Source organism: Streptomyces sp. NPDC090022, assembly GCF_044748145.1.
In the GTDB taxonomy this organism is placed as follows: domain Bacteria; phylum Actinomycetota; class Actinomycetes; order Streptomycetales; family Streptomycetaceae; genus Streptomyces.
Window position 1 is genome coordinate 332197 of the sequence record NZ_JBIVFN010000003.1, and the last position, 56789, is coordinate 388985.

At 75.1% G+C, this 56789-nt stretch carries 47 protein-coding genes, 3 tRNA genes and 1 pseudogene (2 of these 51 only partly in view); 28 read left to right on the forward strand and 23 right to left on the reverse strand.

Features of this window, described 5'->3' with window-relative positions:
- Positions 1-888, forward strand: partial view of a tetratricopeptide repeat protein gene (locus tag ACIPXB_RS09375; RefSeq protein WP_401446692.1) — the 3' portion only. Its footprint begins 195 nt before the window's first position; only the last 888 of its 1083 coding nucleotides appear in the window; its start codon lies beyond the left edge, outside the window; the stop codon is at positions 886-888.
- A 114-nt stretch (positions 889-1002) separates the two neighbouring features.
- The gene (locus tag ACIPXB_RS09380; RefSeq protein WP_401446695.1) at positions 1003-2076 is read left to right on the forward strand and encodes an RNA ligase (ATP); all 1074 of its coding nucleotides are present in this window, start codon (positions 1003-1005) and stop codon (positions 2074-2076) included.
- A 2-nt stretch (positions 2077-2078) separates the two neighbouring features.
- On the opposite strand, the gene ACIPXB_RS09385 is transcribed toward ACIPXB_RS09380, so the two are convergent.
- Positions 2079-2573 (reverse strand): DNA glycosylase AlkZ-like family protein, encoded by a 495-nt coding sequence (locus tag ACIPXB_RS09385; RefSeq protein WP_401446698.1) that lies wholly within the window; start codon positions 2571-2573, stop codon positions 2079-2081.
- A 32-nt stretch (positions 2574-2605) separates the two neighbouring features.
- On the opposite strand from ACIPXB_RS09385, the gene ACIPXB_RS09390 reads away from it, so the two are divergent.
- Positions 2606-3523, forward strand: a complete 918-nt coding sequence (locus ACIPXB_RS09390; RefSeq protein WP_401447163.1) for an NADP-dependent oxidoreductase — start codon at positions 2606-2608, stop codon at positions 3521-3523.
- A 110-nt stretch (positions 3524-3633) separates the two neighbouring features.
- Here ACIPXB_RS09390 and ACIPXB_RS09395 read toward each other — a convergent pair whose 3' ends face one another.
- The 3 genes from ACIPXB_RS09395 to ACIPXB_RS09405 form a co-directional block, all read right to left on the reverse strand.
- On the reverse strand, positions 3634-6564 hold the full coding sequence (locus tag ACIPXB_RS09395) for a poly(A) polymerase (RefSeq protein WP_401446701.1): 2931 nt from the start codon (positions 6562-6564) through the stop codon (positions 3634-3636).
- A gap of 62 nt (positions 6565-6626) precedes the next feature.
- Positions 6627-8525: an RNA ligase family protein gene (locus tag ACIPXB_RS09400; RefSeq protein WP_401446704.1), complete on the reverse strand. Its 1899-nt coding sequence runs from the start codon at positions 8523-8525 to the stop codon at positions 6627-6629.
- A gap of 156 nt (positions 8526-8681) precedes the next feature.
- Positions 8682-9401: a B3/4 domain-containing protein gene (locus ACIPXB_RS09405; protein WP_401446707.1), complete on the reverse strand. Its 720-nt coding sequence runs from the start codon at positions 9399-9401 to the stop codon at positions 8682-8684.
- Between the two features lie 452 nt (positions 9402-9853).
- Here ACIPXB_RS09405 and ACIPXB_RS09410 point away from each other — a divergent pair, with 452 nt between their 5' ends.
- Positions 9854-10045: a hypothetical protein gene (locus ACIPXB_RS09410; protein ID WP_401446709.1), complete on the forward strand. Its 192-nt coding sequence runs from the start codon at positions 9854-9856 to the stop codon at positions 10043-10045.
- Here ACIPXB_RS09410 and ACIPXB_RS09415 read toward each other — a convergent pair.
- Entirely contained in the window at positions 10002-11261 is a 1260-nt protein-coding gene (locus ACIPXB_RS09415; RefSeq protein ID WP_401446712.1) for a DUF418 domain-containing protein, read from the reverse strand. The genes ACIPXB_RS09410 and ACIPXB_RS09415 overlap by 44 nt on opposite strands.
- A 407-nt stretch (positions 11262-11668) precedes the next feature.
- On the opposite strand from ACIPXB_RS09415, the gene ACIPXB_RS09420 reads away from it, so the two are divergent.
- The gene (locus tag ACIPXB_RS09420; protein ID WP_401446715.1) at positions 11669-12622 is read left to right on the forward strand and encodes a class I SAM-dependent methyltransferase; all 954 of its coding nucleotides are present in this window, start codon (positions 11669-11671) and stop codon (positions 12620-12622) included.
- On the opposite strand, the gene ACIPXB_RS09425 is transcribed toward ACIPXB_RS09420, so the two are convergent.
- Positions 12576-13181: a cysteine hydrolase family protein gene (locus ACIPXB_RS09425; RefSeq protein WP_401446717.1), complete on the reverse strand. Its 606-nt coding sequence runs from the start codon at positions 13179-13181 to the stop codon at positions 12576-12578. The two genes, ACIPXB_RS09420 and ACIPXB_RS09425, sit on opposite strands and share 47 nt — an antisense overlap.
- A 72-nt stretch (positions 13182-13253) precedes the next feature.
- Here ACIPXB_RS09425 and ACIPXB_RS09430 point away from each other — a divergent pair, with 72 nt between their 5' ends.
- The 7 genes from ACIPXB_RS09430 (at position 13254) to ACIPXB_RS09460 (ending at position 21653) form a co-directional block, all read left to right on the forward strand.
- Positions 13254-14192, forward strand: a complete 939-nt coding sequence (locus ACIPXB_RS09430) for a GlxA family transcriptional regulator (RefSeq protein ID WP_401446720.1) — start codon at positions 13254-13256, stop codon at positions 14190-14192.
- Between the two features lie 145 nt (positions 14193-14337).
- Positions 14338-15759, forward strand: a complete 1422-nt coding sequence (locus ACIPXB_RS09435) for an SWIM zinc finger family protein (RefSeq protein ID WP_401446722.1) — start codon at positions 14338-14340, stop codon at positions 15757-15759.
- Positions 15756-18440: a DUF6493 family protein gene (locus ACIPXB_RS09440; protein ID WP_401446724.1), complete on the forward strand. Its 2685-nt coding sequence runs from the start codon at positions 15756-15758 to the stop codon at positions 18438-18440. Before ACIPXB_RS09435 ends, ACIPXB_RS09440 begins: the two co-directional genes overlap by 4 nt.
- A 293-nt stretch (positions 18441-18733) precedes the next feature.
- Complete coding sequence (locus tag ACIPXB_RS09445) at positions 18734-19966, forward strand: S8 family peptidase (RefSeq protein ID WP_401446726.1); 1233 nt, start codon at positions 18734-18736, stop codon at positions 19964-19966.
- Between the two features lie 388 nt (positions 19967-20354).
- Positions 20355-20591 (forward strand): hypothetical protein, encoded by a 237-nt coding sequence (locus tag ACIPXB_RS09450; protein ID WP_401446729.1) that lies wholly within the window; start codon positions 20355-20357, stop codon positions 20589-20591.
- The gene (locus ACIPXB_RS09455; protein WP_401446732.1) at positions 20591-20896 is read left to right on the forward strand and encodes a hypothetical protein; all 306 of its coding nucleotides are present in this window, start codon (positions 20591-20593) and stop codon (positions 20894-20896) included. Before ACIPXB_RS09450 ends, ACIPXB_RS09455 begins: the two co-directional genes overlap by 1 nt.
- 64 nt (positions 20897-20960) lie before the next feature.
- Positions 20961-21653, forward strand: coding sequence for a hypothetical protein (locus ACIPXB_RS09460; protein WP_401446735.1), 693 nt, complete (start codon positions 20961-20963; stop codon positions 21651-21653).
- Here the strand turns inward: ACIPXB_RS09460 and ACIPXB_RS09465 are convergent.
- The 3 genes from ACIPXB_RS09465 to ACIPXB_RS09475 are packed head-to-tail and all read right to left on the reverse strand — an operon-like array spanning position 21628 to position 25642.
- Complete coding sequence (locus ACIPXB_RS09465) at positions 21628-23526, reverse strand: GMC family oxidoreductase N-terminal domain-containing protein (RefSeq protein WP_401446738.1); 1899 nt, start codon at positions 23524-23526, stop codon at positions 21628-21630. The two genes, ACIPXB_RS09460 and ACIPXB_RS09465, sit on opposite strands and share 26 nt — an antisense overlap.
- Positions 23523-24959, reverse strand: a complete 1437-nt coding sequence (locus ACIPXB_RS09470) for a hypothetical protein (protein WP_401446741.1) — start codon at positions 24957-24959, stop codon at positions 23523-23525. Before ACIPXB_RS09470 ends, ACIPXB_RS09465 begins: the two co-directional genes overlap by 4 nt.
- Positions 24956-25642, reverse strand: a complete 687-nt coding sequence (locus ACIPXB_RS09475) for a FadR/GntR family transcriptional regulator (protein WP_401446744.1) — start codon at positions 25640-25642, stop codon at positions 24956-24958. The genes ACIPXB_RS09470 and ACIPXB_RS09475 overlap by 4 nt, the downstream gene beginning before the upstream one ends.
- 148 nt (positions 25643-25790) lie before the next feature.
- Here ACIPXB_RS09475 and ACIPXB_RS09480 point away from each other — a divergent pair, with 148 nt between their 5' ends.
- Together ACIPXB_RS09480 and ACIPXB_RS09485 are read left to right on the forward strand one after the other, a co-directional pair.
- Positions 25791-26153, forward strand: a complete 363-nt coding sequence (locus tag ACIPXB_RS09480) for a DUF1304 domain-containing protein (protein ID WP_401446746.1) — start codon at positions 25791-25793, stop codon at positions 26151-26153.
- A pseudogene (locus tag ACIPXB_RS09485) lies at positions 26150-26758 on the forward strand (TetR/AcrR family transcriptional regulator); the annotation flags it as partial. The gene ACIPXB_RS09480 and the pseudogene ACIPXB_RS09485, both read left to right, overlap by 4 nt.
- Positions 26759-26816: 58 nt before the next feature.
- On the opposite strand, the gene ACIPXB_RS09490 reads toward ACIPXB_RS09485, so the two are convergent.
- Positions 26817-28067 carry a serine hydrolase domain-containing protein gene (locus ACIPXB_RS09490; RefSeq protein WP_401446748.1) on the reverse strand — a complete coding sequence of 417 codons (1251 nt, stop codon included), beginning with the start codon at positions 28065-28067 and terminating at the stop codon, positions 26817-26819.
- Positions 28068-28269: 202 nt separating this feature from the next.
- Between ACIPXB_RS09490 and ACIPXB_RS09495 the strand changes: the two genes are divergently transcribed.
- Together ACIPXB_RS09495 and ACIPXB_RS09500 are read left to right on the forward strand one after the other, a co-directional pair.
- Entirely contained in the window at positions 28270-29595 is a 1326-nt protein-coding gene (locus ACIPXB_RS09495; protein WP_401446751.1) for a pyroglutamyl peptidase, read from the forward strand.
- A 119-nt stretch (positions 29596-29714) separates the two neighbouring features.
- The gene (locus ACIPXB_RS09500; RefSeq protein ID WP_401446752.1) at positions 29715-30128 is read left to right on the forward strand and encodes a rodlin; all 414 of its coding nucleotides are present in this window, start codon (positions 29715-29717) and stop codon (positions 30126-30128) included.
- 134 nt (positions 30129-30262) lie between these two features.
- Here the strand turns inward: ACIPXB_RS09500 and ACIPXB_RS09505 are convergent, their stop codons facing one another.
- The 4 genes from ACIPXB_RS09505 to ACIPXB_RS09520 all read right to left on the reverse strand — a co-directional run bounded on the left by ACIPXB_RS09505 (position 30263) and on the right by ACIPXB_RS09520 (position 37037).
- Positions 30263-30898, reverse strand: coding sequence for a hypothetical protein (locus ACIPXB_RS09505; RefSeq protein WP_401446754.1), 636 nt, complete (start codon positions 30896-30898; stop codon positions 30263-30265).
- Between the two features lie 42 nt (positions 30899-30940).
- A complete protein-coding gene (locus ACIPXB_RS09510; protein ID WP_401446756.1) occupies positions 30941-31390 on the reverse strand; it encodes a helix-turn-helix domain-containing protein in 450 nt (149 codons plus the stop codon).
- Positions 31391-31821: 431 nt separating this feature from the next.
- Positions 31822-36534, reverse strand: a complete 4713-nt coding sequence (locus tag ACIPXB_RS09515; protein WP_401446758.1) for a hypothetical protein — start codon at positions 36532-36534, stop codon at positions 31822-31824.
- Positions 36531-37037, reverse strand: coding sequence for a hypothetical protein (locus ACIPXB_RS09520; protein WP_401446761.1), 507 nt, complete (start codon positions 37035-37037; stop codon positions 36531-36533). Before ACIPXB_RS09520 ends, ACIPXB_RS09515 begins: the two co-directional genes overlap by 4 nt.
- Positions 37038-37262: 225 nt before the next feature.
- Here ACIPXB_RS09520 and ACIPXB_RS09525 point away from each other — a divergent pair, with 225 nt between their 5' ends.
- The 9 genes from ACIPXB_RS09525 (at position 37263) to ACIPXB_RS09565 (ending at position 43086) form a co-directional block, all read left to right on the forward strand.
- Positions 37263-37493: a hypothetical protein gene (locus ACIPXB_RS09525; protein ID WP_401446763.1), complete on the forward strand. Its 231-nt coding sequence runs from the start codon at positions 37263-37265 to the stop codon at positions 37491-37493.
- Between the two features lie 5 nt (positions 37494-37498).
- Positions 37499-38194, forward strand: a complete 696-nt coding sequence (locus ACIPXB_RS09530) for an RNA polymerase sigma factor (protein WP_401446766.1) — start codon at positions 37499-37501, stop codon at positions 38192-38194.
- Positions 38187-38819: a hypothetical protein gene (locus ACIPXB_RS09535; protein WP_401446769.1), complete on the forward strand. Its 633-nt coding sequence runs from the start codon at positions 38187-38189 to the stop codon at positions 38817-38819. Before ACIPXB_RS09530 ends, ACIPXB_RS09535 begins: the two co-directional genes overlap by 8 nt.
- 166 nt (positions 38820-38985) lie before the next feature.
- Positions 38986-39618, forward strand: a complete 633-nt coding sequence (locus ACIPXB_RS09540; protein ID WP_401447166.1) for an NADPH-dependent FMN reductase — start codon at positions 38986-38988, stop codon at positions 39616-39618.
- Positions 39619-39758: 140 nt separating this feature from the next.
- Positions 39759-40148 (forward strand): hypothetical protein, encoded by a 390-nt coding sequence (locus ACIPXB_RS09545; protein WP_401446771.1) that lies wholly within the window; start codon positions 39759-39761, stop codon positions 40146-40148.
- A gap of 113 nt (positions 40149-40261) precedes the next feature.
- Positions 40262-40333: transfer RNA gene (locus ACIPXB_RS09550), tRNA-Gly, on the forward strand.
- 13 nt (positions 40334-40346) lie between these two features.
- Positions 40347-40419: transfer RNA gene (locus tag ACIPXB_RS09555), tRNA-Ser, on the forward strand.
- Between the two features lie 22 nt (positions 40420-40441).
- A complete protein-coding gene (locus ACIPXB_RS09560; RefSeq protein WP_401446773.1) occupies positions 40442-41809 on the forward strand; it encodes an SDR family NAD(P)-dependent oxidoreductase in 1368 nt (455 codons plus the stop codon).
- Positions 41803-43086 (forward strand): ribonuclease inhibitor, encoded by a 1284-nt coding sequence (locus ACIPXB_RS09565; RefSeq protein ID WP_401446775.1) that lies wholly within the window; start codon positions 41803-41805, stop codon positions 43084-43086. Before ACIPXB_RS09560 ends, ACIPXB_RS09565 begins: the two co-directional genes overlap by 7 nt.
- Positions 43087-43093: 7 nt before the next feature.
- Here ACIPXB_RS09565 and ACIPXB_RS09570 read toward each other — a convergent pair whose 3' ends face one another.
- Together ACIPXB_RS09570 and ACIPXB_RS09575 are read right to left on the reverse strand one after the other, a co-directional pair.
- Positions 43094-44980: an AAA family ATPase gene (locus tag ACIPXB_RS09570; RefSeq protein ID WP_401447169.1), complete on the reverse strand. Its 1887-nt coding sequence runs from the start codon at positions 44978-44980 to the stop codon at positions 43094-43096.
- A 5-nt stretch (positions 44981-44985) separates the two neighbouring features.
- Positions 44986-46392: a hypothetical protein gene (locus tag ACIPXB_RS09575; RefSeq protein WP_401446777.1), complete on the reverse strand. Its 1407-nt coding sequence runs from the start codon at positions 46390-46392 to the stop codon at positions 44986-44988.
- Between the two features lie 90 nt (positions 46393-46482).
- On the opposite strand from ACIPXB_RS09575, the gene ACIPXB_RS09580 reads away from it, so the two are divergent.
- Positions 46483-46558: transfer RNA gene (locus ACIPXB_RS09580), tRNA-Trp, on the forward strand.
- A 35-nt stretch (positions 46559-46593) separates the two neighbouring features.
- On the opposite strand, the gene ACIPXB_RS09585 is transcribed toward ACIPXB_RS09580, so the two are convergent.
- From ACIPXB_RS09585 to ACIPXB_RS09600, 4 genes are all read right to left on the reverse strand, one after another.
- Positions 46594-47430: a hypothetical protein gene (locus tag ACIPXB_RS09585; protein ID WP_401446779.1), complete on the reverse strand. Its 837-nt coding sequence runs from the start codon at positions 47428-47430 to the stop codon at positions 46594-46596.
- A gap of 97 nt (positions 47431-47527) precedes the next feature.
- Complete coding sequence (locus tag ACIPXB_RS09590) at positions 47528-48919, reverse strand: DEAD/DEAH box helicase (RefSeq protein WP_401446782.1); 1392 nt, start codon at positions 48917-48919, stop codon at positions 47528-47530.
- Between the two features lie 128 nt (positions 48920-49047).
- Complete coding sequence (locus tag ACIPXB_RS09595; RefSeq protein WP_401446784.1) at positions 49048-49965, reverse strand: virginiamycin B lyase; 918 nt, start codon at positions 49963-49965, stop codon at positions 49048-49050.
- 134 nt (positions 49966-50099) lie between these two features.
- A complete protein-coding gene (locus ACIPXB_RS09600) occupies positions 50100-51749 on the reverse strand; it encodes an ABC-F family ATP-binding cassette domain-containing protein (protein ID WP_401446786.1) in 1650 nt (549 codons plus the stop codon).
- A gap of 121 nt (positions 51750-51870) precedes the next feature.
- Between ACIPXB_RS09600 and ACIPXB_RS09605 the strand changes: the two genes are divergently transcribed.
- The gene (locus ACIPXB_RS09605; RefSeq protein ID WP_401446789.1) at positions 51871-52527 is read left to right on the forward strand and encodes a TetR/AcrR family transcriptional regulator; all 657 of its coding nucleotides are present in this window, start codon (positions 51871-51873) and stop codon (positions 52525-52527) included.
- A gap of 63 nt (positions 52528-52590) precedes the next feature.
- On the opposite strand, the gene ACIPXB_RS09610 is transcribed toward ACIPXB_RS09605, so the two are convergent.
- Both ACIPXB_RS09610 and ACIPXB_RS09615 read right to left on the reverse strand, forming a co-directional pair.
- Positions 52591-52830 carry a ferredoxin gene (locus tag ACIPXB_RS09610; protein WP_401446791.1) on the reverse strand — a complete coding sequence of 80 codons (240 nt, stop codon included), beginning with the start codon at positions 52828-52830 and terminating at the stop codon, positions 52591-52593.
- Complete coding sequence (locus ACIPXB_RS09615) at positions 52827-54014, reverse strand: cytochrome P450 (RefSeq protein WP_401446794.1); 1188 nt, start codon at positions 54012-54014, stop codon at positions 52827-52829. Before ACIPXB_RS09615 ends, ACIPXB_RS09610 begins: the two co-directional genes overlap by 4 nt.
- Before the next feature lie 166 nt (positions 54015-54180).
- Between ACIPXB_RS09615 and ACIPXB_RS09620 the strand changes: the two genes are divergently transcribed.
- Complete coding sequence (locus ACIPXB_RS09620; protein WP_401446796.1) at positions 54181-55023, forward strand: class I SAM-dependent methyltransferase; 843 nt, start codon at positions 54181-54183, stop codon at positions 55021-55023.
- Between the two features lie 22 nt (positions 55024-55045).
- Here ACIPXB_RS09620 and ACIPXB_RS09625 read toward each other — a convergent pair whose 3' ends face one another.
- Positions 55046-56789, reverse strand: the 3' portion of a protein-coding gene (locus tag ACIPXB_RS09625; protein ID WP_401447172.1) for a helix-turn-helix domain-containing protein. 254 nt of this gene lie beyond the right edge of the window; the window shows 1744 of its 1998 coding nt (coding positions 255-1998); its start codon lies beyond the right edge, outside the window — the gene reads right to left on this strand; the stop codon is at positions 55046-55048.

Sequence of the window (56789 nt, forward strand, 5' to 3'; positions counted from 1 at the left end):
CCGGACAGCGTGTACGCCTGGATGGTCCGGGCCGACACCCTCTCCCGGCTCGGCCGGCTCCACGAGGCCGTCGCCTCGGCCCGGCGCTGCGTCGAACTCGCCCCGCTGTTCTGGGGGTCCCACCACACCCTCGCCCTCGTCCTGGAGCGCAGCACCAACCGGGTGCTGCACAAGGACGCGTACGCCTCCGCCCGGCGGGCCGTCGAACTGGAACCGCAGGAGGCCTCGGCGCACTTCATGGTCGGCCTCACCGCGCACCGGGTCGGCGACCACACCACCGCCCGGGCGGCCTACGAGACGACCCTGCGCCTGGACCCGCAGAGCAGCGAGGCCCACAACAACCTGGCGCTGCTGGACCGCAAGCGCGGCCGGTTCAGCTCGCGCGCCTGGCGGCGGGCCGTCGAGGGGTTCGCGGAGTCGGCGGCGCTCGACGCCGACGACCGGCACGCCCGGTTCAACCTGGAGACCATGGCCTGGAGCGTCGCCGCCTCCGCCCGCTGGTCCACGCTCGGCGGGAGCGTCATCGCGCTGGTCACCACCGTGGTGCCGGACGCCCCGGCCGCCGTCCCGTGGGCGGGCGCCGCGCTGGTCGCGGTCCTGTGGGGCGGGTGGGTGCTGTGGCAACGCCACCGCATCCCGCCGCGGTTGCGGCGCCCGATGCTGATGATCGTGCGGGGCTGCCGGCCGGTCAGGGCGATGGCGCTGGCGGCCGGGCTGCTGGGGTTGTACGCGGTGGCCCTGTTCGTGATGGCCGCGTTCGGGGTGCGGGCGGCCGACCGGGTCGTGCTGGGCGGCGTCGGGGCGGCGCTCTTCTGGTTCATGATCGTCACGTACTGGGCCGGCCGGGTGGCCATGAGACAGCGGGCCCCGGGGCGGACGTCAGGGTAGCCCCTCTTTAACCGCTGGACCAGCGGAAATGGCAGGCCGGAGAGTGGGCGCCGACCACGTTGATCACGTTGCCCACGTTGATCGCCTTGATCCCGACGCCGCAGGAGGTCTGCCATGTCCACGCTGAAGGTCACCGTCGAAGAACTGACGATCCATGAACACCCCGACGCCGACGCGCTGGAGCTGGCCCAGGTGGGCCTCTACCGCGCCGTCGTCGCCAAAGGCGCGTACCGCTCCGGCGACTTCGCCCTCTACATCCCCGAACAGGCCGTCCTGCCCGCGGACCTGATAGCCGAACTCGGCCTGACGGGACGGCTGGCCGGCAGCGGCGCGGACCGGGTCAAGGCGGTCCGGCTGCGCGGCGAACTGTCGCAGGGGCTGGTCTGTCGGCCGGCCGCGCTGGCCGGGGAGGACCTGGCCGTGGCGGCGAAGGAGGGCACCGACTTCGCCGAGCGGCTGGGCATCACCAAGTGGGCGCCGCCGGTGCCGACGAACATGAGCGGCGACGTCGAGTCCGCGCCCGACCTGCTGCCGTGGGTGGACATCGAGAACCTCCAGCGCTACCCGCACATCTTCGAGCCCGGCGAGCCGGTGGTCCTGACGGAGAAGCTGCACGGCACCGCCTGCCTGGTGACGTACGTCGTGGCGGGCGAGCGGGTGCTGGTCTCCTCCAAGGGCTTCGGCGGCAAGGGGCTCGCGCTGAAGGAGGACGAGCGCAACCTGTACTGGCGGGCCGTACGCGGCCACGGCGTCCCGGAGGCCGCGGCCCGGCTGGCCGGGCGACTGGGAGCGACCCGGGTCGGCGTCTTCGGCGAGGTGTACGGCGCGGGGGTGCAGGACCTGGCGTACGGGACGGACGCGCGGACCCAGGCCGGGCCCGGGTACGCCGTCTTCGACGTGTCCGTCGAGATCGACGGCGAGGTGCGCTGGCTGGACCCGGCGCAGGTGCTGGCGGACGGTGAACTCCCGCTGGTCCCGCGGCTCTTCGAGGGCCCGTACGACCTGGACCGGGTCCTGGAACTGGCGACCGGCCGCGAAACCGTCTCCGGCCGCGAGACCCACCTGCGCGAGGGCGTGGTGATCCGCCCGGCGACGGAGCGCTACAGCCCGGTGGTCGGCGGCCGCGCGATCGCGAAGGCGGTCAGCCCGGCGTACCTGACCCGCAAGGGCGGCACGGAGTACGAGTGACGTCAGGCGTGGGCTCCGACGCCGACGGGGCCGATGGTCAGGGTCGGGCGGGCGTGCTGGATCGCCGCGATGCGTTCCACCTGTTCGTCGAGTCGCCTGAGCTGGGGGGTGGTGAGGTCGGTCAGTGGTTCGACGGTGATCGCCACCTTGGAACCCGACTTCTTCTGGTGCCACACGCCGGCGACGGTCCCGTCGACGAGGAGCACGGGAAAGTTGCCGGCCTGCCCCTTCGACAAGGCCCGGTCCCAGGCCGCGCCCGGGAAGAGCAGCTCCCGCGGCTGGGAGGCGACCGTGAAGGCGTCGAAGTAGGGCAGCAGCCACACGCCCGCGGGTGACAGGCCTGGTGCCGGGCGTCGCTGCCGCCGGGCTGACGGGCCGCCGTGGATTGCGCCACCCGTACGCGCGCCGTCCGCGGCGACGGGCGCCACCGCGCCCGGATCACCATCCTGCACCGTGTGCCGTGGTGGGATGGGGGCCGGCAGACACCTCGAGCTCACGACGGAAGGCCGGGCACATGTCCGAGGAGACCATGCGGGCGATGGCGTACCACACCTACGGCGGCACGGAGGTGCTCGCCGAGACCCGGCTGCCGCTGCCCAAGGTCGGGCCAGGCGAGGTCCTCGTCCGTGTCAGGCGGGCCGCGGTCAACCCCGTCGACTGGAAGATCATGTCGGGCGGGCTCGACGCCCTGATGGACGTCGTCCACCCCGTCGTCCCCGGCTGGGACGTCGCCGGGACGGTCGAACGGGTCGGAATCGACGCGCCCGAGTTCGCGGAGGGCGACGAGGTCATCGCGTACGCGCGCAAGGACTACGTGCACGGTGGCACCTTCGCCGAGTTCGTGTCCGTCCCCGTGCGCGCCGTCGCCCGCAAGCCCGCCTCCCTCGACTGGGACCAGGCCGCCGGGCTGCCGCTGGCCGGGCTCACCGCGTATCAGCTGCTGACCCGTCTGGGCACGGGGAAGGACGACACCGTGCTCGTGCACGGTGCCGCGGGCGGCGTCGGATCCCTCGGCGTGCAGATCGCCCGGGCGCTCGGCGCGCGGGTCATCGGCACCGCCTCGCCGCGCAACCACGACCGGCTGCGCGAACTCGGCGCCGAGCCCGTCGCGTACGGCGACGGCCTGGCCGACCGGGTCCGCGCGCTGGCCCCGGACGGGGTGAGCGTGGTCGCCGACTTCGTCGGCGGGGTCCTGGACGTCACGCGCGCCGTGCTGCGCGAGGGCGGCCGGCACGCGTCGATCGCCGACCCCGGGGTGCTCGGCGCGGGCGGCCAGTGGATGTGGGTGCGGCCCGTCGGCAGCGACCTGGCCGAGCTGGGCCGGCTCGCCGACGCGGGACTGCTGACGGTCCCGGTCGCCACCACCTTCCCGCTCGCCCGGCTGGCCGAGGCGTTCGAACTGAGCCGGACCGGTCACACGGCAGGGAAGATCATCATCGAGGTGTGACCGGGGACCTGCACGTCTCCGGGCAACGGCGGTTCCACGCGGCGGCGGTTCCGGGCTGCTCGGCGTTCGAGCGCGCGTACGGGGGACGTCCGGGCCGTGGCGTCCGGCGGCTAGCGCAGGGTCGGTACCGTGCCGCCCTCCGCCCAGGTCACCTCGACGCCCGGGACGTCACGGCACCAGCGCGCCGTGAGCGTGGACAAGGTGGGCGCGTCCGGAGGCGTCGGGCCCAGGCCGATCGCGAAGCGGGCCGACGACGGCCCCGCTCCGAAGGGGCGAGGCCAGGCGTGCGCGTCCGCGACGCCGGCCTCCTCCAGCACGGACAGCAGCGACCGTACCCGCCCGCGGACCCGGCCCAGGGTCGCGGTGAACTCCCGCTCCCCGTCCGCGCGTACGCTCACCACGGCCCACGCCGCATGCCGCCGGTGCAGCGGTGGCGGCGAGACCACCTCGGCCCACGGCGCGTCCGCCTCCAGCAGCTCCCACGCCCGGTAGCACTCCTGCACCAGCAGGTCCCGGAAGCCCGCGCCGACCTGGCGCGTGCAGCTGCGCACCGGGGCGGAGGGGGTCATGACCGTCACCGGCCCGTCCGACCGCGGCTGCCCCGTGGGGACCAGGGCGACCGGCTCGCGCCAGTCCCACGCCGCCCACGTCGCGAAGAACCGCCGCAGGAGTTCCGGGTCCGTCAGGTCGTCCGCCTCGCGCACCGTCCGGGCCGCCAGGACCGACCAGGCCACGCCCGGCAGCCCGCCGTGCGGCGCCGAGTCGAGCCCGCGGGCCTTCGCCCACGCCTTCACCCGGCGCGCCAGCGGCCCGAACGCATCCCCGCGCGCGCCGATTCCGTCCCGTGCGGTCGCCGCCGCGTCGCTCACCGCGCTCAGCGCCATGGCGGCCTCCTCGCCGAGTTCCGCGCGCCGCGCCACCGCCTCGCCGGGCGGGACCGCACCGCTGGGCACCACCACCAGGTCCACCTCCAGGGCGCCGACGCCGAAACGCAGCCCGGGGACCCGGGCGCCGACCACCTCCCGTACGCGTACGGCCTCCGGCAGCGCAGCGCCCACCCGTTCCCGTACGCCGGCCAGGTCGGCGCCGCCCGGCAGCGCCGCGACCAGGTCCAGGTCGGCCCCCGGCAGCGCGCACCCCATCCGCCGGGACCCGACGACCTCGACCACGCCCTCGGGCAGGGCAGCCGCCAACCGCCGGGCCACCGCGTCCGCGTGACCATCGTCCGTAAGGGCAACGGAATGTGACGGAGTGTCCGGCAGCCAGCGGACCTTTCCGGTGCCGAGTGCCACCGTGGCCCGTACCCGCATCGGCTCGTCGCCGCGCCGGGACAGGACGGCCAGTTCGCCGACCGGCGCCGTCGGGGGGAGCCCGGTCAGCCGGGCCGTGCAGGCGGCGACGGCCGCGTGCGGGTCCCAGGTCCGCCCCAGCGTCAGATGCGGGGTGAACCCTTCCGCCCGTCCCCGGCAGTGCGGGAAACGCCGGGCCAGCGCCCGCCGCAGTCCGGCCCATGCCGCCGCCGCGGCGCCGTCCGCCGCCGGGTCCAGCCACACCGTGGCGTCCTCCCGGTGCCCGAAGGTGTCCACCCCCGCGAGCCGCGCGGTGAACGGGGGCGTGCCGGCGGCCTCCTCGGCCAGCAGCGCGACGGCATGTTCGAAGGCGGACTCCGGTACGAAGCCGAAGAGCAGGTTCACGTGCGGCGGCCACCGGTCGAACCGGGGGTCGAGCTCCCGGCGCAGGTCCTGGACCGGCGGCCACAGCTCGGCCGGCGGGATCCACGCCACCGCCGTCCGCGCCGTCACCGGGTCTTCGGAGGTCGCGACAGTCCCGGCTGCCCCGGCCGCCCCGGTGGTCACGTCCGTGTCCGTCGGGTCGAGGAGCAGGTCGGCCGCCACTCCGAAGTGGTCCGAGACGTACAGGCCGTCCGCCGTCGCCGGCGCGTCCCCGTGCAGCGCCGCCCGCAGCACCCGTATCCGGGCGGACCCCGGTCCGTCGCCGCCGTCGGCCGTCCGCAGCAGGATCCGGTCCAGCCGCGCGCCCCGGCCGCTCAGCGAGGACACCGCGGCCAGCGGATTGACGCCCGGGTCGAAGGTCGGGGTCGCGTCGTCCGCCCCGTACGTCTCGCTCCAGGCGTCCCGCAGCCCCAGGGCCGCGGCCGGCCCCGCGGCCCCGCCGCGCCCGTCGTTGAAGTCGCCGACCACGACGGCGTCGCCCTCGATCCCGGCCAGCCCCTCGGCCAGCCGGCCCAGTTCGGTCCGCCGGCGCCCGGCGCCGTCCGCGCTGTGGTCGCTCGTCAGATGGGTGGCGGCGACCACCAGCGGGCCGCCCGCCGTCGCCACGGTGACCGCCACGACCGCCTTGTGCGGGCCCAGCGCGTGCACCCCGGCCTCCCGCACGGGAAGCCGGCTGAGCAGCAGCAGGCCGCTCTCGTCCACGTCCCGTCCGCGCGTGTCACCGCCGAGCGTGTACGCCTGCCGCACCCACGGTTCGCGCAGCAGCATCGCCAGCAGCCCGGCCTCGACCTCCTGAAGGGCTATCACATCGGCGTCGGCGGCCGCCAGGGCCGCCAGCAGCAGCGGGCGGCGGCGGGCGGTGTCGATGAGGTGCCCGTCGTAGCGGTCCCACAGGGTGTTCCACGTCAGGACGCGGACGGTCGACGGGCCGGCCCCCGGCCCGGACCTGGACGTCGGCCCGGTCCCCGCCACCGGTGGCGCCGGCCGCCAGGCGCCGCCGCCTGCCGGGTCCCAGGCGTACGGGGTCCGCGCGGTGAAGAAGGGCGCCCGCAGCCGCCGGGGTTCGCGCACCCGCCCGGCCCCGGTCTCGTCGATCCGGTCCACGCCCGCCGCCCGGTCCCAGACCAGCTCGCCGTCCGCCTCGACGAACAGCACCCGGTGCCAGGGGATGTCGCCGCCCGGGACGAAGGACGGCAGCGGGACGCGCTTGGGCGCGGCCCCGCGCTGGTGCAGGCCCAGGACGAAGCGGGCCGGGTCGAACCGGGGGTCCCAGCGGACCTGGTGGTAGAGCTGTTCACTGGTCCGCATCAGGCGTCCCTTCCTTGGTGCGGGTGCCGCGTCCGCTCGCCGTACGCATCACGCATCACGCATCACGCGTCCTCGTCCTTCAGGGCACCCGCCGTGTCCTCGACGGCCCCGTCCGCCCCGACGTACCAGGTGCGGTGCGCCTGACCGGGGTAGGGCGGGCTGAACCGGCGCAGCTGCGTGGTCAGTACGTCCGCCGGTACCGGATGCGCGCGGGTGCTGTTGCGCCGCCGCAGCTCCTCCTCGGCCACGACCACGACGGCGTGCGTGACCAGCGCGTTCCGCCTCCGGGCGACCTCGCCCACCAGGGCCCGCTGGCGGTCGTTGAGAGAGGTGGCGTCCCACACCACCGTGCCGCCGTCGGCCGCGGCCGACGCGAGCGCGGTGTCCAGCCGGTGCAGCCCCGCACGCAGGACGGCCTCGTTGGCACTCTGGTCGGAGCGCGCGCCGCGCGCCGCCCGCAGGTCGTCCAGCGAGACGCGCTCGCGGGCCGCCAGCCCCTGGGCGAAGGTGCTCTTGCCGCTCCCGGACGGCCCGACCAGCTGCACGAGCCGGGGGAACGCCCCGTCCCGCCACCGCCAGGTCGCCGCCACCGCCTCCTCGGGGGTCGTGATCCGCCCCCGTGCGTACGCCGCCAGGGCCTCCGCCCAGCAGCGGTCCGCCGCGTCGCCGACGTCGGCCGGGTCACGGTGGTCGTCCGCCTGGTCGGCCTGGGCCGCCCGGTCCGCGCGGCCGGATCCGCCGGCGTGCCGTCCCGTGAACGAGGCGCGCAGTGCGGCGCGCAGTGGTTCCAGGGGTGCGCCGGCCGCGCCCCCGGTCAGCAGTCCCGCCTCCTCGGCGTGCAGGGCCGACCAGGCCACCTGCTCGGCCGCCGCCGGGTCCTCGCGGACCGCCGCCACGGCCCCGGCGACCGCGTGCAGTACGCCGGGATCGGCGGCCGCCGCCATCCGCACCAGGCCCCCGCGCCGCTCCGCGTCGGGGAACGGCCGGTGCAACTGCCCCTGGAGCCCCACCAGATCGGCCACCCGCCGGGCCAGCGGCATCCCCAGGGCCGGGGCCAGCCGCGGCAGCAGCTCCGCGCGGCGCGCCGTGTGCAGGGCGGCGGCCAGTACCCCCGCCAGCCGGGCCTCGCCCGTGCGGCCGAGCAGGTCGAGCCGCGCGGCGGCCTCGGCCCCGGCGGCCGCCGCGGCGTCCGGGTCCACGGCGACGCCCGCGGCCGCGTCCACGGCCCCGGCCGCGTCCAGGGCCGCCTCCGGCCACCAGCGCGCCGTGCCGGCGTACCCGGCGGCGGCCAGCAGGCCGGACACGTCGGGCGCCGCGCCCGAACGCACCGCCCACAGCGGGGCCGCGGGCCCGAGTCCGTTCTCGACGACGGCGGCGTACATCCAGTGCGTGTCCGTCGTGACGTGCCCGCCGCGCACCCACTTGGCCACGTGCCGCCCGAACGCGGCGCGCTCGAACCCGGCGACGGTCCGTACGACGTACCCCTCCTGACGGGTGGTGTCCAGACGCAGCCCGCGCAGCGCTCGCTCGTCGAAGACCCCGCGCCACAGTACGGGCGGCGTGGGTACGCCGAGCCGGGTCAGGAAGCGCACCGTGCGGTCCCAGTCCAGGCAGTGCTCGCCGTCCCACACGGAGAACCCGTAGAACCAGCTGTCGAGTTCCTCGTACGCGAGGGAGTGCCGGGCGTAGAGGTTCTCGCCGCAGATCCGCCGGCCGTGCGGGATCCCGGCCCCGATCCGCCCCTGGAGCCCCTTGACCCAGGCCCGCGACGGATGGTGGCCGGAGTCGAGCGAGCGGGCGTGCAGCCCGTCGGCGTACAGGGTGGTGTTCTCCCCGTCGAGCTTCTCGGTGACCACGACCTCGCGGCCCAGCAGCCCGGCCAGATCACCGGCCCGTACGTCGTCCGACGACGCACCCGGGGACCAGGGCAGGTGCGGGGTGCGGGGATAGTGCGTACGCATGGGGAACTCGGCTCTGTCGGCTCGGTGTCGGGTCGGGTGCCCGGTCACTGTAGGTATCCGGTGCGGCCGTGCTCCAGCGATTAACCGGTCCGTCCCGTCCGTCCCGTCCGTCCCGTCCGTCCCGTCCCGCCTCGCCCCGCCGGGTGTGCGGCGCGGTCAGGCCGTGGTGTGCGGAAGGGCGGGGCTCAGGTACCGCACGTGCACGTCGTCGGCGTGCGGGGCGATCCAGTCCCGGAGCTGCCCGGCGGCCTCGCGCAGCAGGTCCCCGTCGCGCGCGGCGTCGACGGTCTCCATCAGGAAGGCGACCCGCGCGGAGGCGGGCGTGACGCGGGTGCGGTGGGCGTCGCGGTGGTTCCAGTGCCGGGTCAGGACGGAGGTCGCGTCGGCGTAGACGACCTCGCCGGGCCGGGGGTGCTCGACCGTGCCGGGTTCGCCGAGCGGGGTGAACTCCTCGGTCGCGGCACCGGCGCCGGTGGCGAACCGGATGGTGACGTCCCCCGCGACGGCGTCCAGGTCGAAGGCCCCGGCGGGCAGGCCGTGCCGTACGGAGACGGTGTTGTAGGTGTCCACGGCCGGATTGATCCTCGGCAGCGCGCCCTTGCGGGCGAGCCGGCGGCCGAGGGCGTCGACGCTGGGGCGCTCGCGGCGTGGGTTGGTACCGAAGGCGCGGTAGGCCGCGTGCCAGGAGGCGAGCCGCGGGTCGTGCTCGTCGGCCGGCAGCCAGCTGCCGGCGGCCACCTCCGCCTCCATCGCGTCGAGCGCGGCCGCGGGCTCGGGCCACGGCCGTTCCCCGCGCACGCCCTCGGCGGTGACGAGCGCGATCAGGGTGCCGGGGAAGGCCTCGCCGACCTCGGGGGACAGATGGAAGACGGTCATCTCAGCAGCCCTCTCGGTGCAATGGAATGACCCGCACGGTACACCAGGATGACCTCGATGGTCCATTGGAGTGACCCTTGCGTACGCTGGACCGACTGGCGCGCGGGCCGGGTGGGCCACGTGGGCCATGCGTGCCACGTGGGCCATGCGTGCCACGTAGGCGATGGAGACACATCGGCACATCGACAACTCGATACGCGGACGTGTCGACGCGTGGAGTGGAGCACCGGAAGAGGCGGACGGGTGACCGAGACGGCCGAGGCCCCGCAGGCGGTGGCGCGCAGCATTGCGCGACGCGCCCACCCGCGCCGGGCTCTCCCCGGAGCAGCTCGGCGCCGCCCGCAGGTCAGCAAGGGGCGCCCTGGTCAGCCTGGAGAACGCGCAGGGCAACCCCGACCCGGCCACCCTCGTGCGGCTCGCCGACACCCTCGGCATGCTGCTGTCGGCGCGGTGTGGTGGAGACCGTCAACGCCGCCGCGGGCCGGATGATCCTCGTGGTCCACGGTGCCGAGCACCCCCTCGCGGCCGGCGCCACCGCCACCTTCGAGGCCGACGCCACCCACGTCTGCCGGGGCGCCGGCACCGGCCCCTGCGACCTGATCACGACCGTTCACCTGTCGGCCGCCCCGGAGCTCCGCGGCTGACGCGCGCCGCGGCCGGCCGCGGGATGCGGCCGTGCGTGGCCAGGCGCAGCGCGTACTCCACCGGGCCCCGGCCCAGCGGCCGCCCGGCCAGCGCCCGCTGCCAGGCCCACGCCGCCACCAGCGCCACGCCCGCGAACGCGGCCAGTGCCCGCCACGAATGCGCCCCGTTGGCCGGCCCGGCCAGCACCAGGGCGTGCACCACGTACGCGCTCAGCGCCATCGCCCCCAGCGCGGCGAGCGGCCGCAGCAGCCCCGCGCCCAGCCGGGCCCGGGCGGCGAGCACGCACACACCGATCAGCGCACAGCCCACGCCCGCGTTGCCGATCGTCTCCAGCGGGGTCTGGCTGTACGGATCGGCGATCAGCAGCCAGTCCCAGCTGGTGCTGGGTATCGCGCCGAACTGCGCCCCCAGCACCGCCCGTACGGGATCCGCCGCCGCCAGCGCCTCCGGATGCCGTTCCGCGATCGTGGCGAGCAGCCGCTCGCGGCCGCCGCCGACCTCGGTCGCCAGCCACGCGCTGCCGTACGCGGCGACCGCCGCCACCGTGCCCCAGGCGGCCATCCGCGGCGCGACCGACGCCTCCCGCAGGTCGCACAGCCGGCCGAGGGCCATGCCCACCAGCACGTACGGCAGGTACGTCAGCACCGGGTACGCGCCCGACAGCAGCAGCTGCTCCAGGACCTCACCGGCCCCCGACCAGCTGGTCAGGTGCGCGAGTTCGGGCACGGCGCCGCGCCCCGTCGTGGTGTACCCGAACAGCGGCCCCAGCACGAACGACAGCACGGGTCCGACGATCACGCTCGCCGCCGCCACGGCCGCGAGCACCGGGGTGGACAGCCGCGTGAACGGCTCCGCGGCCAGGAAGTAGAGGGCGAAGAACGCCAGGATCACCAGGACGCCGGGCCAGAGCGTGGCCAGCCAGAGGCCGAGCGCGGCGAGGACGGCGCTGCGGATCAGCAGCGGCCGCAGCGGACGCGGGCCGCGCGGGCCGTCGTGCCGCTGGGCGAGCGCGAGCGAGAACCCGGCGAGCAGCGTGAAGAGTGCGGGTGCCCGCCCGTCCGCCGCGAGGATCAGGTAGCGCGCTCCCGAGGGGTCGGGGCCGGGACCGACGTGCACGGCGAACATGCCGAGCACGGCCAGCCCGCGCACGGCGTCCACACCGGTCAGTCGGCTCGTGGGCCGCTCCCCGATCCGTGGCTGGGTGGGGCGGCGCATTGTTCTCCCTGGTGGTGGGGTGGTGCGGTGACGCGGTGACGGTGACGCGGTGACGCCGGTGATGGTGACGCCGTGACGGGGAACGCGGCGACGGTGAACGTGGTCGGACCGGCGTGCTTGCGCAGCGCCGGTCCGCGCCTGGACGGTAGCAGGAAACGCATAACCTGGTTATAAGAAAGGTATAGGGCCGGCAAAGCGTCAGCGCCAGCCCCCTGCGGACCGGAGGCCCGCGCCGGCCGGCCCCGCTGCCGCCGCCCCGCGGTGGGCCCGGCACCGGACCGGGCCCGGACGAGATTGCGGGATCCCTGGCCGCAGAGCGTCGGGCGGAGTAGATTTCGCGCTCACCACGGGGGAAGTGGCCAGAGAACAACGGCGATCCCACACCATTTCCGGAGGATCAGCGCCCCATGTCGCAAGCGGTGAAGAACGCCCAGAACACCCCCACCCGGCTCGACGAGGTGGAGGGCTGGTTCTGGGCCGTGGACCAGCTGATGTTCGACTGGTTCCTCGAACGGCAGCACAGCAACCCGGGTCCCGGCCGGCGGGGCGACCTCCTCGAGCTCGGCGCGTACCTCGGCAAGAGCGCGATCTTCCTGGGGCAGTACCTCCGGGACGACGAGACGTTCACCGTCTGCGACCTGTTCGGCGCAGACGCCCCCGACGCGTCGAACATGGCCGAGACCACCGGTTCCTACGCCAGCCTGACCCGCCCGGCCTTCGAGGCGAACTACCTGTCCTTCCACGACACGCTGCCCGTGATCATCCAGGCGCCGACCTCCGTCGTCACCGAACGTGTGGCCGCCGGCTCCTGCCGCTTCGTGCACATCGACGCCTCGCACCTCTACGAACACGTCCGCGGCGACATCGCGGCCTCCCGGGCCGTGGCCGCGCCCGGCGCCGTCGTGGCCTTCGACGACTACCGCTCCGAGCACTGCCCCGGGGTCGCCGCCGCCATCTGGGGCGCGGTCGCCTCCCAGGGCCTGCACGTCCTTGCCGTCACCGGCAACAAGCTCTACGCAACCTGGGACGACCCCGAGCCGCTGCGCACGTCGCTGGAGGCCTGGGCCGCGGGCCGCGAGGACCTGGAGCTGTACGTCGAGGAGGTCGCCGGGGAGCCGCTGATCCGCATAGCCGGCGCGAACGCCGTCGCGCCCGCCCTGCCGGTCTCGCGGCACGCGGCGGCGGAGCCCCCCGCCGCCGCGTCCGCCCCCGCCCCGGCCCCCGTACCGGGCGCCGCGGCACCGCGCCCGCTTCCGGCGCGGTGGCGCAAGCTGGGCAAGGACCTGCTGCCGCCGGTCCTCACCCGGGCGATCGTCAGGCGGCGCCACCGCCCGCGGCGGCCAGCACCGCCTCGGTCGTGACCACCTTCGCGTAACGCATGGTGTGCAGCGCGGCCGCCGTGGCCCGGGTCAGCTCCTCGGCGGTCAGCGTCACCCCGTCCGGGCCGGCCATGTCGAAGGTGTGCATGGCGTCGATCGGGAAGACGGCGTCGTAACCGAGGTTGCCGGCCATCCGGGCGGTCGACTCGTTGCAGACGTTCGTCATGATGCCGATGACCACGACCTGCCGCGCGCCGCGCGCGGACAGCCACGCGTGCAGGTCGGGGGTGCCGTAGAAGGCGCTGTTGACGGTCTTGGTGATGTGCAGGTCGGCGCGGATCCCGGCGAGCTCCGGCTTGAGCTCGTACCCCGGGGTGCCCGGCTCCAGCGGGCCCGACTCCGACTGGTGCTGCACGATCACCACCGGCCGGCCACCGGCCTGCCACGCCTCGGCGATCGCGGCCATGTTCTTCTCGGCACCGGGATTGTCCCGACGCCCCCAGAAACCGTGGTCGTCGAATCCTTTCTGTACGTCGACCACCACGAGGACGGCGTCGCGGTCGAGGGTGAGCGGGGCATCGAATGCACTGGTGTTCGTCATGGCCCCAAGCCTGCGGGGAGCGGGCCGGGGGCCGTGACGGCGCCGGCCGCCGATGATCGATAATTTCCTGCCATGAACACCCGAACCGTGGGCTGCGTGGTCTTCGACGGCGTCCGGGCCTTCGACTACTCCGTCATCGGCGAGGTCTGGGCCGACCGGAACACCTTCGACCTGCGGGTCTGCGGACCCGACGGCGCCCGCGTCAGCATGGGCGGGGGACTGGAACGCGTACCCGACCACGGTCTCGACGCGCTCCTCGACTGCGGTCTCGTCCTCGTCCCCGGCCCCACCGACCCCGTCACGCCCCGCCCCGCGGCCGTGCTCGACGCGCTGCGCGCCGTGCACGCGCGCGGCATCCCGGTGGCCTCGCTGTGCGCCGGAACGTTCGTGCTGGCGGAGGCGGGACTGCTCGCCGGCCGTACCGCCACCACGCACTGGGCGCTGGCCGACCGGCTCGCGCGCCTCCACCCCGACGTCGACGTCCGCCCCGAGGTGCTCTTCACCGGCGACGGCGGGATCTGGACCTCCGCCGGGGTGGCCGCCGGCATCGACCTCTGCCTCCACCTCGTCCGCTCCGCACACGGCCAGCAGGCCGCCGCCGCCATCGCCCGGACCATGGTCACGGCACCGTTCCGGACCGGCGGGCAGGCCCAGTTCATCCCGTCCCCGGTCCCCGAGGACACCGGCCCCGACGACCCGCTCGCCCGCGCCCGCGCCGAGGTCCTGGCCGCCCTCGACACCCCCTGGACGGTACGCCGCATGGCCGACGCCGCCCACATGTCGGAACGCACCTTCGCCCGCCGCTTCGTGGACAACACGGGCATGCCCCCGCTGCGCTGGCTCCTGGAACAGCGCGTCCTCGCCGCCCAGCAGCTGCTGGAGGAGACCGACCTGCCGGTCGAACAGATCGCCGTCCACTGCGGGTTCGGCTCCGCCGTCTCGCTGCGCCCGGCCTTCGTCCGCCGCGTGGGCCTCGCCCCGCGCGACTACCGGCGCGCGTTCCGGGGCTGAACGGCGGCCGCCTTTGGGCACCCGGCGGCCGCGCCGGGCACGGCGGCCGCCCCCGGGTCCACGCCGGCCGCCCCCGGGCACGCCGGCAGGCCACGCACCGCCGTACCAGGGGCCGTTGTCAGTGCCGGGACCTAGCGTCCTGCCCATGACGCGATCCGTACAGGCGTTGGCCTACGCACGCCCTTCCACACTCACCCCCGGCGGGGGCGGACAGCTCCTCGGGCTCGAGACCGCCGGGGGCACGACGCCCGTCGGCGCCGAACCGCATCCGCGGTTCTTCGCCGGCTTCCTGACGTACCCCCAGGCCGCCGCGCGCGGCCTGCTCGCCGTCGCCGACGTGGCCGCCACCCGCTACTACCAGCGCTCCCTGCGCGCCTCGCTGGACCCGGTGGTGACCGGCAACGGCGACCGCCTGCGGTTCGAGTCGTTCTCCGGATGCTGCGGGGTGTACGCCCGCCTCGACGTGCTCCAGGACGGGCTGGACGGCGCCGACACCGGGCACGGCACCACCAACGTCGACGTCAACAGCCCCCTGCGCGAGGCCCTGTCCCGGCTCTCCGGCGACGAGCCGCTGCACCTGCGCGTCGGCCCCGACGAGATGGCCGTGACCACCCTGGACGGACCCGTCGTCGAGAAGAAGGTGCCGCTGCCCGACCGCTGGCTGCGCGGCTTCGCCGAATCCCAGGTGATATCGGCCGGCTTCGACCTGCGGGCCGAGCTGCCGGCCGCCGAGGCCGTCCGGTTCCTGCGCGCCCTGCCGCGCACCGGCTCCGGCGCGGCGGGCCGCGGCGCCCTGTGGGCCGTCCCCGCCGGCCGGACCCTGCGGCCCACCACCCGGCCCGTGCCCGGCGCGGTGTGCCTGCCCGGCCCCGAGCGGCTGGCCGCATTCCACCGGGTGCTGCGGCACGCCACCGGCCTGCGCGTCTACGCCCCGAACGCCGCGAGCGGCGGTGGCGCGGGCGGCCGGCCCGACGGGCTGCCGACCGCCGGCGCGTGGGAGGTCACCCTGCCCGGGATGCGGCTCACGCTCACCCTCTCCCCGGACCCCGCCCGCGGCTTCTCCGGCGAGGGCGGCGTCCTGGAGGCGCTCGCCACCGACGAGGCCGCCGCCGACGCCGACCTGATCTCCGTCCTGCTCGCCTGGGAACCGCGGATCGACCCCGCCGACCTCGCCGAACAGTCCGGGCTGCCCGTCACCCGGGTCCGTGCGGCCCTGGCCCGGCTGGGCACCGCCGGCCGCGTCGGATACGACATCGCCGACGCCGCCTACTACCACCGCGAGCTGCCCTACGACGCGGAGCGCGCCGAGCGGCACAACCCGCGGCTCGTCGCGGCCCGCGCGCTGCTCGCCGCCGGCGCCGTGCGCCCGGACGGCCGCGGAACCGGCTCGACCACGCACGTCGTCTCCGGTGACCGGACGTACCAGGTCCGCGAGTCGGCGGGCGGCGTCCTCAGCTGCACCTGCCAGTGGTGGGCCGACTACCGGGGCCGGCGCGGCCCCTGCAAGCACGCGCTCGCCGCCCGCATGGCCGGGCGCGCCGCGATCACCTCCGGAGGGGTGCGATGAACGCCGTCCTGGACGCGGTCCGTGCGGGCCGCTGCGACCTGATCCCCGGGCTGATCGAGCCCCTGGACACCCCCGCGCGGCGGGCGCTGCTCGGCGAACTCACCGCGCTGCGCCGCGAGATCCGCGGCTGGGACTGGACCCGCTGGGCCGAGGCCGACCTGATCCGCGGGGGCCTGCTCCTGGCCGGTGCCGGCTGCCACACCGGAGCCGCGGCCGCCGCCCACTGGATGGGCGCCCGCGACCTGCGCGCCGGCGGGCGCTCGCTGTACACCGACGCCCTGCTGCCCCTGCTCGCCGACCGCGATCCCGTCTGGCTCGGCGACCTCGCCCACCGCCTCGCCGCCCGCGCCGCCACCGCCGAGGCCGACTTCGCGCTGATCCGGGAGCTCGTCCTGCTCGCGGGCTGCCCCGCCCCCACCACCGACGCCTTCGTCCACGGCTGGGCGCAGTCCCTGCTCCCCACCGGGCGCCCCGGCGCCGCGCGTTCGCTCGCCCGCGCCCTGCGCGAGGACCCGCACGTGACGGAGCTGCTGCCGCGGCTGTTCGAGACGGCGGAACCCGCCGCCGCCCTCTCCTGGTACGCCGACCCGCAGGCCCCCGGCCACTGGCCGTACGAGCTGACCCGGCTCGCCGAGGAGGGCCTCGTCGAGCGGCGGGTCCTGATCGACGGCTGCACCTCCCGGCTGCTGCGCGGCGGCCGCCCGACCCGGCTGCGGTTCTACCTGCTGCTCCTGCAGCGGCTCGACCTGACCCCGGCCGAGGAGAGGGAACGGACCGCCGACTGGATCGCGCTGACCGCCGACGGGCCCTCGACGGTGGCCGGACACGCCCAGCAGATCCTGGCCCGGCTGGCCGCGTCGGGCGACCTCACCGTCGCGCAGCTCGCCGACATGTCCGGGGCGGCGCTCTTCCGCCCGGAGAAGAAGCTGGTGCGCGCCCAGCTGACCCTGCTGGGCAAGGTGCTGCGGCGCGAACCGGCCGCCCGCGCCGACCTGCTGCCGGTGGTGGCCACCGTCTTCGGCCACGAGGACACGGCCCTCCAGGAACGCGCGCTGAAACTGGCCGCCACCCACCTGGACCCGGCCGACGCCGCGCTCCGGGAGGAACTGGCCGGCTGCGCCGAACTGCTGAGCCCGGTCCACCGGGTCCGCGCCGCCGAGCTCTTCGGCGCCCAGGCCGACGCGGCGGAGCCGGGGCCGTACGAGGAGACGCTGCCGCCCGCCCCGGCGCGCCGCCGGCAGGGCCCCGGCCCCGACACGGTCGCCGAGACCGTCGAGCTCGTGTCCGCGCTGATCAGGACGCAGGACCCGACGGTCACCGAGTTCGAGCGGGCCCTCGACGCCCTGGTCCGGCACGGTCACCGGGACCGGGCGGCCCTGGCCGCGGCCCTCGGCCCGGCGCTCGCCGACCGCTGGTGGCACGCGCCCGTCCGGGCCGGCGAGTGGCCGCCGTCCCCGCAGCGGCTGTACGGCCTGGAGGTCGTGGCCGCCGCCGTACTGGGCCGCGTCCGTGCGCAGGACCTGGTCCCCGCTCGCCGCCGCGGCAACCCGCACCGGCCGGACTGCGTGCACTCCGCGCTGGAGGAGGTCGTCACCGCCCGGCTGCGCGAGGCCGCGCACCGGCTGCTGACGGAGCCGCTGCCGTACCTCCTCGCCACGCCCACCTGGGAGACGGGCACCCTGGAGCCGGACGAACTGGTGGCCCGCCTCGCCGGGTACGGGCGGGCCGGCGCCGAGCCCGCGCCCGCGGACTTCGCGCAGGCCCTGCTGCGGGTACGCCGCGACCCGTCGGCCGCCGGGGCGGCGGCCGCCCTCGGGACGCACGAGGGCGAGCGGCTGGCCGCCTGGCTCACCACCACGGCCGGCGAGCCGGCGTCCGCGCACCGCCGGGTGCGGGAACCGGCCCCGCGGCGCGCTCCCACCCACTGGTGGAACCTCACGGGCGCGGACACCCGCCACCTCGTCGTCGACACGGGCGAACGGCCCACGCTCCAGCGGGAGTTCCCCGCCGTGTTCCGCACACTGGGGCGCCCGCACGACGGCGACACCGGCTGCTACCACTGGAACGGCCACAGCGCGCTGTCGCGGGGGGTGCTCCCCGAGGACCGCGAGACGCAGGCGGCGTGGCTGCTGAAGGCGGTGACCTCGTGCGCCACGGACGACGAGCGCGGCGCGGCGGCGCCGCTGCCGCAGCTGGCCGAACTCGGCGGCGCGGCGGGGCCGGTGCTGCACCTGGTGGTGGCCACCGGCCTCGGCGCGCGGCACGCCGAGGACCGGCTGGCGGCGGTCGACGCCCTGCTGCACCTGGCGGCGCGGGGCGAACTCGACGCGGGGCGGGTGGGCCGGGACGTGGCGGAGCTCCTCTCCCTGGGCACCGTGAAGCCGAACCGCCTCGCCGACGCGGCGCGTACGGCGGCGGCCACCGGGGCGTACGCCACGACGTGGACGGTGCTGGCGCAGGCCCTCCCGGCGCTGCTGGACGCGCCGACGGGAGCGCCCAGGGGCACGGGGGAGGTGCTGGCGGTGGCGGCCGACTGCGCCGAACGCGCCGCTCCGGCGGGGCCGGTCCCGGCCGGCCTGGCCGCGGCCGCGGCCCGCGCGGGCACGTCCCAGCTGACCACCCAGTCCCGCCGCCTCCTCGCGGCCCTGCCGCCCCAACTCCCCCCGGCGGCCGCGTCGTAACCCACCCGGCGCGGCCCCGGCCCCCCGGCGTCCGGATCACCGGCGGGGCCGGGGCCGCGTCATCTCCCGGGCGTCGCCCCCGGCCCCCGCGTCGGGGTCGCCGGCGGGGCCGGGGCGTCCCCGGTGGGAAAGGGCGCCGGCGAACGAGGCGTACCCCCGCCCAGGGGGATCGGAGCGGTCCGACGCGCGACGGGGCCCGTACCGCACTCTTGTGCGGGCGCGGCACGCCCGGCACCTTGGCGCGCGTACGGCCAACCCCACACACGGTCGACGAAGGTCGAGGTGCACCACGGATGAGAGCCTTACGCCTGTTACCCGCTGCCCTGTTGTCCGCCGCCCTGCTCACCGCGGGCCTGCTGATCGCACCCGTGCCCGCCACGCACACCGCCGCCGCGGCGGACACGCCCGACGCGACCGGCGCGTCCCACGGCTGGGTCGTGGTGCTCAAGGACGGCCGGGCGGGGGCGGCCCCCGCCGACCCCCACGTCCTCGCACGGGAACTGGTCCGCCGTCAGGCCGCAGCCGACGTCGGCCACGTCTACCGCTCCGCCCTGCGCGGGTTCTCCGCCCGGATGACGTCCGACCAGGCCCGGCGGCTCGCCGCCGATCCGCGGGTCGCGTCCGTCCACCCGGACGTGACCGTGACCGTGCCCGCGGCCGGGGCGGCCGGGGCCGACGCCACCCAACCCGGCGCGCCCTGGGGGCTGGACCGGATCGACCAGCGCCGGCTGCCGCTGTCGACCACGTACACCTACCGCACCACGGCCGCCGGCGTGCACGTCTACGTCATCGACACCGGACTGCGCACCACGCACGCCGAGTTCGGCGGCCGCGCCTCCGTCGGCGTCGACACCGTCGGCGACGGCCGGAACGGCAACGACTGCAACGGCCACGGCACCCACGTCGGCGGTGTCGCGGCCGGGAAGACGTACGGCGTGGCCAAGGAGGCCCGGCTGGTCGCCGTACGGGTCCTGAACTGCCAGGGCGCGGGAACCATCGCCGGCGTGATCGCGGGCATCGACTGGGTGACGGCCAACGCCGTCAAACCGGCCGTCGCCAACATGAGCCTGGGCGGCTCCGCCAGCGCCGCTCTCGACGCCGCCGTACGCAACTCCATCGCCTCCGGCGTGACCTACACCGCCTCCGCCGGCAGCTCCGCCCAGCCCGGCGGCGCCTGCACCACCTCGCCCGCCCGTGTCCCGGAGGTCATCAGCGTCGGCGCGACCGACCGTACCGACCGCAAGGCCGCCTCCTCGAACTACGGCAACTGCGTCGCCCTGTTCGCCCCCGGCGTCGCCATCCCCTCGGCCTGGCACACCGGCGACACCGCGACCGCCACCCTCAGCGGCACCTCGATGGCCACCGCCCACACCACCGGGGCCGCCGCCCTCCACCTGGCCTTCCGCCCGGCGGACAGCCCGGCCCAGGTCAAGGCGGCCCTCGTCACGAACGCCACGACCGGCGTGCTCCAGGGCACCCCGCCGCCGGTCCCGAACAAGCTGCTGTACACCCTCTACCTGCCGTAACGGCCCGCAGCGGGGTCCGGCAGGATGGGACCCCATGACGACTGCTGGGTGGAGAACCGTGACGAACTGCTCGGGCGGGCGGGGCTGGAGCAGGCCGACGACCGGCCGGTCCCCGATGTCCTGCCGCCCGGCAGCGCACTGAGGCTCGTCCAGGAGGCGTCCGCCACGGACCCGGCGTCCGCGACGGACCCGGCGTCCGCGACGGACCCGGCGTCCGCGACGGACCCGGCGTCCGCCACGGACCCGGCAGCCGGCGTGGACGCCGACCCCGGTCCCGACCCCGCCGGCATCAACGCACAAGGGCACCGGCTCGCCCTCGCCCACGGCCTCATCGGCAGGGACGGCACCTTCCTGATCGACCTCGCCGAGCTTCGGCACGATCAGCGCGGTGGCCGGCGTGATCGTGCTGCTCGCGAGGTGGCCGCTCGGGCAACGTCCCACGCTCGGCACCTTCGCCGACATCGTCGTCCTCGCGTGCGCCTCCGGCCTCGGCCTGGCCTTGATCCCCGAGGACCTGGGGCTGCCGGCACGCATCGGCCTGCTGACGGCCGGCGTTGCGCTGAACGGACTGTCCATCGCCGTCCACGTCGGGGCCCGCCTGGGACCGGGGCCCGCGACGGCCTGATGACGGGGGCGGCCGCGCTGACGGGCGGGTCCCTGAGGCTGATCCGTACCGGGCTGGAGATCTCGGTCCTCGCCGCCGGCTGGGCCCTCGGCGGCACCGTGGGGATCGGCACCGTCCTGTACGCGGTCCTCGTCGGCCCCGCCACCCAGCTCTTCCTTCCCGCATGCGCCTTCCGGGCCCCCGACCACTGCGCGCACCCTCCCTCGACCTCGGGTTCGGCGAGGACGCCGCGTCGCGCCTCGCGCGCGTGCCGGCGCGGCGGCTCACCTCTCCCGCTCCTGCCCCGGCCCGTGGATGATGGGTGAACCCGGTGGACCGCGGCCGCCCGACCCGGGCGGCGCCGTCCCCGTCGACCCCGGGAGGGTGCGCGTGGAGCTGTTCCTCACCGTCGTGAGCGGGCTGGCCTGGACGATCGTGTACGTCGAGGCGATCCGCGTCGGCCTCGCGCAGCGGACCTACGCGATGCCGGTCGCCGCGCTCGCGCTCAACTTCGCCTGGGAGTCGATCTACTCCGTCCGCGAGCTGAGCCAGGGACTCTCCGCGCAGGGAGCCGTCAACGTGGTCTGGGCGCTGGCCGACGTCGTCATCATCCACACCTTCCTGCGGCACGGCCGCGCGGAGTTCCCCGCGTTCGTCACCCGGGCCCGGTTCGCGGTCGGCAGCGCGGTGCTGTTCGGCTCCGCGTACGCCGTCCAGCTGCTCTTCCTGGCCCACTTCGGCGGACACGACGCCGTGCGCTACTCCGCCTTCCTGCAGAACCTCCTCATGTCCGGGCTGTTCATCGCCATGCTGCTGGCCCGCCGCGGGCCGCGCGGCCAGAGCCTGACCATCGCCGTCGCCAAATGGCTCGGCACCCTCGCCCCCACGCTGCTGTTCGGCGTCATGGAGGGGTCCGGCTTCATCCTGGGACTCGGCATCCTGTGCAGTGTGTTCGACCTCGCCTACATCGCCGCCCTGCTCGCCCTGCGCCGCAACCCCGACGCCCTGACCTCGCCGGCCTCACCGACCTCCGTGACGTCCCACCCCGTCGGTACCGTCAGCGCGACGCCGCGTCCGTCGTGACGGCCAGGGCCGCCGCCATGATGCTCAGCTGCGGGTTCACCTCCGGACAGCCGGGCAGCAGCGACCCGTCCGCCACCAGCACCCCCCGCACCCCGCGCAGCCACCCCCGCTCGTCGGCCGGGAACCGCCGCGGATCCGCGCCGCCCGCCACCGTGCCCGTCGGGTGGTACGCCGACAGGTGCAGGTCGCGCGCGGTCGTCCGGCCCAGTACGTCGTCCAGCTCGCGCGGGGAACGGGCGCGCGGCGCCCGCGCGATGCCGGTCAGCACCTCCTGCGCACCCGCGGCGAACAGCACCCGCCCCATCGCCCGTACGGCGCCCAGCAGCCGCCCGGCGTCCCGGTCGTCGAGGTCGTAGCGGATCAGCGTGCGCCCGCGTCCCAGCACCCGGCCCGAGGGCCGGTCGGCGATCATCGCCCCCAGCGTGGCCAGGTGCCCGGCCCCCTCCAGTTCGGCCCGCAGCTCCCGGCCCAGGCCCGGCAGGACGAAACTGCCCATGCCCGGCGGCGTGGCGGTGGCCTCCAGCAGGATCCCCCGGTCGTGCAGCTCCTCCACCCCGACGCTCTGCAGCACGCCCTCCCAGGCCGTCACCTCCCGCGTGAACCGCCCGGCCACGCTGGTCGCCGGATGCACGCTGAGGTTGCGCCCCAGCCGCGGATGGCCGCCCAGCCCCGAGCGCCGCAGCAGCGACGGCGACTGCAGGGCCCCGGCCGCGACCACGACCAGCGGGCCGAGGACCTCCAGCTCGCTGCTGTCCGCCCGGCGCACCCGAACCCCGGCGGCCGCCGCACCGCCCGGCCGGTCCGGGTCCACCAGGATGCGCGAGACCCGGGCGCCGGTCACGATCCGGGCGCCCGCAGCGCACGCGTCGGGGAGCACCGACAGCTGCACGCTCTGCTTGGCCCCGGTCGGACAGCCCACCACGCACTGGCAGGAACCCTTGCAGCCCGGCGCGTTGCGGCGCAGCGGCGCGGCCCGCCAGCCCAGTTCCCGGGCCCCGGCCAGGGCCAGCAGCCCGTTGTTGCCGAGCACGTCCAGCGGCTGGGTGGCCACCCGCAGGGTGCGCTCCACCTCGTCCAGGTGCTCCGCGAAGCCGTCGGTGAACGCACAGCCGTACGTGGCGCGCCAGCGCTCCAGCACATGGTCCGGAGTCCGGTAGCAGGTACCGGAGTTGACGACGGTGGTCCCGCCGACGGCCCGCCCCGTGGGCAGCAGCAGCGGCGGCCGGCCCAGTGCGACGGTGCCGCCGCCGCCCCGGTAGAGCGCGCCGAACCGGTCCAGGGGGGTGTGACGGCCGAAGGAGGCCGTGGTGTGGTGGTGGCCCTCCTCCAGCACCACCACGCGCAGGCCGGCCCGGGCCAGGGTGCGCGCCGCGACGGCGCCGCCCGCGCCGGAGCCGATCACGATCGCGTCGGCGCGGCTGCGGGTGGGCCACTCGGTGGCGGGGACGCAGTCCAGCGGGGGATCGGGCGGCGCGAGCGGCGCCCGTACGGCCCCCGGCCGGTCCAGCATCCGCTCGGTACCCGCGGCCAGCAGGACCGGGACCTTCAGCAGGTCCAGCAGCGGCGCCAGCCGCGGCCGGGCACCGAAGGCCGTCATCACGTCCTCCCGCTCCGCGGGCGCCAGCCCCGCGAGCGGCCGGCCGGTCCGGGCGAGCGCGTACCCGTCCACGGCCAGGGCCGCGGCCCGTACGCCGGCCCGCGCGGGCGTCGGCAGCGTGCGCAGGACGGCGTCCAGCCGGGCTGGTACGCGCGCCGGCCACCGCGCGTCGTCCGGATCACGGGGGCCGCCGGGCCGGCCGTGGCCGCCGGCATCACCGGGGTCACCGGGGTCGGCCAGCAGGGCGGCGACCAGCGGCGCGAGGGAGGTGGTCATCGGTTGCCCACCTCCGCGTGCGCCGTGCCGTGCAGGGTCCAGCTCGCCTCCGGCCGCCAGCGGCCCCACCATCGCTCGTACTCCACGACCGCGTCCGCCCGTTCGCTGTTGCGGCACACCGCGGGGGAGCCGTCGGGGTCGGCGTAGTCGAGCGCGAGGGTGCGCTCGGCGGGCAGGGTGATCCGGACCCGGATCCGCCGCAGGCCGGCGCGGCCGGTCACCGTCCAGACGGGCACGCCCAGTTCGGCGCGGAAGCGGCCCGCCCCCGCCCAGCCGACGGCGGCGCGCTCGGCCCGGTGCGGCCAGGTCCGGCCCCGGTGGCGCAGCCGCAGGAAGACCAGGGGCGGCAGCGCCCGCAGCCCGGGCCGGGTGGAGACGGCGGCGACCACCTCCAGGACGTCACCGCCGCCGAGGTCCGCGTGCAGCCACCCCCAGCGGCGGGCGTTGCCGTGCCCGTAGATCCGGGCGGAGGCGCCGGGCGCCGCGCTCAGCTCCAGGGTGCCGCCCGGGTGGTGGAGCGTGCCGTCGTAGCGTGCGCGGGCGGCCGGCAGCATCTGCGCCGCGGGCAGCAGCGGGTGCCGCCAGGCCCAGCGCGGGAACGTGAACAGCGGGCCGTCCTCGGCGCGTTCGGCCAGGTCCCAGGAGAACCCGGCCGCGGCCCCGGTCAGCCGGCCGGGCCGGACGGTCACGTCCCCGGCGGCGAAGCCGTCGGCGTCGGGACCGGGCCGCCAGGGCCCGGGACCGAACCGGGCGTGGGTGACCGGGCCGTCGGCGGGGAAGTGGGCCACCCAGCCGTGCGCGAAGGGTGCGGCCCCGTCGGCGGGGGAGACCAGCTCGTGGTGGAGCCAGATCCCGCTGCCGGTGGCGGGGTCGGTGGCGGTCGTGTACCAGACCTCGGTACGGCCCGGCTCGCCCGCCCAGCGCGGCGCGAGGGCGCCGGTGGTGTCCTCCGCCCGCGGGTCCCGGACCGGGCCCCGGCCCCGCTCTCCGTGCCGGGGGAAGCGGAAGCTCGCCAGGAACGGCAGGAGCTGGGTGGTGAGGGGGAATCGGAGGGTGCCGGAGCCGACCGGGGCGGCGTCCCCGCCGTACAGGGTGAAGGGCAGGACGGTCATCGAGCGCAGTGGCCGCAGCGGGTCGACCGACTTCCAGCCGTCGAGGGCCACGGGCCGTCCCGCGGCCGTGAAGGCGAGCCGGTAGCGGATCCGGCGCCGGGCCAGCGGTGAGATCTCCAACGTGCCCGCGGCGTGCGGGTCGTCGGCCCACCCCCGTACGCGCACCCGGCCCGTCAGCGTGGCCTCGGTGGAGCCGGCCGGGCGCAGCGGGCGGTCGGCGGCCGCGCGCAGGTCCAGGCGCAGGGGGCGGGCCCGGTCCTCGCCGTCGAGGTGGAGCGTGCCGAGCATGGTCTCCCGGAACCGCGTACCGCGCGCGCTCACGCGAGCCCCTCCCGCATGATCCATTCGGTGGCGGTCAGATAGGCGTCGGCGGCGGCGTGCGCGGCGGCCCGGTCGCCCGCGCGGACGGCCTCGACGACCGGGGCGAGCCGGGCGTGGGCGGCCTCCGGGTCGGCGAACGGTCCCACGAGCGCGGCGCGTACGGGCAGGTAGGCGTTGAAGAGGGTGTTGGTCAGCAGGACGTAGACCCGGTTGCCGGTGGCGCGGGCCAGGGCGCGGTGCACCTCGGCATCGGCGAGCTGTACGGCGTCCCCGCCCTCCGACTCCCGTACGCGGGCGAGGAGTTCGGCGAGCGCGGTCCGGTCCTTCGCCGTGGCCCGGGCGGCGGCCCGCTCCGCGATCAACGCGCCGATGCTGCGCCGTACTTCGAAGATCTCGCCGATCCAGTCGGGGCTGTGCCGCACCAGCATGGGCAGCAGATCGGCGCCCCCGAGCCGCGCGAAGTCCCGCACCCGGGTGCCGACCCCGTGCCGGGTCTCCAGCAGACCGGCCTGGACCAGCCGACCGAAGGCGTGCTTGAGGGTGGTGCGGGTGACGCCGTAGCCGTCGGCGAGCTCCCGCTCGGGCGGCAGCAGGGTCCCGGCGGGGTGGCGGCCCGCGAGGATGTCCTCGCGCAGCCGGCCCTCCAGGACGTCGACGATGGTCTCGCGGGGCAGCGTCTCCACAGGATCCCTCTCAGGTGACCGATGGCTCAGTGGCTCAGTGGCTCAGCCACTCAACCAATCTTGTCCGGGACCCGTCAATGCGTGGGGGGAGTTTCTGGACAGCTGTCCATGTATTCTGTACACCCGTCCAAAAAATCGGAGAGTGCACATGGAGATCGTCGCGATCGTGCTCGTCGCCCTGGTGGCGCTGCTGCACTGCTATTTCCTGGTCCTGGAGATGTTCCTGTGGGAGCGGGCCCCGGGGCGCGCCCTGTCCGGGTTCGACGCCGACCTGGCCCGCGCGACCGCCCCGCTGGCCGCCAACCAGGGGCTCTACAACGGCTTCCTCGCCGCCGGCCTGGTCTGGGGTCTGATAGCTGCCGATCCCACCGGGTACCGCGTGCAGGTCTTCTTCCTGGTCTGCGTCGTGGTGGCCGGTGTGTACGGCGGCCTCACGGCCAACCGCCGGATCCTGCCGGCCCAGGCGCTGCCCGCCGCGCTCGCCCTGGCAGCCGTCCTGGTGACCGGGTGAGCCCCCGCCCGCCCGGCGACCCCCGGACCCTGCGGACCCGGGCCCGGCTGCACGAGGCGCTGCTGGCCGAGTGCGCGCAGCGGCCGCTGCGGGAGATCACCGTCAGCATGCTGGTGCGCCGGGCGGGCGTCGCGCGGGCCACGTTCTACCTGCACTACACCGACGTCCAGGACCTGGCCGTGGACACGTGCGCCGGCATCGTGCGCGAGGCGGTGGACGCCCTGCACGCCTGGCGCGGCATCCCCGATCCGGCCGCCCCGCCGCCCGCCCTGACCGCCTTCTTCGAGGGCGCGGCCACCCACGCCGACCTGTACCGGACCCTGCTGCACCCCGGTGGCGGCGGGCCGCTCGGCGACACCCTGCACCGGGAACTGCGCGCACGGAGCCTGGCCGAACGCACCGCCGCCGGCGGGTCCGCCCCCGACCTGATCGCCTCCGCCGTCGCGGCCACCTTCACCGGCGTACTGGCGGACTGGAGCCACGGCCTGATCGGCGGCACGCCGGACACGCCGGACACGCCGGGTACGTCGGGTGCGCCGGGCACCCCGGCCGAGCCGGGCGCCGTGGCACGGGACGTGTGGCGGCTGCTGATCGTCCTGCACCGCCACGGTGCCGGGCCGGGGTCCGCGCCCGGCACCGGGCAGGCCGGTCCCGCCCCGGCGGTCAGGACTTGGGTGTCGGGGTCGGCGACGGCAGGTTGTACACGTGATTCGGGCTCACGATCTGCGTGACGGCCTGTCCGAAGAGGGTGCTCGGCTCGACCCCGTCGTGCAGGATGTCCGTGTTCAGGAGCACGACCAACGTGGCCCGCGCCGACGGGTAGTAGAGCGTCAGCGTCTCGTATCCGGGCAGCGAACCGTTGTGCCCGATCCAGCCCTGGACGTTGAAGATACCGAGCCCGTAGCCGGCGCCGGCGATGCCGGTCGGCGGGGTCTTCAGGCGCTCGGCCTGCGTCTGCGGGGTCAGCAGGGTGCCGGTGGCCAGGGTGCGGGCCCAGCTGCGCAGGTCCTCCAGGTCGGAGATCATGGCGCCGGCCGCCCAGCCCCAGGACGGGTTCCAGTCCGTGGAGTTCTCGACCTTCCCCGTGGCGGTCTGGTTCGTGTAGCCCTGTGCGTGCGGCTCGGGGAACTCCGCACCGGTCGGGAAGAGGGTGTGCGACAGCCCGGCGCGCTGGACGACGTCCTTCCCGATGACCTCGTGGAGGGGCCGGCCGGTGACCTTCTCGATCACGAGGCCGAGCAGGATGAGGTTGGTGTTGCTGTAGTTGAACTTCTCACCCGGCGCGAACAGCACGGGGTGCTTGAAGGAGTAGCCCAGCAGCTCCTGCGGGGTGAACGGGCGCCGCGGATCCGACGTCAGTGCCTTGAAGAAGCCCTCGTCCATCGAGTAGTTGAACAGCCCGCTGCGCATGCCCGCCAGCTGGCGCAGCGTGATCTCGTCGCCGTTGGGGACCCCGCTGACGTACTTGCCGATCGGGTCGTCCAGTCCCACCTTGTGCTGGTCGACCAGTTCGAGCAGGGCGGTGACGGTGAAGGTCTTGGTCTCGCTGCCGATGCGGATGTTCAGATTGTCGGTCATCGGCTGCCCCGTCGCCTTGTCGGCGACGCCGAAGCTGCGTACGTAGGTGCCCTTGCCCGGTATCCAGATCCCGACCGTCACACCGGGCACGTTCGCCTCGCCCATCACCTTGCGGATGGCGTCGTCCAGCTGCCGGGCGATGGCGGGCGTGAGCCGCGGGAAGTCGGTCCCGGTGGACGGTGTCGCCGTCGCGACAGGGCCCGTGGTGCCGTTCGGGCCCGTGCCGGTCGCGCCGCCGTCCCCGTAGGCCGCGCCCGCCGACACCGGTACGGCAAGGAGGCCGCAGGCCGCGGCCGCCACCGCTGCCCTGCGCCACCGACGCTGCGTACCCCTCATGGCGGGGCCTCCCGTCGCCTCGTGACAAGACTCCGGAACCAGCGTAGGCCCGCACCCCGCACCCCGCACGGCGCCGTCCGACGCCTCACCGGCCCGCGCCCGCTCCCGTTCACGCGGCCGCTCGCGCCCGCCGCTGTCGGCCCGGCGGAAGGCCTGAACGCGTTCTGGTGGGGACTCGCGACGCTATGTAACGTCACATCCCATGATGATCTTACGGCGCGCGGCATCCGCCGCGGCCCTCCTCGCCCTGGTCCTCCCTCTCGTCGCGACGTCCCCGGCCCACGCCGGTTCCGGTGCGGGCGCCGGTGCCGGCGCGGCCGGCGCCGGCTGCCGCACCCGGCCCTCCGTACCGCTGGACGCGGAGCAGGCGCGCCTGGCGGACCCCCGCACCGCCGCCCTGACCGAACGGGGCGGGTTCGGTGACTTCGTACGCCGCTTCCCGGCCGCGCTGTGCGGCGCCCGCGACGCGGCCGAGGCGGCGCACCTCGTCACCGACTGGGGCGAGTCGCTGTGGTCGGCCGCCGTCCGCCGGGCCCAGGGGCAGCGGCCCGGGGGCGACCTCCCGGCCGGGGACGACCGGCCGCTGTACTGGGCCCGGCTCGCGATGACCACGCAACTCGCCCGCTGGGAGCCCCGGTTCGGCGTCGACCGGCAGGCCCTGCGCGCCCGCTTCGAGGACGCCTCCCGGGGGCTGGTGGACAACGACTTCGGCACCCGGCCGGACGTACGGCGCGTGTTCATCAGCGGCTTCGACCCCTTCGGGCTGGACGCCGAGCTGCGCCGGGCCAACCCCTCAGGATCCGCCGCCCTCCAGCTCAACGGCCGCCGGGTCACCCTCGCCGACGGCAGCCGCGCCGAGATCCGGGCGGTCGTCCTGCCGGTCCGCTACGGGGACTTCGACGCCGGCATCGTGGAACGCGCCTTCGCGCCCCGCATGCAGGGGCATGGCCAGGACCAGAGCCGGGGCCGGGGCGCGGCGGACGTCATCACCACCGTCAGCCAGGGCTACCCGGGCAGGTTCACCCTGGAGGCGTGGGCGGGCCGGTCCCGTTCGGCCGACCCCTACCCCGACAACACCGGCGCCCTGTCGGGGGGTACGCGTGAACGTCCCGTGACCGCGCCGGGCCTGGCCCCGGGGCCCGAGTTCATCCGTACGACGCTCCCGGCCGACGCCGTGACCGCCGCCGTGCAGACGCCGTACCCGGTGCTCCTGAACACCGCCGTCACCGAGATCCCCGCAGGCGCCACCGCTCCGGTGGACCGGGCGGACGGCCCGACCCCGGGTGCGCGGGCCGTGGCGGGCGGGGGCGGCGGATACCTGTCGAACGAAGTGGCGTACCGGTCCAACCTGCTCCGGGGCGAACTCGCCCCGCACCTGCCCGGCGGTCATCTGCACACCCCGGTGCTGACCGGCCTGCCCGCGGATCAGCAGCAGCTGACCGGGCCCGAGTTCGAGCGGAACGAGAGCGCGATCACGGCCGAGGTGCTGGCGGTGCTCGTCCACGCGGCCGTCCGTCGGGCGCCCTGACCGCCACCCTCACGGGCTGCTCCACAGGGCTGTTGGAGTGAACCGGCGGAACCGGGCGGGGGCCGGGCAGTTGGTCAGGGAGCCCATTCGGGGTTCTCAGGCGACTAAAAGGATCAACGATGCTCAAGAAGATCATGGCGACCGCTGCTGCCACTGCCGCTGTGGTGGGCGCCGGGGCCGCTATGGCCGCGCCGGCGATGGCCATCGGCAACGACAACGGGGTCAACACCGTCAACGGCAACGGCGCGCAGCAGATCTACGGCAACCAGAAGACCGCCGGCGCCATGAGCCCCCAGGCCAGCCTGATCCAGGGCTCCGCCAACAAGCCGTGCATCGGTCTGCCGGTGAAGGTCAACGCGCAGTCGCTGCTCGCGCTCATCGCCAACGTCGGTGTCCAGGACGTCAACGTCCTGTCCAACCCGATGAACCAGCAGTGCGTCGAGAACTCCACCCAGGCCAAGGGCGACGAGTCCCTCTCGCACATCCTGGACAACATCCCGGTGCTGTCGGGCAACCTCTCCGCGAACAGCTGACCCTCGCGCCGCGCCGCGGCCCGGGACTCCTGCCACCTGCGCGCGTGTCCAGGGGGCCCGGGACCGCTCACGCACCGGCCGGAGCCGACGGTCCGTCGGCTCCGGCCGGTGCGCGTTGCCGGCGGGGGACGGCTTCAGCCCTTGCGGGCTCCGTTCCCGTTCCTGTTTCCGGCACCGTTTCCCGCCCCCGCCCCCGCCCCCGCCCCCGCCCCGGCGCCGAAGGCGTGGGCGAGCCGTTCGAGGACGTGTCCCACGTGCCCGGCCGGGCGGTCCCCGCCGCACCGGTGCGGCCGTGCCGCCGCCCGCTGGTGGATCAGGGTGGCCATGAGTTCGGCCTGGCGCTCCTGCAGCTCGGTGTAGTCGGTACGGCCGCGGGCGAGCAGCCTGCGCACCATCGCCGGGTCGAGCCCGGGGAAGAGGCCGGCCACTCCCGCACTCCAGGAGCCGCCGCCCTGGCCGCCGGCCACGGTGCCGTGGTCCAGGAGCAGGTGCGCGATCTCGTGCAGGATGATGTGCTTCTGATGCAGCGGGCTCGTCGACGACTCGTAGAAGATGTGGTCGGCGCTGCCGAGGCCGATCCACAGCCCGCACACCCCGGCGGTCGTCCCCGCCTGCGGGGGGAGCGGGGAGAGCACCATCGGCCTGCCGCGCTGTTGCTCGATCGCCTCGCGCAGGGTGTCGATGGTCAGCGGCCGGGCCGGGGAGAGCGGCAGACCGTCGAGGATGGCCGAGCACCGGGCGCTGAACTCCGCCCAGGATGCGTCATCCATCGCGAACCCTGCCTCCCTGCACCGGCGATCGACCGGGGCATTCTAACCGTGTGACTCCCCGGTTCCACCCGGCCCGCGGGGCGCCCGGCCGATCTTCTCCACCAGCCCGCGGACGACGTCCAGGCCTTGGGCGGAGAGCGTGGCGACGGCGGCGGCCCGCAGGGCGACGGCCCGGACGTCATTGCAGCGCATCGCGGAGATCAGGGCGAGTTGAGCCATCGTCTGGTCGGCTACGGCATCGTCGACGAAGTAACCGACGGGCACCCCGAAGAAGTCGGCCAGTGCCCGCAGCGTCCCGAGCGTCGGGTTCGGGGCCTTGCCGTTCATCAGCATGGACAGGCGGCCCACGGACAGGGAGGTACCGCCGGGCTCCTCGACGGACTTGATGCCGTCCACCACTTCCTGGAGGGTGTGACGCCGCCCGAGTGGCTGCACGTGCGTGAAGAGGTACTCCAGTCGGTCGGCAAGCCGCTGTCCTTCGGTCTCGCTCACGGCTCGCGCACCTTTCGCCTCTTCCCGATTCGCCCCGGTCACAAGGCGATTGTCCCGCAGGCCCGGCGAACGCGCGTCGGCGGGGAGGACGGACCCCCGTGCCACCCTCCCCGCCGACGTACACCGTCCCCTGGGGACGGGTCACCGCATGCTTTCGCATGAAGTGAATCGCGCCTCGGGATACGGGCCGGTACTCAGACCCAAACAGGGGCCGTGACCGGTGCGTACGGCTCCATACTTGCTGCCGCCGTGCCACTGAGTCAACTTAAAATGAAACCGCTGCTTCACAGGGGCCGCCGCACACCGACCGGAATCGGTATCTTCCCCTACCCCGGCGGGCCACCTCCACAGAGTTCCGGCCCGGGGCGCTAAGAGGAACGGCGAAGAGCAACGGCGAAGAGCAACGACGATGAGGCCCGCACGACGGGTGGTCATGGGCAGGGGTCCGTGTACGGAAGGTCGGGGAAGGCGGTGCGCCAGGTGACTCGCGATACGGGACCGGACCGGGTGGCGCACAACGACCGGGCGAGCCGGCCGGGGTCGATGGGCAGGAAAGCCGTGCGGGCACCGAGGCCTTCGAGGAGATCCGTACCCGTGTACAGCGCGAGCGTGGTGCCCGTCGGGTCGAACTGGGCGACCGAGAAGCCGAGGATGCCGTCGGTGAGAGCGGAGACGTGGTAGACGAGTCGGCTGTCGACCGGACCGTGGGGTGGCGTGTCGGTGATCCGCCATACCGCGAGGTCGCGGCCGCCGGCTTCGTTGTCCCACGCGGCGATCAGCCCCGCCCTGCCATGCCCGGTGAGCCCGTCGAGTTTGCTCAGGGAGCCCTGGAGCGGCGCCTTGCCCGGTCGGCCACCCAGAGCCCACAGGGCCGGCTCCCCGGATTCCGACAGTGTGGCCAGCACCCTCCGGGACGCCATCGCCAGGTGGAGCGGGTCACCGGTGATATCGGTGGCGGCGCCGGTGGCCCCTGCGCCGGCTGCCGCAGCACCTGCGCCCGCTGCCGCGGCGGAGGTGGGCGCGGGCGTGGCGGTGGGGGTGGCCGGGGGCGGGGGAGCGGTGCCGGGACCGTGCAGGGGCCGGGCGGCGAAGCGCGGCGGTGCGAACGGGTCCCGCCGCGTGCTGTCGGGCGCGGTGACGAGCACCGCCTGGTCATCGGCCCGCTCGGCGGGGAAGACGCTCGACGGGGTGCCCCTCACCTCCGCGCCGCGCCGCGGCCGGAGCGGGTCGGAGACGTCCCACAACTGGGTGGACTTCTCCGACATGAGGGCCAGCGTGTCGGCCCTCACGAACGCCGGCGTCATCCCCGGGTCCTCACCGGCGGGGACCTCGGCTAGCCGCCGCGGGCTCTCCAGATCCGTGATGTCCCAGAGGACGAGCGGCCCCTTCGCGCGATCCTGGACCGCGAGCACCCGGCCGTCCCGGCTGACCGCGGGCCTGCCGCCCACCGTGAACACCGCCCCCGCGCGCAGTGTGCCGTCCGCGAGGTTCCACAGCGCGATCCTGGTGCGCGTCCCGTCCTGCGTCAGCAGGGCGTCCCGGCCCGGGAGGAAGCGGGGCACGATCCAGGGCGGGGGCAGGGTCGCCACCTTCCGCGGTCTGCCGGTCTCGGGCAGCCGCCAGACCGCGCCGGCCGTGTCCGTATCCGTCGCCAGCAGCCGCCCGTGGTCGGCGAATGCGTTCGCGGGGCCGCGCCGGGACACCCCGATCCGCTCGGGGAGGGTACGCGCGGGTGGGTGCCACAGGTGAATCGTGCCGTCGGAGCCGCCCGAGGCGATCCCGCGCCCGTCCGGCCGGTAGACCAGGGCCAACAGCGTGCCGGAGCCCGGCAGCGGCACGCCGGCACCGAGCGCGTCGGGTTTGCGGTCCTGGCGCAGCAGGCGGGCACGGCCGTCGACGGAGGACGCCGCGAGGTGGCCGCCGTCGGGGGAGTACGCGAGCTGCGGGTGCACGGGGGCCCGGGTGGGCAGGCTGCCGGTCACCTCCTTGAAGCGGTCCGGGTCGGAGGTGTCGAACAGCCGCACGCCTCCGGTGATGCTGCCCGCCGCCAGCAGCGTTCCGTCCGGATGGAAGGCGGTCGACAGCAGCGTCTGATCGTCGAGACGGCCGCGCGGCCGCGGACCACCCGGGGCCGCGATGTCCCACAGCTGGAGGGAGTCCCCTTTCGGGGCGACGGCGGTGTCGTCGGTCACGGCGACGGCGAGCGTACGGCCGTCGGGATGGAAGGCGGCCGTGATGGCGTGGTGCCCGCGGCCGGACACCTGGAGCGTGGTCAGGGCCGGCGCCGCCGGATCGGTCAGGTCCCACAGCAGCACCCGCCCGCGGTCCACCGGCACCGCCATCGTGCGGCCGTCCCGGCTGCCGGCCGGGGGATGGATCCGGCCCACGTCAGTCTCCTGACGGGCGATCAGACGAGGTGCGTGCACGTCCTCGACGGACCAGACGGACAGGCCCTCGGCCGTGACCACGGCCAGATGCCGGCCGCCCGGACCCCAGACGGCCCCGCCCCGCCCGGTGCGCAGCACCGCACTGGGGACGGGACGGTAGGGGTCACGGGTGTCCCACAGGCGCAGGGTGTCGTCCCGCGAGACACTGGCCAGAGCCGTGCCGTCCGGGCGGTAGGCCAGGGAGACGACCTTGTCCTGGTGGCCCGGCAGGGACACCGGGACCGGCGTCATCGCCGCGCGCACCAGACTCGCCCGGGCCTCGGCCGTCGACGCCCTGCGGTACGCGGCCAGGCTCATGTCCAGCGCCGCCGCGGGGTCCTCGGCGCGCAGGGCGTCGGCCTGCGCCGCGATCCGCTGCGAGGCCAGCTCCGCCGCCCGCTCGCGGGCCCGGGCGCCCTGCTGGAAGGCGACCGTTCCCGCGACCGTGAGGAGCAGGGCCAGCGCCACGACGGCGCTGGTGATCAAGGCCCGTCGCATCCGGATCCGCCGGTCCAGACGGACGCAGGCGCGGACGAAGTCGCTCTCCAGGGCGGTGAAGGCGATACCGGTGGTGGTGCCGGCCGGCGGTGGCTCCGCCCTTCCCTCCGGCGCGGGCCGCAGCGCCGCGAGCCGGGCGCCGGTGAACAGGTAGTGCGCGGAGCGGCCGTGTTGTTCCCACTGCGCGGCGGCGTCCGCGAGCTGCTGGTGCGCGATCAGCTCGGCCCGGGCCTCGAGGATCCACGAGCGCAGCAGCGAGCAGGCACGCAGCAGGGCCTCGTGCGCGATCCGGACCCGGTCGTGGTCCACGATGACCAGCCGGGCGGCGGCGAGCCGGTCGCAGACCAGCCGGAACCTCTCCTGGTCCCGCGGATCCCGTCCCGCCAGCAGCTCGGCCATGACGACCGGGCGCGGCACGGCTTCGCCGTCGGCGGTCAGGTGCACCATGCGCAGCAGCAGGTCCCGCGCCGCGCGCCGGCCGGCCTCGTCCAGGCCGTCGTACAGCTGCCCGAACGTGGTGGTGACCGAGCGCCAGATCCCGCCGGTCGCCTCGTAGCCGGCCAGGGTGAGTACGGCGCCGGAGCGATTGCGGAAGGTCTCGTGCAGCGCGTGGGCCAGGAACGGCAGGGCGGTCTCCCCGTGTTCCCGCTCCCCGGGGCCGACGGCGGCGGACCGGCTGAGGTCCTCGAGGACACGGTCGGCGAGGCCGTCCTGGAGGACCAGGCCCGCGCGCGCGGCGGGACGCTCGATGACGGCACGGAGTTCGCCGCGGCTCAGCGGGGGCAGGTTCAGCGGCCCCCTGGCGTCGAGGGCCGCTCTCAGCCCCGGGTGGCCCAGGCAGTTGCCGTAGTGGTCGGCGCGCACGGCCAGGACGATCCGGGGGCGGGAGGCCTGACCGGCGCGGCGCTCCAGATCCTGCGCACAGAGCAGGCGGATCAGCGCGGCCTGCTCGGCGGTGTCCTCGCAGCGGGTGAACACCTCCTCGAACTGGTCGATCACCAGCAGTCGGCACGCGGGCCGCCCGGGCAACGGGGACGGGAAGAGCCCCTCGCCGAGCTCGCGCGCGACCTCCGCCTCCTCCCGTCCGGTGGCCTGCGACCACAGTCGGGCGAGGGCGCGCATCGGATGGGGCCCCGGAGCCGGCAGGAGCAGCGCGGGCCATGTCCCCTCCTCGCCCCCGCCCTCTTTCGCCGGCTCCCCTTCATGGTCGTCGGTGTGCCCGTGCGCGGCATGCGCCAGCAGGCCGGCCCGCAGCAGCGAGGACTTCCCCGCCCCGGAGGCCCCGACCAGGATCACCGGACGCGTACGGCCGGCCGGATCGCGCACCAGCCGCAGCAGCCGTCGGGTGGGCTCCTCGCGCCCGAAGAACCAGTCGCTGTCCTGTGGCCGGAACGGACCCATGCCCGGGTACGGGCAGGGCACGTCGGCGGGCGGCTCGCCGCCGGGGACGGCGCCCGGCCGGTACGCACGGTTGGGGGCGACGACGAGCCGGCTCAGGGTGCCGTCGCTCTGCCGGTGCGGGCGGCCGGCGTCGTCACCGGCCGCGCGGTCCAGACAGGTGTGCAGACCGTCCAGGGTCAGCAGCGGCGGCCCGGTCGGATCCCCTTCCTCCAGCACACGCAGCAGCCGGCCGCCGAACAGCGTGTGCCGTTCGCCCACGGGTGCGAAGGAGAGCGAGAAGTACGACGCCGAGGCGAGCAGGAAGCTGCCGCGCGGCCCGGCGGAGACGAACGGATCGCCGGTCCGGGCGCCCGCCGCCACCGTCGCACGCCCGGAGAAGCAGCAGTCGAGGAGGACGGCGCTGCCGGCCCGCGCCCCGCCGAGGAGATCGCGCACCGTGCGGTAGGGAACGGCCGAGGCGACCCGGTCCGGTGCCGGACACCCGTGCGTCGCCAGGTACAGCTCGTCCCCCGGACCCAGCAATCCGTGACCCACGTACACGAACAGCACCACGCCGGTGGCCTGCGCGACGGCCTCCTCCACGGCGGCGAGCACCATCGCGGCCCCCGCCTCGGAGGGCACCCGGCGGATGGCGGCCTCCGGCATGCCGCACACCTCGTGCAGCACCCGGCCCAGGTCGTCGAGCGTGGTGGCCACGCTGGGAAGCGCCGGCAGAGTGGAGCCGGGCGCATGGCCGCCGGTGCCCACCAGCACGGCGCGCGCTCCCGGCGAGGCGAGACCGGTCCCGGACGCCGCCGCCGGCTGGTCCTGGGCGCTCATGACGCGGGCGGGCCGGCCGGCCGACGCCGCTCCCCGCCACCCTCTGTGGTCTCGGCGGAGCCGGGCTCCGGCGCCGGCTCCGGTGCTGGTGCTGGTGCTGGTGCTGGTGCCGGAGCCGGATCGAGCCCTGCGGCGATGTGCCGCATCAGCTCCTCGGTCTGCGGGCCGTCCATCGCGGCGACCTGAGAGGTCGTCAAGGTGATCTCGGTGCCGTCGGGCCGGGTGATGACCACGGTCCGGCTGCTCTTGCGCGTCTGCACCCACGCGATCAACGCACCCGCCAGGACCGTCGCGACACCCCCTGGTGCGAGAAGGGCCAGGAGCGCGTCCCCGGCCAGCCCCATCGCCCCTGCCTCGGGCACCGGGTCGGCCGCCCGGTGCACGCGTCCGCGCAACGCGGGTTGCGTGCCCAGCCAGCCCCGGAGCTCGTCCGTGCTGTCGGCGGCTCCCGATCCGTCCGCCCGGTCGGGCGCCTCACGACGGACGGAGATGGTGATCTGCACAGCCCCTCCCCAGGGTCGGAGCGGCGTGTACGGAAACGCCGCGCTCGATTACGGAGTGTAGTGGATCGACTCCATCATGTGTCGGCCTGTGGATAACGGGCCCATGGAGCCCGCTGTCACCCGAACGGGTGAGCTCATGTCACATTCGGGGCGGCCGGCTGCTTCTAGAGGCAGAACAACCGGCACATGCGGCGCCCGGCGCGCCGCGCGGCAAGAGGAGCGGCAGTGGACCCGGCAACGACGACGACGGCTGCGGCAGCAGGAGTGGGGACGGCACTGGTGTGCCTGTTACGCCTCGGCTACCGGTGGATCAAGGCGCGCGCTGCCGTGCGGCGCGCCGAACCGGACCAGCAGGGACTGTCCGCGCGGATCCGGTCCCTGCCGCCCGGCAGCAGGCTGACCGAGCGGACGGCCGACCGCGAGGTCGAGATCGTCGTCGGCGCGGGCGGGGAGTGATGACCATGACCGAGTCCCCGGCACCCGTCGGCCACCCGCGGCCCCGGCAGCGGGCCCGCCCCGTCCTGCCGTACCCGGGCGACGACTTCGAGGTCTTCTACCGGCGCGAGATGAACGCGGTGTCGGTGTTCCTGATGCACCTGGGCGCTTCCCCTTACGAGGCCGCCGATGCCGCGCACGAGGCCTTCACCAGACTGCTGCCCGACACCTGGCGCACGCTGGAACACCCCCGCGCCTGGCTGCGCACCACCGCCCTGCGCTGCTACTGGCGGCAGAACGACCGGCGCATCACGCCCTGCGACCCGGTACCCGACCGGCCGGGAGGCACGTGCCCGGTGGCCGAAGTGCTGGTCGGCGAGAGCCAGCAAAGGGTCATCGACGCGCTGCGCCGGCTGCCGCCCGCCGAGCGGGACGTCATGGCCTGGGCCATGGACGGCTTCACGCACGAAGAGATCAGCCGCACCCTCGGCAAGACCCCAGCGGCAGTCCGGCAGAACTACCGGCGGGCCCGCACCCGCCTGGTCGCGCTCCTCGGCCTCGACACTCCCGGCCTCGACACCCCCGGCCCGGACGGCCGTCGCGAAGCCACGGCACCCCCCGAGGCCGCTGACGACACCCACACCACCCACAGCCCCCACGGCACCGGCCGCCCCCACGGCGCCGACGACCAGTGTGACGAGGAGGAACACCGCCATGAGTGACAGCACCCCGCCCGAGGAGCGGCTCGAGCAGCTCCTGCGGGACCACCACGCCGAGCTCCTGCGCACCATGGACGCATCCCTGGACACGGTGGCCGGCCTGCGCAACCTCCGGCCGCTGCACGGCGCCACGGCCGGTCCCCGAAGCGCACAGCCACTGGACCGGGCCCTCCACCGGATCACCCTGGAACAGCGGCACCTGGACTCGCTCGTCTTCCGCTTCCGCGAGACCGAGCACCGGCTGGAGCACGAACGCTCCTCGTTCAGTCTCACCCCGGTGATCCACGCACTCTCCCGGGCGGGCCGGGGACTCGACCGGATCGACCACGACCTGCGCACCCGTCAGGTGTCGCAGACCACCGTCACCACCGCCTTCCGGGAGGTCCTCACCGAACTCCACCGCGCCCAGGCCCGCATCGGGCGGGACAAACGCCAACCGCGGCACCCCGCGCCGGGGGAGCGGCCCGGCGACCACCCCTTCCCCCGACTGGAGGTCCTCCTCAGAGAACAGGCCACCCGGATGACCGAACTCCGCCACACGGTCGTGCGGCTCCTCGCGCCCGTGGACAGCCACGCCCAGGACCACGCGCAGCTGCCCTGCTCCCTCGACGATCGGTCACCGGGGTGATGTCCCGGCCCGCCGCGCCGGGCCGCCGACCGCTCGGGCGCGGTGGCCCGTACAGTCGGCGCGAACCGCTCCCCGTGCCGCCAAGGAGACGCCAGTGGATTCGACCTCCGCCGACCACTTCCCGCACGATCCGGCAGCTCCCGGCGCCGAGGAGAGCCGTGCCTCCCTGCGCGTCTTCGTCCTGGCAGGCTCCGCCCGCACGGGCTCGGTCAACGCCCAGCTGGCCTCGCTGGTCGCGCGGATCGTAACCGGTGCCGGGGCCATGGTGGACGTGGCGGATCTCGGAGAGTTCCCCATGCCCCCGTACGACGGCGACGCCGAGTCCGAGGAGGGGCCGCCTCCCGGTGCCAGGGCGCTGAGCGAGCGGATCGAGGCGGCCCAGGCGCTGGTGATCGCGTCGCCGGAGTACAACGCCTCCGTCCCGGGCGTGGTCAAGAACGCGGTCGACTGGGTGTCGCGGCTGCGGCCCCAGCCGTTCAAGGACAAGCAGACGCTGCTGGTGTCGGCGTCCCCGTCGCTGGTCGGCGGCAACCGTGGCCTGTGGGCGCTGCGGATTCCGCTGGAACACCTCGGCGCCCGCGTCTACCCCGACATGTTCAGCCTGGCGGGTGCCCACCACGCCTTCACCGAGGAGGGAGGACTGGCCGACGCCGGCCTGACCCAGCGCCTGGCCGACACCGTGGACTCCTTCCTCGACCTGGTCGAGGCGGACACCCGTTATTTGTGCCTGCAGAGGCGGTGGTACGAGTTCCTCGGCGACCGGACCGACGCACCGGTCACCTCGCGCGCCCAGGACTGAGGGCGGGCGGCAGGGAGCGAGGACCCAGGGCAGGGGAGTAAGACGTATCCATCATGACAGGTCTGACGCGTTTTTCGTAGGGTGAACAGCACATCATTTCGGCCTTGTTCGAGTGCTGCCGGCGTTTCAGAATTTCGGTCATGAATCACTCGGCGAATATCAATCACGATGCGGTGCTGCGAGCCAGGGTCCTCCTCCTGGGATCGGAGCAGCCGATGGTCCGTCAGCGCGTGGCGGCCTACCGGGTGCTGTCGCAGGTCAGCCCGCTGGCCTACCTGCCTCGGCTGGCCGTCGACCTCATCGAATACAGCAAGGAATTCGCCGACCAGCCCGAGACGGCACTGCGTTTGCGGGCCGAATCCGTCAGTGCCGCACGCCGGCTGTGCGAACTGCAACGGGGCCGTGAGGCAGTTCTCGTCGCATCGCTGACTTCGTTCAGGGAGAAGCTGCATTCCATGGGGCGCAGCGAGGAGACATCAGAGGTGACAGAAGAAATAGCCGTTCTCGAATACACCCTGGCCGGGAGGTAGGCCGGCCCGCTCGGCGGGGCGGACGGCGGGTGACGGGACGCCTCGCCTGTGGCGGGGTCCCTGACCGGGCCGGACAGCGGAACGCCGCTGGAGTAATAGGATCTCCGTAATGCCCGGACGTAGCGCAGAGGCAGGCGCACCTCTTTGCCAGAGAGGGTACGCCGGTTCGAATCCGGCCGTCCGGGCAGTGCAGGGCGTGGTCCCGTAGCGCAGAGGCAGACGCGCCTCCCTGCTCGGGAGGGGGACGCCGGTTCGATTCCGGCCGGGACCATCACAGGGGAAGCGGCGGGGGAGTGGCAGGAGTGGCGGAAGGGCACGCCGGGGCTGAGCCCATCAGCGACGAGGAACTGGCGGCCTTCCACCGGACCGTCGGCAGACTGCGCGCCCTGCCCGTGGACGACCCGACCCGGCTGCGCGCCGAGCGGGTCGCTGCCTCCTTCGCCCAGGACGGCCGCCAGCGCCGCCGCAAGAACCGCAACGGCGCCGTCGCCGCCGCCGACGCGGCGGTCCTGGCAGCCACCGCCACCGGCGCGCTCGCCCGCCGCGAGGACGCGCCCCTGGAGACCCCGGGCACGGGCGGGGTCCTCATACGTCCCCGGCGTTGCTACGTGTGCAAAACGCACTACCAACAGGTCGACGCCTTCTACCACCTGCTGTGTCCGGACTGCGCGGCCGACAACACCACCCGCCGGGCGCTGAGCACCGACCTCTCCGGCCGCCGCGCCCTCCTCACGGGCGCCCGCGTGAAGATCGGCTTCCAGCTCGCGCTGATGATGCTCCGCGACGGCGCCGAGCTCCTGGTCACCAGCCGCTTCCCGCAGGACACCCTCGCCCGGTTCCGGGCCGCGCCCGGCAGCGCGGCGTGGCTGGACCGGCTCACCGTCATCGCCGTCGACCTGCGCGACCCCCGGCAGGTCCTCGGCCTCTGCGAACGCCTGCGCGACGGCGGCGAACCCCTCGACATCCTCGTCAACAACGCCGCCCAGACCGTCCGCCGCCCGCCCGAGTCGTACGCGCTGCTCGCCGCCGGTGAGCGAACGGAGCTCCCCGGCCGGGTCTGGCGGGCGCCCGGCTACACCCCCATGCGGGCCCTGGAGGCGGGCGCCACCGGCGGCGCGCTGGCCCTCGTCCTCGACGACGGCGAGGCGGACGAGGCGGGCATGCTGCCCGATCTCGCGCCCGCCAACTCCTGGTCGGCCCGGATCGGCGAGCTGGACCCCGCCGAACTGCTGGAGACACAGCTCGTCAACGCGCTCGCCCCCGCCCTCCTCGTCGACCGGCTGCTCCCGCTGCTGCTCGCCTCGCCCCGCCCGAACCGCTACGTCGTCAATGTGACGGCGGTGGAGGGCCGGTTCGCGGTGCGCCGCAAGATGTCCGGGCACCCGCACACCAACATGGCCAAGGCCGCGCTCAACATGCTCACCCGCACCAGCGGCCCCGAGCTCGCCCTGCACGGCGTGCACATGTGCAGCGTCGACACGGGCTGGATCACCGACGAGAACCCCGTGCCGACGAAGAACCGGATCGCCGCCTCGGGCTTCCGCACGCCGCTGGACATCGTCGACGGCGCCGCCCGCGTGTACGACCCCATCGTGCGCGGCGAGGCGGGCGATCCGGTCGCGGGTGTCTTCCTCAAGGACTACCAGGAGGCGGCATGGTGAGCGACGGACAGCCGCGGGAGCGGTCGCCGCGACCCGCGCCCGAGCTGTCGGCGGGGACCGTGCCGGGGCCCGCGCCCGAGCCGTCGGCCGGGACCGGGCCGGTTGCGGGGTTCGCCGGCGTGCCCGACGTCCTGCCCCGCTCCCTCGCCGACCTCGGCCCGCTCCTCGGCTGGCTGCGCGACGGCGGCGCCACCGACCGCCGCCTGGACTTTCCGGCCGGCACCGCCCTGCCCGACGGCCGGCTCGACCTCTGCAAGCAGGCCCTCGGCCCCGAGGGCGCCACCCTGATCGCCGAAGCACTGCGCGACGGCGGCCGCCAGGGCCCCAGGCCCGTGCGGCACCTGCTGCTCGGTACGGACGGCCTCGGCGACGACGGGGCGGCCACCGTCGCCGACAGGACGGCCGGCACGGGCGTCGAGACCCTCTACCTCGGGTGCAACGGCATCACCGCCGGTGGCGCCTGCCGGATCGCCGGCAGCCTGCTGGCCTCGGAGCACGTCGTGACCGGCGTCTGGCTCAAGCGCAACCCCCTCGGCACGGGTGGCGGTCACGCCGCCGCCGAACTCATCGCCGCCGCCTCCGAGCTGCGCACCCTCGACCTGGTCCAGACCGGCCTGGACCCGGCCGGGGCCGCCGTGCTGGCCGAGGCGCTGCTCACCGCTGCCGCCGCCGGCCGGCGCGTCGAGCGGCTCTTCCTCGGCGGCAACCCGCTCGGCCGGGCCGGGGCCGCCCCGCTGGCCGCCCTGATCGCCGCCGGAGCGGTCGGCGAGCTGTACGCCTCCGCCGCCGGACTGGGCGACGCGGGCGCGCTGCTGCTCGCCGACGCGCTGCGGCGGGCGCCGTACGGGCGGACCGCCCGCCTCTCCGTGGCCAGCAACGGCATCGGGCCCGAAGCCGCCGCCCGCCTGGTGGCCGCCGCGGCCGACGCGGGCGTCGAACTCCTCGACCTCGGCCGGGTCCGCGCCGCCGGTACCCTCGGCGCCGCGGACAACCGCATCGACACCGCCGCCGCGACCGCCATCGGGGCCGCACTCGCCGGGCGGGAACACCGGCTGACCCACCTGGTGCTCGCCCACACCGGCATGCGCAGCCGCGAGGCCCACCGGATCCTCGACGCCGCCCCCGGCGCCGCGACCCCGACCCGCTACGTCCTGGGCCGGGGCATCGCCACCAGCGTCCGGCGCCGCCTCGACGTGCTCAGCGCACACCTGCCGATGCCGGCGCTCTCCGCCGACGTCGCCGCCGTACGCAGCGTCCACCGCACGGCGTCACCCTGACCTCACCTCAGCCCTTCGCCAGGCCGGTGAATATCTCGATCCAGAACCGCTGGTGCTTCTCGGACGCCCCCACCAGGTACGTCGAGCGCAGTTTCGGTGGCAGCAGCGCCACCAGCCGGGCCACCTCCTTGCGGTGCTTCTTCAGCTGCGACAGCTCGGCGTTGGCGATGACCTGGTGCACCACGTCACTGTCGTCACCGCCCTCCGCCGACCCCCGCGCCGCCCGGCGCAGCCGCCGCTCCCACACGTCCACCTGTCCGGCCAGCTCCCGCAGCCCCGTCACCGGCCGGTCCTCGAGCCGGTCGATCAGCGCGGTCAGCGACACCGGCGCGTACTCCCCGTCCCCGAGATAGACCAGGCCCATCTCCAGCGGCAGACCGCGCAGATGCAGCTTCACCAGCCGCTCGATCGTGCGCTTGGTGACCCAGGCCCGGCCTTCCTCGTCGATGTCGTGCTTCCACCACTCCAGCACCGTCTCGGCGACCGGCCCATACCTGGAGATCAGCCACTCGTTCGCCGGGATGTCCTGCGGCTCCACCGTCAGCGAGGCCGTGAACCGCGTCGCCTGCGCGATGTTGTTGCGCGACACCAGCAGCTTGCGCCCCAGGTGGTACGGCGGATTCTGTACGGCGATCTGCGCGCGCAGCCCCTCGATCGGCTGCCCCGCCAGCGACCACTCCTGCGTGATCTCCATCAGCTTGGCGAAAGCCGCCTTGTCCTTGGGCCGGTTGTACTCGTCCCACACGATCGCCTTCGGCCCCGGCGCTGTGAACGGGGCGGCCAGCAGGTTGTCCAGCGACCCGTCGGCGGCCGGGATCGGCGCGCACAGGTCCTCGACATTGGTCACGGGCAGCGAGAAGTACAGCGGTTCACGCCCTTGGAGTCCCTCCCGGACCGTCTGCCGCACCAGCTCGGTCTTCCCGCACCCCGGGGGGCCCTGGAGCAGCACGCTCCAGCGGTTGCGCAGCGCCGCCCGCACCACCTGGCGGACCGGGTCGGGGACCGAGGCCGGGTTGGGCACGCCCAGCTCCCGCGCGATCCGGTCCAGGATCTCGGTGGTCCGGTCCGGCCCCGGCCGGCCGTCGGCCCGGGGCTCGGCCAGCCGCAGCCGCTCCCCGTTGACCAGGGGCAGCCCCCAGCGCAGCGGGAACCCCTCCCGGGCGTTCGCCAGGATGTGCTCGAGCGTGCGCGGCGAGAGCAGTTCGCGCAGCGACGGCCCGAGCGAGGCCCACAGCGCGTACACCCCGCTGAGGTCCCACGTGGGGTGCGCGGCGGCCAGCTTCAGCCGCCACGCCGTGTCGTTGGCGGTGATCCGCAGGGTCACCATCCGGTCCAGGATCGCCAGATCGCTGCGCCGCGCCGCCGTCTCCGCCAGCGACTCGTTGTCCGTCAGGAACACCCCGATGCAGCCGAGCGCCCGCAGGTCGTACTCGCCCAGCGTCCAGTTGCAGGCGACCTGCATCAGCTGCGACTGGATCGACTCGCCCGCCTGCAGCGAATCGTCGATGAGCAGCACGAACGGCCGGCCGGGCTTCAGCCGGCCCATCACCAGCTGGCGCAGCACGAGCCGGCCGGTCTCCGCGTCCCGCACCGGGGCGCTGGCCAGCAGGTCGTCCGGCGTGAGGTTCGCCGCCGGTACGAGGACCAGCTCGGCGTGCGGGTAGGCCTCGGCGATGTGCGAGAAGAACGTGGAGGTCTTGCCGATGCCGTGCTCGCCGAAGACCTGGCCGGTCTGCCCCATGTCGATCATCGCGTCGATGAACGACTCCAGTCGGGACACCCCCGTCCAGCCCTCCGGCGGCCGCGGATACGTGGCATTGGCCCGCCACTCCCGGGCGGCCGCCGCGGCCGTGGCCGGAGCGGGCTCCGCCGTCATGCTGTTCATGCCTGTCATCCCGCTCATGCCGTTCCTGTCGTGACCCGGTGGCAGGCCATCGGGGGAGTGTGGGCCTCGGGCCAGTCGTCGCCGCCCTCGGTGATGAGCCAGATCCACTTGTCGGGCTCGGCGGGCGTGATGTGCGGGGCGTACCCGTCGGTGAGGACCACCACGGCGTCCGCGGACGTCTCGAAGGGCCGCCCGTCGACGGCCGTGCGCCCCTCGACGTAGTCGGCGACGGCCTGGAAGCTCGTGCCGCCCCCGCCGAGGACCCGCTCGCCCGGCACGAACGGCATCACCACGCCGTCGAACGACAGCCAGTGCGCCTCCACCCCGTCGATGGAGCCCACCAGTTCGGTCAGCCAGGTCACCACGTGCTGCGGCATCGAGCCCGAGGTGTCGTACGCGATGACCAGCACCCGCTGCCGCACCGGACCGCGCCGAGACAGCATCGGGTCGAGCCCGAGCGCGGCCAGCAGCGCCCCGCGCTTCTTCGGGTACACCAGCCGCTCGCCCTCGCGCAGTTTCGACCCCAGGACGTCGACCAGCCAGCGCTGCCACCAGTCGACCCGGCCGGTGCGCGCCGTCTGCCCGCGCAGGAGACCGGCGCCCAGCCGGCCCCACAGCCGCGAGACCCGCTCGGTGGCCCCGTCGGTCCGTTCCATCAGGTCGCCCAGCTCCTGCTCGGCGACCGCGTGCCCGCGGCGGGCCGCCAGCAGCGAGTTCAGCAGGACCGAGGAGACGGTCGTGTCGACCGTCTGCTGGTCCGCCGGGATCGCGAGGTCCGAGAGACGGACGCACACCGGCGGCGGCACCGGCGGGTGCGCCATCCGCTTCAGCTCGCCGTACACCGACATGTCGGTGGCGATGAACCCGGCGTACTCCAGCGGCTCCAGACCGTGCGCCCGCAGGTCCTCCTCGTACGCCGCGTGGACGGCGTGCGGATCGACACCGGTGGGCTCGCCGTCGAGCAGCGGCAGGCCCGTGCGGCCCAGCCGGGCCATCGCCACGTGGTTGATGGAGACTTCGGCGGCGAGCGTGAACACCGGGTCCGCGCGCAGCTCCGGCTCGACGAACAGATGGCGGTGGACGAGGTGCCGCGCCTCGTGGAACAGCACGAACTTCACGCCGTCCAGCCCCAGACCGACGAAGAAGTCCGGGTTGTAGAGCAGCAGGCAGCTGCCGTCGCCGCTCGCCACCACCGCCGCGGTGTCCACCGCGGTGGTCGGTATCTGGTGCCGGCACTTGGCGTACAGCCACGACGCCACCGCGGAGCTGCTCAGACCGAAGTCCAGCAGCGCCGCCTCCTTCAACTGCCGTGCCCGCTCCACGACCGCGGGATCGGCGGGCCGCCACCGCTCCAGCGCGCGCCGGTCCGCGAGATCCACCACGTGGCGCGCCGGCCCGTCGCCGCGCTCCCTGTACGCCATCTCCTCCGCCACCCCCTTCGTACGCACTCATGGTTACCAGGGGCCACCGACATCGGGCGAAGGACTTTCGCCGTAGGATCACCGGCAAGGGCGGAGCCGTAGCGCAGAGGCAGTCGCACCGGGCTCCAGTCCCGGGACACGCTGGTTCGAATCCAGCCGCTCCGCCCCCTCCCCGCCTCCCCGCACGGGCCTGGCCGCCCGTTACGCGATCGCGCCCGCCGTCACGATCAGTTCGGGCACGGTCCCGGTGAACGTCGGCAGCAGCTGCGCCAGGACCGCCCACGCCTCGGTGCCGGTGCCGAGCGAGCCGTGCACCAGTGGCCGCAGCACCTCCTGGGCCTGCGGCAGCCGGGCCGGGAACGCCCAGCGTCCGGTCTCCAGCAGGGCCAGCACGTCGCGGGCCGGCCGCGCGGTGAGCGCGTACGTCGCCGGGCCGTCGACGATGCCGCCCCACCGCATCTTGTGCGCGAAGCCGGGATGGCCGGAGAACCGTTCCCGCAGCTCGTCCGGGCAGTCGATGCGCAGCGCCAGCGCCCAGCGCGCGTACCCCGGCAGGGCCTGTTCGGCGTCGGCCGCCACGACCCGCTCCCAGTCCGCGCGCTGGACCGCGTCGGCCGCCGCCCGGCCCCGACGCATCGTCGTCGCCCGCCGCAGTGCCGGCACCACACCGTCCGGCCCGAAGTCCCGCAGCCCCTCCGGCTCGTCCCCGAGGAGCACGTCCGGGGAGACGGGCAGCTGCCCGCGCGCGCCGGGGGCGAAGGGCAGCCCGCGCCGGATGTCCCGCTGGACCGCCCGCCCTGCCCGGTCCGTCCGGTACACCAGCGCGTTGATCTCGGGGTCGTCCGTCTCCAGCATCCACAGGTACGCGGAGGCCGGCACGCCGACGTGCCCGATCTGCCGGCCGGCGGCCCACCCCTCCGGTATGCCCTCCCCGGGCGCCCCGACCCCGGTCCGCTCCCGCAGCCGGGCCGCGTCCTCCGGCCCGACCAGCGCCAGCAGGGCGTTGACCGCCCGCTGCGTCTCGCTGTCATGCTCCACGGCCGTCCCCGCCCCTCCTCGACACCCTGTGCCGGACGATCATGCCAGGCCCGGCTGCCCGCCGCGGCGGGCAGCGGCCTCAGCAGCCGCGACGCCGCTACCCGCCCCGGCGGACGCGGGCGGCCCTGCGGGCCTCGGCGAGCTTGCGGGCCTCCGCGGACTTGCGGGACTCCTTGGGGCGGCCCGAGGCGGTGGTGCCGAGGCCCTGGAACGCCCGGCCCTCGCCCTTGGCCCCGTTCCCCGCCGGAGCGGTGCTGCCGGGCAGCGGGACGCCCGGCGGCTTCCGCGCGCCGGTGATCCGGGTCAGCCCGGCCTCGCCCGAGCGCACCTGGGTGACGACGGGCCGGACGCCGGCGTCCGACATCAGCTTGTTCACGTCCCGCCGCTGGCCGTGGGTGACCAGGGTGACCACCCGGCCCGACTCGCCGGCGCGCGCGGTGCGGCCGCCGCGGTGCAGGTAGTCCTTGGGGTCGGCCGGCGGGTCCACGTTCACGACGAGGTCGAGGGCGTCGACGTGGATGCCGCGCGCGGCGACGTTCGTCGCGACGAGGACGGTGATCTGACCGCTCTTGAACTGGTCCAGGGTGTGCGAGCGCTGCGGCTGGGACTTGCCGCTGTGCAGCGCGGCCGCCCGCACCCCGCTGCCCCGCAGGTGCCGGGTGAACTGGTCGACGGCGTGCTTGGTGTCGAAGAACATCAGCACCCGGCCGTCGCGCGCCGCGATCTCGGTGGCGGTGGCGTACTTGTCGGCGCCGTGCACGTGCAGCACGTGGTGCTCCATCGTGGCGACCGCGCCCGCCGCCCGGTCGACCGTCGCGACCACCGGGTCGGTGAGGTGGTGCCGTACCAGGTGATCGACGTTGCGGTCCAGGGTGGCCGAGAACAGCAGGCGCTGGCCGTCGGGGCGCACCTGGTCCAGGATCTCCGAGACCTGCGGCAGGAAGCCCAGGTCGCACATCTGGTCGGCCTCGTCGAGCACGGTGATCCGCACCCCGTCCAGGTGGCAGTCCCGGCGCGAGACCAGGTCGGCGAGGCGCCCGGGGGTCGCGACGACCACCTCGGCACCCGCCTTCAGCGCCGACGCCTGCCGCCCGATCGACAGCCCGCCGACCACCGTCGCCAGCCGCAGCTTCAGCAGCTCCGCGTACGGCGTGAGCGCGTCGGCGACCTGCTGGGCGAGCTCGCGCGTCGGTACGAGGACCAGCGCCAGCGGCCGCTTCGCCTCCGCGCGCCGTCCCGCCGTACGGACGAGCAGCGCCAGCCCGAAGGCGAGGGTCTTGCCGGAGCCGGTGCGCGCGCGGCCGAGGACGTCCCGGCCGGCCAGCGCGTTGGGGAGGGTCGCCGCCTGGACGGGGAAGGGCTTCGTCACGTCCAGGGCGGCCATCCGCTCCAGGAGGTCCGCGGGCAGCCCGAGCTCGGCGAAGGACTCCACGGGCGGCAGCCCCGGAGTGACCGTTTCCGGCAGCGCGAACTCGTGCCGTGCGTTCATGGAGAGACCTTCCTTGTTCCGGTGCTTCCGGTGCCCGGAACGGGCCGGGGCCCGTACCCCTCGGTACGGGCCCCGGCACCATCGTCAGCGTCCGGCCATTTTACTCGCCCGACCCGCCGCCCAGTCCGCTACCGCGGTTCCAGCCGGGCGATCCCGCCCCGCTCCAGCGCCGTGTACAGCGCCCCGTCCGGCCCGAAGGCCAGACCGTGCGGCTCACAGCCAGGGTCGGGCAGCGCGTACTCGGTGACCTCCCCGCCGGCGTCGACGCGCCCGACCCGGCCGGCGGCCCACTCGGTGAACCACACGGCCCCGTCCGGCCCCGCGGCGACGGCGTGCGGCCGGCAGCCGGGATCGGGCAGCGGGAACTCGGTGACCTCGCCGTCCGGCGTGATCCTGGCGATCCGGCCCGCACCGATCTCGGCGCACCACAGGGCGCCGTCCGGGCCGGCCGCCAGGCCCACGGGCGCGGCACCCGGCGTCGGCAGCGCGATCACGGTCACCTCCCCGTCGACCGTGATCCGGCCGACGGCGTGGGCCTGGTTCAGCGTGAACCACAGCGCGCCGTCGCCGCCCGCCACGATGAAGGACGGAAAGGCGCCCTCGACGGGCAGCGGGAACTCGCTGACCTCGCCGTCCGTGGTGATCCGCCCGATCCGGTCGCTGTGCAGCCGGGTGAACCACAGGGCCCCGTCCGGCCCGGCGGCGATGCCGTACGGTCCGGCGCCGGGCGTGGGCAGCTCGTACGAACGGGACCGGCCGTCGGTGGTGATCCGGCCGATGCGGTGGTCCCGCATCCGCGTGAACCACAGGGCGCCGTCGGGGCCGGGCGTGATCAGGGAGGGCCCGCAGTCGGGGGAGTCCAGGGCGAACTCCGTCACCTCCCCGTCGGTGGTGATCCGGGCGATGCGGCCCGCGTGGACGAGGGTGCACCACAGGGCGCCGTCGGGGCCGGCGGTCAGGGCGTAGGGGCCGGAGGCGGGGTCGGGGACGGGGAAGGTGCGCAGAGCGGGGTCGGTGGGGTGGGTGGAGCGGGTGGTGCGGGGCACGTGGTTCCTTTCGGGCGGCACGTCGACATATCAGTCTGTCGACGTGCCGGGGCTTCGATGCACGGGTGGGGCGACGAGCAGAGGGGCGGAAGGGCCGGGTGGCCGTGGGCGGCGGGGGGCGGGGGCGGGGCGGGTCAGGCCGGCGCCGGGACCAGGGCGGCGGTCGCGGCCCGCAGGATGAGCCGGTCGCCCGTCCAGCGCTCCCGCAGCAGCCGGTCGTGGCTGACGAGGACCACCGCGCCGGGGAACTCGGCGAGCGCGGCCTCCAGTTCCTCGGCCAGGGCCAGGGAGAGGTGGTTCGTCGGTTCGTCGAGCAGCAGCACGTCGAGGGGTTCGCTCACCAGCCGGGCGAGGGCGAGGCGCTGCCGCTGCCCGGCGGAGAGCGCGCCGACGGGTACGTCGAGCCGGTCCCGGGCGAACAGGCCCAGGGACAGCAGCCGTTCGGTGTGCTCCTCGGGTGTCCCGGCGCGGCCGTGGGCGTACGCCTCGAGCACCGTACGTCCGGCCGGGCCCACGTCGGTCCGCTGCGCGAGCAGGCCGGTCCGGCCGCGCCGTACGACCCGGCCGTGCGCGGGGTCCGCCGTGCCCGCCAGGATGTTCAGCAGCGTGCTCTTGCCCGCCCCGTTGGGTCCGTCGACCAGCAGCCGGTCGCCCGCCCGCAGGGTCAGGCCGACCGGCGCGAGCCGCCCGGGGACCTCGACGGCCTCCGCCTCGACCAGGGCGTGCGAGGCGGGCCGGCCGTCCCCGGGCCGGGGGAGCGGGGTGTGCAGGGCGGGGGCGAAGCGCAGCGGTTCGGCCGGGGCGGGCACGGGGGCGGCGAGCAGGCGCGCCAGCCGCTCCTCGGCGTTGCGGACCCGGCTCGCCAGGGACTGCTGGACGCGTCCGGCGGCGCGGTCGTACGCCATCTTGTTGCCGTCCTTCAGGGGCCGACCGGGCGCAACCCGGCGCGCGGTGGTGGCGGCGCTCTCGCGCAGCCGCGCCACCTCGTCCTGCCAGGCGGCATGGGCCTCGGCGCGGCGGCGCCGGTCGGCGGCGCGTTCGGCGAGGTAGCCCGCGTAGCCGTTGCCGTAGCGCACGGCCCGGTGCAGATCGCCGTCGACCTCCAGCAGATCGGTGGTGACCCGGTCCAGGAAGACACGGTCGTGGGAGACGGCCACGGTGGTGCCGCGGCGGGTGCGCAGGTGGTCCTCGAGCCAGGTCAGCGCGGCGTCGTCGAGGTGGTTGGTCGGTTCGTCGAGGAGCAGGACCTCGGGAGCGGCGGCGAGCAGCGCGGCCAGGCGCAGCCGGACCTGTTCGCCGCCGGAGAGGCCGGCCGCGACGCGGTCGCGGGGCAGGTCGACGAGGCCGAGGCCGTGCAGGGCCCGCTCGACGCGGGCGTCGGCCTCGTAGCCGCCGCGCAGTTCGAAGGCGGTGAGCAGGTCGGCGTAGGCGTCGAGGACGGTGGTGTCACCCTCGGCCATCCGCGCCTCGAGGTGGCGCATCCGCTGCTCCATGGAGCGCAGTTCGCCCAGCGCCCGGTCGATGACCTGCTGGACGGTCAGGTGGGCGGGGAGGGTCTCCTCCTGCGCGAGGTGGCCGATGCCGCCGTCGGCGCGGACGACGATCCGGCCCTGGTCGGGGCGTTCGGCGCCGGCCAGCAGCCGGAGCAGGGTGGACTTGCCGGAGCCGTTCTCGCCGACGATGCCCAGGCGCCCGCCCGGGGGGACGGCGCAGGAGACGGAGTCGAGGACGAGGCGGCCGTTGTAGGACTTGGTGACGTCAAGAGCGGTGAGCTGCGCGGGCATGCGGCTTCTTCCGTGCGGAGGGGGTGGGGGAGGGGGCGGTGCGGGCGGTGTGGCGGTCGATGAGCACGGGAGGACTCCTTCGAGAGGGTTAACGCGACGAATGTTGCGTTAGAATCGTGCCATGGACACATCGACCCCTGCAAGTGGTCATTCCGAACCTCCCGCCCGGCGCCGGACCGGTGGACGCAGTGCCCGGGTCCGGGCCCAGGTCCTCGACGCGGTGGGCGTGCTGCTCGTCGAGGGCGGGTACGACGCGCTGACCGTGGATGCGGTCGCCGAACGCGCCGGAGTGCACCGCACCACCGTCTACCGGCGCTGGCGGGACGTGGGCGGACTGCTGGCCGACGTACTGGACGCGGCGGCGGCCGACGACACCTGGTCCCCGCCCGACACCGGTTCCCTGGAGGGTGACCTGACCGCGCTGAACCAGGAGGTCTACGACGCCCTGGCCGCCGGCCCGTCCGTGTCCACGGCGCTGATCGCCGCGTCGTTCCGGTCGCCGGAGGCCGCCGGGGCGCTCGCCCGCTTCTGGGCCGACCGGTACGAGCGGTGCGCGGCGGTCGTCTCCCGCGCGGTCGCGCGCGGTGACCTCGGCGCCGCCACCGACGCCCACGCGCTGCTGGTCACCGCGACGGCGCCGCTCTACCACGTGCTGCTCCTGCTGCGCGACGAGCCCGACCCCGGGCTGCCGCGCCGGGCGGCCACGGCGGCGGCCGCGGCCGCCCGCGCGGGCGCCTTCGCCGCCCGGGACACGGCACCGGGCGGGGCGGGGCCGTGACGGCCGCACCCCGCCCGGACGCGGGATCAGAGGCCAGAGGCCAGTGATCAGTGGGCGGTGTGGTCAGAGCGGCCTGACGGCGATGGCCGCCACCGGGCAGGCGCGCGCCGCCTCCCGGACGAGGGCACTGCCCCCGCCGTCCTCCCGCCCCGGCAGCAACGCACCGAGCCCGTCGTCGTCCTGCGTGAACACCTCGGGTGCGGTCAGCGCGCACTGCCCCGCGCCGATGCACCGCTCCCGGTCGATCGCGATCCGTACGGCGGCCCGCGCGTCCCGCGCGTCCGCCGGGCCCCTCGCGCTCACCACGTCACGGGGAGCTCGACCATCCCCTGGATGCTGTCCCCGGGCTTGAACGGGATCTCCTCCGCCGGCGCGGCCAGCCGCAGTCCGGGAAGGCGCGCGAAGAGGGTGCCCAGCGCGATCTCCATCTCGGCGCGGGCCAGGTTCTGCCCCAGGCACTGGTGGATGCCGAAGCCGAACGCGACGTGGTGGCGGGCCGACCGGTGCCAGTCCAGGGTGTCCGGTTCGGGATAGACGTCCTCGTCGCGGTTGATGACGGACGTCGTGAAGACCACCCCGTCGTCCTTGGCGATGACCGTCCCGCCCACCTCGATGTCCTCGGTCGCCACCCGCAGCATCCCGTCGGCGATCGACAGGAAGCGCATCAGCTCCTCGACGGCCGCCGGCATCAGGGACGGGTCCGCGCGCAGCTCGGCCAGCTGCTCCGGATGGCGCAGCAGGGTGAACGTACCGAGCGAGATCATGTTCGCGGTGGTCTCGTGTCCCGCGACCAGCAGGACCAGGGCGACGGCGACCAGTTCCTCGAGGCCGATCTCGCCGGTCTCCAGCCGCTCCGCGATCAGCTCGTCCAGCAGCCCGTCACCCGGCTCCGCGCGCTTGCGCTCGATCAGGGACTCCAGGTAGGCGTCCAGGCGTCTGCGCGCGTCGCCGACGTCGGCGGCCTCCGGACCGTGCAGCAGGCGCCGGGACAGCTCCTCGAAGTAGTCGTGGTCCTCGTACGGCACCCCGAGCAGGGCGCAGATCACGGAGGACGGCACGGGCAGGGCGAAGGCGCTGACCAGCTCCGCCCGCGGGCCCTTGGCCACCATGTCGTCGATCAGCCGGTCCACGGTCTCCTGGATACGGGGGCGCAGGGCGGCCGTCCGTTTCACGGAGAAGCTGGGGATCAGCATGCGGCGCTGGACGTTGTGCTCGGGGTCGTCCAGACCGAGCAGGGCCGTCCGGCGGTTGGTCAGGGCCTTGAAGCGCGGGGAGGCGGCGGGGAACGCCGCGTTCTCCTGGTTGGTGGACAGTCTCTGGTCCGAGAGCAGGGCACGCGCCTCGGCGTGTCCGGTCACCACCCACACCGAGCGTCCGTCGAAGAGGCTGACGCGGGAGAGGGGGCGGGTCTCGCGCAAGGGCTGGTAGGCGGTGGGCGGGTGGTAGGGACAGCTGCGGCTCTGGGGAAAGGCAACGGCTTCTGTCATGGAGGCACCTCGAAATGCGATGGTTCCGTCTGCCACGGCCATTACATGCCCAAGGCATCTATCGTGCACGCACCAGAACCGGCCGAACGCCACAACTTCCTCGTCGCGCGACATGCCGGACGCGACATGCCGGGCACGCCGGTGGCCGCGACGCATGATGGCTCGCATGACCGACCCCACCGCCTCCGCCGACGAGGCCGCGGCCGACCGTGTCCTGAAGTCCAAGCACCGTGCCATGTGGGCGCTCGGCGACTACCCGTCCGTGGCCTCGCACGTCATCCCGGGACTGGGGGCCGAGCTCGTCGAGGCCTGCGGCGTGCAGCGCGGGGACCGCGTGCTGGACGTCGGCGCCGGCTCGGGGAACGCCGCGATCCCCGCCGCCCTGGCCGGGGCCGACGTCGTGGCCTCCGACCTGACGCCCGAACTGCTCGACGTCGGCCGGGAGATCGCCAAGGTGCGCGGCGCCCGGCTCGACTGGCGGGAAGCCGACGCCGAGGCGCTGCCGTTCGCGGACGGGGAGTTCGACGTCGTCATGTCCTGCGTCGGGATCATGTTCGCGCCGCACCACCAGCGGGCCGCGGACGAACTGGTCCGCGTCTGCCGCGCCGGCGGCACGATCGGGCTGGCCAACTGGACGCCGCAGGGGTTCATCGGCCGGATGTTCGCCACCATGAAGCCGTACGCGCCGCCGCCCCCGCCCGGCGCCCAGCCGCCGCCGCTGTGGGGCGACGAGGAGCACGTCGCCGCGCTGCTCGGCGACCGCGTCATCGACATCGACGCGCGCCGGCGGACCGTACGCGTGGAGCGGTTCTCGCAAGCCGAGGACTTCCGCGAGTTCTTCAAGGCCACCTACGGTCCCACCATCGCCGTGTACCGCGCCGTCGCCGACGACCCCGACAAGGTCGCCGCACTGGACCGCGACCTCGACGGACTCGCGCGCGAGCACATGGCCGCCGACGGCGCCATGGACTGGGAGTACCTGCTGCTCACGGCCCACCGGCGCGGCTGAACCCCCTGCCCCATCCCCGCGGCTACGGCGTCAGCAGCCGGTGCAGGCGCAGCGCGAGCTGGTTCTCCAGGGCCCGGCCGGGGGCGTTCCAGTCCCGGCCGAGCAGCAGGGCCACCCGTTCCAGCCGTTGCGCCACCGTGTTGACGTGGACGTGCAGCGCGTCCTTGGCCAGCGACAGGCTGCCGCCCTGGGCGTAGTACGCGTCCAGGGTGCGCAGCAGCTCCGTCCCGCGCGCGGTGTCGTAGTCGATGACCGGGCCCAGGACCCGCGTCACGTAGCCGTGGATGTCCGTGCGGTCGCCGAGCAGGACCCCGACGAAGCCGAGGTCGGGCAGGGCGGCGCCCTCGCCGGCCCGGCCCAGGGTGTGCAGCGCCTCCGCGCACCGGACGGCCTCGGCGTACACCGCGGGGATCTGTCCGGGTCCGGCGGCGGGCCCGGCCGAGCCGGCCGTGACCCGGGCGCCGACCGCCCGCCCCAGGTCCTCGGCGAGCGCGACGGCAAGCGGGCCCGGGTCGGCGCACGGCGCGAGGAGCACGACGTGGCCGCGGTGCGGGCCGGCCAGGCCGCCGAGCGCACGGGCCTGCCGGGCGGCCTCGGTGACCAGCCGGGCGCGGGCGGTGGGATCGCAGCGCAGGACCAGGACGCACGTGGGCCGGCCCAGGTCGACGCCGAGCCGCCGGGCGCGCAGCCCGAGCCCGCCGCCAGCCCCGTCGCCGCCAGCCCCGTCGCCGCCGCCGTCCGGCGTGCCGACGGACGGCGGGCCCACGGGCGGCGTGAGGAGATCGTCGAGCAGCTCGCCCCGTACCCGGTCCTCGGCCTCCGCGACCGACCGGCGCATCAGCAGCAGCAACGCCGTGACCAGGCCCGCGCGTTCGAACAGCCGGCGGTCCGCGTCGCCCAGGTCCGCACGGCCGGTCAGCGCCATGGCACCGAGCAGCTCCGGCCCCGCCAGGACCGCGCAGACCCACACCCCTCCCTCGACGCACACGGCACGCCCGCCGCCACGGGAGGCGGCGACCGCGTCGGCCGACGGCGCATGGGCGGTGACGTCCTCCCCGGCCCCCGGGCGTACGCCCCCGTGGGGACCCACCCGGGCCAGCTCCGTGCCGTCGGCGTCGTGCACCACCAGGCGGCCGCCGAGGACCGAGGCGATCTCCCGCGCCACCTCGGCCACGCCGCCGCCGCGCAGGACCAGGTCCGTGAGCCGGTCGTGGGTCTCGGCGGCCCGCGCGATCGCCGAACTGTGCGCGCGGGCCGTACGGTTGGCGGCGTCGAGCTCGGCGAGTGCCGCCCGGGTCTCCTCCAGCCGCCGGGCGCTGTCGATGGCGATCGCCGCGTGGTCGGCGAGGGAGGCCAGCAGCGCGATGGCGTCGGGCGCGAAGTCGCGCGGCGACCGGTCGGCGGCGAACAGCACCCCGATGACCCGCGTGCCCAGGCTCAGGGGGACACCGAGGATCGCGCACAGGCCCTCCTCGTCCACCCCCTTGTCGATGGCCGCCACGTGCCGGAACCGGGTGTCCGTGCGGTAGTCGGTGCTCGCGTACGGGCGGGCGGTCTGCGCGACCAGCCCGCCCAGCCCGTCGCCCATGGCCAGGCGCAGCTGCTGGAACGCGGCCGACACCGACCCCTCCGTGACCCGCATGTACGTGTCCCCGGCCACCGGGTCGTGCAGCGTCAGATAGGCGACGTCGGTGTGCAGCAGCTTGCGGGCGCGCCGGACGATCGCGCGCAGGACGGAGTCCAGGTCGCGCAGGGCCGCGAGGTCG

Bases quoted from the DNA above. Each gene is read 5' to 3' on its own strand.
- ACIPXB_RS09515 (WP_401446758.1), bottom strand. From the start codon at position 36,534: ATGAGCGCCCAGGACCAGCCGGCGGCGGCGTCCGGGACCGGTCTCGCC.
- ACIPXB_RS09455 (WP_401446732.1), top strand. From the start codon at position 20,591: ATGACGGGGGCGGCCGCGCTGACGGGCGGGTCCCTGAGGCTGATCCGT.
- ACIPXB_RS09380 (WP_401446695.1), top strand. From the start codon at position 1,003: ATGTCCACGCTGAAGGTCACCGTCGAAGAACTGACGATCCATGAACAC.
- ACIPXB_RS09400 (WP_401446704.1), bottom strand. From the start codon at position 8,525: ATGCGTACGCACTATCCCCGCACCCCGCACCTGCCCTGGTCCCCGGGT.
- ACIPXB_RS09620 (WP_401446796.1), top strand. From the start codon at position 54,181: ATGACCGACCCCACCGCCTCCGCCGACGAGGCCGCGGCCGACCGTGTC.
- ACIPXB_RS09605 (WP_401446789.1), top strand. From the start codon at position 51,871: ATGGACACATCGACCCCTGCAAGTGGTCATTCCGAACCTCCCGCCCGG.
- ACIPXB_RS09435 (WP_401446722.1), top strand. From the start codon at position 14,338: ATGACGCGATCCGTACAGGCGTTGGCCTACGCACGCCCTTCCACACTC.
- ACIPXB_RS09425 (WP_401446717.1), bottom strand. From the start codon at position 13,181: ATGACGAACACCAGTGCATTCGATGCCCCGCTCACCCTCGACCGCGAC.
- ACIPXB_RS09530 (WP_401446766.1), top strand. From the start codon at position 37,499: ATGACCGAGTCCCCGGCACCCGTCGGCCACCCGCGGCCCCGGCAGCGG.
- ACIPXB_RS09420 (WP_401446715.1), top strand. From the start codon at position 11,669: ATGTCGCAAGCGGTGAAGAACGCCCAGAACACCCCCACCCGGCTCGAC.
- ACIPXB_RS09465 (WP_401446738.1), bottom strand. From the start codon at position 23,526: ATGACCACCTCCCTCGCGCCGCTGGTCGCCGCCCTGCTGGCCGACCCC.
- ACIPXB_RS09390 (WP_401447163.1), top strand. From the start codon at position 2,606: ATGCGGGCGATGGCGTACCACACCTACGGCGGCACGGAGGTGCTCGCC.
- ACIPXB_RS09570 (WP_401447169.1), bottom strand. From the start codon at position 44,980: ATGACAGGCATGAACAGCATGACGGCGGAGCCCGCTCCGGCCACGGCC.
- ACIPXB_RS09415 (WP_401446712.1), bottom strand. From the start codon at position 11,261: ATGCGCCGCCCCACCCAGCCACGGATCGGGGAGCGGCCCACGAGCCGA.
- ACIPXB_RS09590 (WP_401446782.1), bottom strand. From the start codon at position 48,919: ATGAACGCACGGCACGAGTTCGCGCTGCCGGAAACGGTCACTCCGGGG.
- ACIPXB_RS09440 (WP_401446724.1), top strand. From the start codon at position 15,756: ATGAACGCCGTCCTGGACGCGGTCCGTGCGGGCCGCTGCGACCTGATC.
- ACIPXB_RS09495 (WP_401446751.1), top strand. From the start codon at position 28,270: ATGATGATCTTACGGCGCGCGGCATCCGCCGCGGCCCTCCTCGCCCTG.
- ACIPXB_RS09445 (WP_401446726.1), top strand. From the start codon at position 18,734: ATGAGAGCCTTACGCCTGTTACCCGCTGCCCTGTTGTCCGCCGCCCTG.
- ACIPXB_RS09480 (WP_401446746.1), top strand. From the start codon at position 25,791: ATGGAGATCGTCGCGATCGTGCTCGTCGCCCTGGTGGCGCTGCTGCAC.
- ACIPXB_RS09505 (WP_401446754.1), bottom strand. From the start codon at position 30,898: ATGGATGACGCATCCTGGGCGGAGTTCAGCGCCCGGTGCTCGGCCATC.
- ACIPXB_RS09395 (WP_401446701.1), bottom strand. From the start codon at position 6,564: ATGCGGACCAGTGAACAGCTCTACCACCAGGTCCGCTGGGACCCCCGG.
- ACIPXB_RS09430 (WP_401446720.1), top strand. From the start codon at position 13,254: ATGAACACCCGAACCGTGGGCTGCGTGGTCTTCGACGGCGTCCGGGCC.
- ACIPXB_RS09565 (WP_401446775.1), top strand. From the start codon at position 41,803: ATGGTGAGCGACGGACAGCCGCGGGAGCGGTCGCCGCGACCCGCGCCC.
- ACIPXB_RS09500 (WP_401446752.1), top strand. From the start codon at position 29,715: ATGCTCAAGAAGATCATGGCGACCGCTGCTGCCACTGCCGCTGTGGTG.
- ACIPXB_RS09545 (WP_401446771.1), top strand. From the start codon at position 39,759: ATGAATCACTCGGCGAATATCAATCACGATGCGGTGCTGCGAGCCAGG.
- ACIPXB_RS09615 (WP_401446794.1), bottom strand. From the start codon at position 54,014: ATGACAGAAGCCGTTGCCTTTCCCCAGAGCCGCAGCTGTCCCTACCAC.
- ACIPXB_RS09535 (WP_401446769.1), top strand. From the start codon at position 38,187: ATGAGTGACAGCACCCCGCCCGAGGAGCGGCTCGAGCAGCTCCTGCGG.
- ACIPXB_RS09490 (WP_401446748.1), bottom strand. From the start codon at position 28,067: ATGAGGGGTACGCAGCGTCGGTGGCGCAGGGCAGCGGTGGCGGCCGCG.
- ACIPXB_RS09575 (WP_401446777.1), bottom strand. From the start codon at position 46,392: ATGGCGTACAGGGAGCGCGGCGACGGGCCGGCGCGCCACGTGGTGGAT.
- ACIPXB_RS09600 (WP_401446786.1), bottom strand. From the start codon at position 51,749: ATGCCCGCGCAGCTCACCGCTCTTGACGTCACCAAGTCCTACAACGGC.
- ACIPXB_RS09405 (WP_401446707.1), bottom strand. From the start codon at position 9,401: ATGACCGTCTTCCATCTGTCCCCCGAGGTCGGCGAGGCCTTCCCCGGC.